Origin of the sequence: Sphaerisporangium sp. B11E5, from assembly GCF_039871875.1 — a bacterium.
Taxonomy (GTDB): domain Bacteria; phylum Actinomycetota; class Actinomycetes; order Streptosporangiales; family Streptosporangiaceae; genus Sphaerisporangium.
The window spans coordinates 346030-402364 of the sequence record NZ_JBDPMD010000002.1 but is presented as its reverse complement, the minus strand read 5'-3'; the positions used below and the strand labels follow the sequence as shown (position 1 = coordinate 402364).

Genomic DNA, 56335 nt, shown 5'->3' with positions numbered 1-56335 from the left:
GAGGATGGTTTCGATGGACATATTGAGCCTCCCCTATGAGGGTCACACCTTCACGCTGAAGAGGTGGCTACCCCATCTTGGAGGACTATTCCTGAGAATTGCGAACCCGCAGGTCAGGACGGTAAAGAAAAACGGGCGGCGGCCCGCACACCCGCGCCGGTGGGCGGGACCGCCGTCCGTAGGAGGATTCGCGAGTGGTGTGCTGCCGCCCGGGATCCTGCTAGTACGACGTGCCGGGAGCACCGTCGGTTGGTGCCGTCACGGTCATGGATCCCTTACCTCGAACACGATCGCGGTGGTGACGCCTCGCGACGAGCGGTGAGGGCTATGCCGTTACCTCGAACACGATCGCGGTGGCGATGGCGGCGACGCCCTCGCCGCGGCCGGTGAGGCCCAGGCCGTCGGTCGTGGTGGCGCTGACGGAGACGGGGGCGGCGACGGCGGCGCTCAGGGCCTTCTCCGCCTCGGGGCGGCGTGGGGCTAGTTTGGGGCGGTTGCCGATGATCTGCACGGCGATGTTGCCGATGGTGAAGCCGGCGGCACGGAGGTGGCGCGCGGTCTCCTCCAGCAGGGCCACCCCGGGGGCACCGGACCATCGGGGGTCGGCCGTGCCGAACAGGCCGCCGAGGTCGCCCAGGCCGGCCGCCGAGAGCAGCGCGTCGCAGCACGCGTGCGCGGCGGCGTCGCCGTCGGAGTGGCCGGAAAGCCCGACCTCGCCGGGCCAGTACAGCCCGGCGAGGTGGAGCTCACGGCCGGATGCGAAAGGGTGGACATCGACGCCGACGCCCACCCTAGGCAGTGATGGTGTGTTCAGGAGTTCAGGACCTCGTCGAGGAGGGCTTCCGCCTTGTCCTCGTTCGTCTTCTCAGCGAGGGCGAGTTCGCTGACCAGTATCTGCCTGGCCTTGGCGAGCATGCGCTTCTCGCCGGCCGACAGCCCGCGCTCCTTGTCGCGCCGCCAGAGGTCGCGCACCACTTCGGCCACCTTGTTCACGTCGCCGGACGCGAGCTTCTCAAGGTTGGCCTTGTAGCGGCGGGACCAGTTGGTGGGCTCTTCCGTGTGCGGCATGCGCAGCACATCGAAGACACGCTCCAGGCCTTCCTGGCCTACAACGTCACGCACACCGACGAGCTCGGCGTTCTCCGCCGGCACCTGAACGGTAAGGTCGCCCTTGTCGACCTTCAGCACCAAATAGGTTCTGTCCTCGCCCTTGATGGTGCGGGTCGTGATGGCTTCGATTCGAGCAGCCCCGTGGTGGGGGTAGACGACAGTGTCGCCGACCTGGAAAGTCATGTGACAAGTACCCCTTCCGCTGTACTCCAGGATACCACGCGTCAGTCCCCTCCCGGAACAGTGAAATCAACATAACTGCAGGTCAAAGCCTCCATTTGGGACTTGACAACTGCGCGTGCATGTGAATCCGGCGTGGAAAAACGGCCGATGACCTGCGCTCCGGCACGCCTCGCGACGCCCCCGGGGCGGCTGCGAGAGGGACCCCTGGCGCCGATAAGGTGGGCCCCTGGCCATACCCGTGTGCACCAAGGAGACCCCGAACAGTGACCAGCACCAGCCGTCGCCGGGTGACCGTCGTCACCGCGCTGCTCGCCTTGTCCCCGGCGCTGGCCGCGTGCGGCGCCGGGCCCGACGCGAACACCAGCAACGCTTACGCCCCGACCGAGGCGAACGTGCTGATGGACAGCAGCGGCTCCGCCAAGACGTACGGCAGGAACGGCATCAAGATCCCGCAAGCTTTCCTCCTCGGCCCGGACTCGGGGGCACGCGTCCCCGCGGGTGGCTCGTTGCCCCTGTTCCTCTCCATGGTGAACTACGGAACGGCTCCGGACACCCTGAACGGCATCAAGGTGACCGGCCAGGGCTCCGCGACGGTCAAGGCCCCCGGCCCCCTCACGCTGCCGCCCGGGCAGCTCGTCAACACCGGCAGGCCCGCCTCCCAGTTCGTCGTGCAGGGCACCCAGAAGGAGCTGCTGGGCGGCGAGACCCTGTCGCTGACCCTCAGCTTCGCCAACGCCGGCGACATCACCATGACCGTCCCCGTGGTCACCCGCAGCCGCGAGTACAGCAGCCTGTCCCCGGCCCCGAGCGCCGTCCCCACGCCGACGGCCACCACGACGGCCGTCCCGAGCGCCACCCCGACGGCCGACCCCACCGCGAGCTCCTGAGCGGCACGAGAAAGGCCTCCCGCCCCGGCACAGGGGTGGGAGGCCCGGAGAAGCCGTTCTAGGCCTCTGTGGGGTCGAACTTGTAGCCGAGGCCCCGCACGGTGAGGATGCACCGCGGGTTGGACGGGTCGGACTCCACCTTGGCCCTCAGCCGCTTCACGTGGACGTCCAGGGTCTTGGTGTCCCCCACGTAGTCGGCGCCCCAGACGCGGTCGATGAGCTGGCCCCGGGTGAGCACCCGCCCGGCGTTGCGCAGCAGCACCTCCAGCAGCTCGAACTCCTTCAGGGGGAGCTGCACCGGACGGCCGCGCACCGCGACGATGTGGCGGTCGACGTCCATGCGCACCGGCCCGGCGGTCAGCACGGCGGACTCGATCTCCTCGATGTCGCCCTGGCGCCGCAGCACGGCGCGGATGCGGGCCACCAGCTCACGCGAGGAGAACGGCTTGGTGACGTAGTCGTCGGCGCCGAGCTCCAGCCCCACGACCTTGTCGATCTCGCTGTCCTTGGCGGTCAGCATGATGACCGGCACCTTGGAACGCTGCCGCAGGGAACGGCACACCTCGGTCCCCGGCAGCCCGGGGAGCATCAGGTCGAGCAGCACCAGGTCGGCGCCGTTGCGGTCGAAGGTGTCCAGCGCTTCGGGCCCGGTGGTGGCCACGGCCACCTCGAACCCTTCCTTGCGGAGCATGTAGGACAAGGCGTCGGAGAACGACTCCTCGTCCTCGACGACGAGCACGCGGGTCACTTCGCGGCCTCCAGGGGATTAGTTGTGCTGCTCGGCGCGGCCACAGCCGCGCCGCCGAAGGCCGGGATACGAAGGGTGAAGGTGGAGCCCGAGCCTTCCTTGCTCCAGACCGTCACCTCGCCGCCGTGCGCCACGGCGACGTGTTTGACGATGGCGAGACCGAGCCCGGTGCCGCCGGTCGCGCGGGACCGGGCGGCGTCCACCCGGAAGAACCGTTCGAAGATCCGCTCCAGGGAGCTCTCCGGGATGCCGATGCCCTGGTCGCTGACGCTGATCTCGACGGTGTCCCCGGTCGCCCGCGCGCACACCACGACCCGGGTGTTCTCGGGGCTGTAGGCGACGGCGTTGTCGATCAGGTTGCGCAGCGCGGTGACGAGCAGTTCGTCGTCCCCCCACACGCGCAGGCCCTCGGTGCCGCCGGCCACCAGGGCGATCTCCTTGACGCTCGCCCGGGTGCCGCAGCGGTCGATGGCCTCGTGCACCACCTCGTCCACGGGCACACAGCCGGGAGTGGGGATCGGCTCGCCGCCCTGGATGCGGGACAGGGTGATCAGGTCCTGCACGAGGTACGTCAGCCGGGCGGCCTCGTGCTGCATGCGCCCGGCGAAGCGGGTCACCGCCACGGGGTCGTCGGCGGCGTCCTGCACGGTCTCGGCGAGCAGGCTGAGCGCACCGACGGGGGTCTTGAGCTCGTGGCTCACGTTGGCGACGAAGTCGCGGCGCACCGCCTCGACGCGGCGGCGCTCGGTCTGGTCCTCGGCGAGGACGAGCACCTGGCCGTGGGTGCCGAGCGGCGCCACCCGCACGGCGAACGTCGTGGGCTCCACGCCGAACCTGTTGCCGGCGACCTCGATCTCGCTCTCGCGGATCTCGCCGCTGCGCCGCACCTGGCGGGCCAGCGCGAGCAGCTCGGCGGCGGTGAGGTGATCACCCTTGACCAGGCCGAACGCGCGGGCGGCCGAGCTGGCGCGCAGCACCCGGTCGTCGCGGCCGAGCACGACCGCCGACGAGGGCAGCACGGCGAGGACCGAGGCCACCCCCTGCGGAAGGACGTTGTCGGTGGTCTCGCTCGGGCCGTCCGGTTGCTTCTCGCGTGGGCGCACCGCCATCATCACGATCGCCCCGACGACGAACCCCGCCAGCGCCGCCAGGCTCGTCACGATCTCACTCACGCTTTCGATGGTAGGTGGCTTGACCTGGGGACCTGGTACCCCGGGAGGCCCCTTTCCTGGAGAGTTCACCTACTGGACGAAGTTCGTTCACGATCGCGCGCGTAGCGTGAGCGCCATGCGCGACGCTTTCCACGACGAACTCAACGCTCTCACCGACCGCCTGGTGGAGATGACCCGCCTGGTCCGTTCGGCCATGTCGAGGGCCACCACGGCGCTGATCGACGCCGACCTGCAGCTCGCGGAGAGCGTCATCTCGCAAGACGCCGAGGTCGACCGCATCCACGCGGAGCTGGAGTCCTCGATCTACGAGCTCATGGCCACGCAGCAGCCGGTCGCGGTGGACCTGCGCACGGCCATCACGGCCCTGCGGATGGGCAGTGACCTGGAGCGCATGGGCGACCTCGCCGAGCACGTGGCGAAGATCGCCCGGATGCGCCACCCCGAGTCGGCGATCCCCGCCGAGGTGCGCGACACCATCCTGGAGATGGGGCAGATCGCCGAGCGCCTGGTGACCAAGACCGGCGCCTGCATCGTCGGCCAGGACATCGAGCTCGCCAAGGAGCTGGAGACCGACGACGACGAGATGGACCGCCTGCACCGGCGGCTGTTCCGGGTGTTGCTGTCCAAGGACTGGAAGCACGGCATCGAGCCGGCGATCGACATCACGCTGACCGGCCGGTACTACGAGCGCTACGCCGACCACGCCGTACGGGTCGCGCGGGACGTGGTCTACCTGGTCACCGGGAGCAGGGACCCCGACCTCTCCGAATGAGGGGCTCCATCGACCTCTCCCACCGAGGGGCGTTCACATAGATGGGGGCGCGGCCGTGGCCGCGCCCCTTTTCCGTTCGTCCGTGTGCGCGGTCAGCGGCCCTGGTTGGCCACGGCCTCGATGGCGGCCTTGGCGGCCTCGGGGTCGAGGTACTCGCCGCCGGCCACGACGGGCTTGTAGGCGGCGTCGAGCTCGTACCGCAGCGGGATGCCGGTGGGGATGTTGAGCTTGGCGATCGCCTCGTCGGAGATGCCGTCCAGGTGCTTGACCAGGGCGCGCAGCGAGTTGCCGTGCGCGACCACCAGCACGGTGCGGCCCGCGGCGAGGTCGGGGACGATGTTGTCGTACCAGTACGGCAGCATGCGCCCGACGACGTCCTTCAGGCACTCGGTGCGCGGCAGCAGCTCCGGCGGCAGCGCGGCGTAGCGGGCGTCACCGGCCTGGGAGTACTCGTCGTCGTCCGGCAGGGGCGGCGGGGGCACGTCGTAGGAGCGGCGCCACAGCGTGAACTGCTCGTCGCCGAACTCCTCGCGGGTCTGCGCCTTGTTCTTGCCCTGCAACGCGCCGTAGTGGCGCTCGTTGAGCCGCCAGGACCGCGTGACCGGCAGCCACAGCAGGTCCGCGGCGCCGAGCGCGATGTTCGCCGTCTGGATGGCCCGGGTGAGCACCGAGGTGTGCACAACGTCCGGGCGCAGTCCCGTGTCGAGCAGCAGGCGGCCGCCGCGGCGGGCCTCCTCCTCGCCCGCCGTCGAGAGCGTCACGTCGACCCAGCCGGTGAACAGGCCCTTCGCGTTCCACTCGCTCTCGCCATGCCGCAATAGCACCAAAGTCGCCATGCGCCCAAGCTTAGGGTGTGGCGGCGGGCCCGCTCTCGCGCCGTCCCCGCTCGACGACGCCGGCGAAGGCCCGCAGGTTCGCGAGGGATTCGCCGCGCTTGACCCGCCACTCCCACTCGCGGCGGATGGAGGAGGCGAACCCGAGCTCCAGGGCGCGGTCGAACCACTCGTCGGCGTAGGTGAGGACGCAGCCGAGGAGCCGGTCGATCTCCTCGGCCGACACCGACGACAGGGGCAGGCGGCCCACCAGATGCACGTCACCCATCGAGTCCAGGGCGAAGTGAACGCCGTACATGGAACCGTTCTTGGTGAGCAGCCACCGGTAGAACTCGGTGTGGTTCTCGTCGGGCCTGCGGCAGAAGAACGCCTCCACGTGCAGCGCCTGGTCGCTGACGGTGAGCCAGGTCATGGTGGCCAGCTTGTGCTGGCCGGGCAGGCGCACCAGGAACGCCCCGGGGCGCGGGTGCTCGTAGGTCACCTCGGCGGCCTTGAGCGCGGCTTCGACGACGGCTTCGTGATCCATGTCTCTCACTCCCGCGTGACTACCCGGCTGGACCACGTGTATCAGGAGAGCGGCCCCGGTGTTCAGAGGGGGGCGCCGACATGGGCGTGCGCCATGCGTGCCGAGGCCCCGTACACGTCCAGCAGGCGGCCCGCGGTGGCGGACCAGCCGAAGGCCGCGGCGTGGTCCCTGGCCCCGGCGGCGAGCACCCCGCGCCAGGTGGGCCGGTCGGCCAGCGTCCGCAGCGCCCTGGCCCACTCGCGCGGTTCGTGGCCCTCGATCAGCGTCCCGGAGACGCCGTCCCGTACGGCCGTGCGGAGCCCGCCGACGGACGCCGCGGCGACCGGCGTGCCGCACGCCTGGGACTCCAGGGCGACCAGGCCGAACGACTCGTTGTAGGACGGGACGGCGGTGACGTCGGCCGCGCGGTACCAGTCGGCCAGCTCGTGCTGCGGCGCGGGCGGCGCGAGCCTGACGACGTCGGCGATGCCGAGGGCGGCGGCGAGGTCGGTGAGATAGGACGGCCGGGCGAGGCCGTTGCCGCTGAGGCCGCCGACGAACGCCACCAGCAGCCTCGAGCGCAGCGCGGGATCGTCGGCGAGCATGCGGGCGGCGGCCTTGAGCAGCACGTCCGGGCCCTTGAGCGGCTGGATGCGCCCGACGAACAGCATGATGTACGCGTCCCGCGGCAGGCCGAGCCGGGCGCGGGCGTCGGCCTTGGAGCCGGGCTTGAACACCTGGAGGCTGACGCCGGGGTTGACCACCGCGACCCGCGAGGCGGGGGCGCCGTACAGGTCGATCAGTTCCCTGGCCTCGGTGGCGGTGTTGGCGACCAGGCGGTCGGCGACCTCCACCACCTGCTCCTCGCCGAGCACCCGGGCGACCGGCTCGGGCTTGTCGCCCCGGGCCAGCAGGAGGTTCTTGACCTTGGCCATGGTGTGCATGGTGTGCACCAGCGGCACGCCCCAGCGCTCCTTGGCGAGCCAGCCGACCTGGCCGGACAGCCAGTAGTGGGAGTGGATCACGTCGTAGTGCCCCGCGTCGTACGCCGCCTCGGTGCGCAGCACGCCGGACAGGAAGCCGCAGAGCTGGCCGGGAAGGTCGCCCTTGTCCAGTTCCTCGTACGGTCCGGCGGTGACGTGGCGCACGGTCACTCCGGGCACGAGTTCGACGGTGGGCGGCAGGTCCCTGGAGGTCTGCCTGGTGAAGATCTCGACCTCCACGCCGCGGCCGGCGAGACGTTTGGCCACCTCGACGATGTAGACGTTCATCCCCCCCGCGTCGCCGGTGCCCGGCTGGTCCAGCGGCGAAGTGTGCATACTGATCGTCGCGACCCGTCTGATGCTGGGCACGAGCGGCGCTCCCGCCACCTGACACCACCTCCAGACCGGTTATAACCGGTGGATAGTCCGGTAGATTCCCGCTTTTCCGCTCATCGGACCTCGCGCGACGCGACCGCTAGCACGCTGGCAGGATGGCCTGCGGGGACGGGCGGGCGTCCCGGGACCCCCATGACAGGGCCGTGAAACGGTGAGGACGGACGATGACGAAGACAGCGGTGGTGACCGGCGCGAGCAGCGGCATCGGGGAGGCGACCGCGCGGCGGCTCGCCGCCGAGGGCTTCGACGTGGTCGCGGCGGCCCGGCGCAGGGACCGGCTGGACAAGCTGGCCGCCGAGGTGCCCGCGATCCGCCCCGCCACGCTGGACGTCACCTCCGACGAGTCGGTCGCCGAGTTCGCCGCCACCCTGGACCGCTGCGACGTCCTGATCAACAACGCCGGGGGCGCCGTCGGGCTGGAGCCGGTCGCCGAGGGCCTGGTGGACGACTGGCGGCGCATGTACGAGGTCAACGTGCTGGGGTCGCTGCGCATGACCAAGGCCCTGCTGCCCAAGCTGGTCGAGTCGGGGGACGGCGTGCTGGTGCTGCTCACCTCGGTCGCCGGGCTGGTCTCCTACGAGGGGGGCGGCGGGTACGTCGCGGCCAAGCACGCGCAGACGTCCATGGCCGAGACGTTGCGGCTGGAACTGTGCGGGGAGCCCGTGCGGGTCGTGGAGATCGCGCCGGGCATGGTGCACACCGAGGAGTTCTCGCTCACCCGGTTCCGCGGGGACGCCGAGCGGGCCGAGCGGGTGTACGAAGGGGTGCCTGGGCCGCTCAGCGCCGATGACGTGGCCGACGCCATCGCCTGGTGCGTCACCCGGCCGTGGAACGTCAACATCGACCGGCTGGTGATCCGGCCGCGCGCCCAGGCGGCGCAGCACAAGGTCCACCGGATCTCCTGAGCCCCGGCGTGCGCGCACGGGCCGGCCGTCCGTCCGGCGAGATCACCAGGGGCACCACGGGCCACAACCGGCTGCGGCGGGCGGACCGCTGGGTGGCCGCCGTGTACGGCCCGCTGCTGGTGTCCGCCGAGCGGCCCCTGGTCGTGGACCTCGGCTACGGGGCCTCCCACGTCACCACGACCGAGATGTTCCTGCGGCTGCGCCGGATCCGGCCGGACGTCGAGGTGGTGGGCGTCGAGATCGACCCGGCGCGGGTCGCGGCGGCGCGGCCGTACGAGCGTCCGGGGTTGTCGTTCGCGTACGGCGGGTTCGAGCTGCCGGTGGACCGGCCCCCGACGGTCGTGCGGGCCTTCAACGTGCTGCGGCAGTACGACGAGGCGCGGGCGTGGGAGGCGTGGGGCCTGCTGCGCTCGCGGCTGGCGCCGGGCGGGGTGATCGTCGAGGGCACCTGCTCGGAGGTCGGCCACCGCGCGGCGTGGGTGGCGCTGGACGCGGCAGGGCCGCGCACGGTGACGCTGGCGGCGCGGCTCGCCGGGTTCGGCACCCCCGCGGATCTGGCGGAACGGCTGCCGAAGACGCTGATCCACCGGAACGTACCCGGTGAGCCCGTGCACGCGTTCCTGCGGGACTTCGAGCACTGCTGGCAGGTGGCCGCGCCGTACGGGGCGTACGGCACGCGGGCCCGGTGGACGGCGGCGGTGGAGCGGCTCGCGGACACCTGGCCGGTGGCGGCCCGGCCGCCGCTCGGGGGGCGGCGCAGGTGGCGGCTCGGTGAGGTGACCGTGCCGTGGGCCGCGCTCGCGCCACAGGGCCCCGTCCTCTACGCGACGTAGTACTACCCAAGGTAGGCTTGTCCGCGTGAAGGGTCTCGGTGAGCTTGAGCGCAGTGTCATGGACATCTTGTGGGCCCAGAACGCCCCCCTGACCGCACGGGAGGTCGGACGCCTCATCGCCGATCGCGATCTCGCGCCGACCACGGTCATGACCGTTCTGGACCGGCTCACCCGTAAAGGTTTCCTCCGCCGCACCCGTGACGGCCGCGCCTGGCGGTACGAACCCATGGCGGGCCGCGACGCGTACGTCGCCGAGCTTATGCTGGAAGCCTTGGACATGACCGGAGACCGATCCGCGGCGCTCACCCGCTTCGCGCAGACGGTCTCCGGATCCGAGGCCGAAATCCTGCGCAAAGCACTCACGGAGCTGGAAGAAGAGTGATCGCCGCCGCTGTCCTGACCGCGCTCGCCCTGGCGTGCGCGGTGGGCGCGTGGCGGCTGACGTTCGCACGCTGGCCCTGGCGCACCCCGCGGGCGGCGATCCTGCTCTGGCAGTCGCTCGGCGTGACGTGGGGCCTGGCGAGCGTCGGCGCGCTGCTGGCGTACGCCCTGGCACCCTACGGCGGCGGCGTGGTGTTCGGCCTGCACGCCTACGCGGACTCGGCGTTGTCGTCCGGCATGGGGCACGGGCTGGTGCTGCCGCACGACCTTCCCCGCGTCGCCGCGATGATCGCGGGGCTGGCGCTGCTCGGCGTGCTGGTGTCGGTGCTGCTGGCGGCGGGGGCGCAGACGCTGCTCGCGCGGCGGCGCCACCGGGTGCTGCTGTCGCTGATCTCCCGTGAGGACCCCGGGGTGCCGGGTGTGCGGGTGCTCGACCACCCCGGCGCCACCGCGTACTGCCTGCCGGGCCTGCGGTCGGAGGTCGTGGTGAGCGCGGGCACGTTGTCGCTGCTCAGCCAGGACGAGCTGTCGGCGGTGCTCGCCCACGAGGCCGCGCACGCGCGCGAGCGGCACGACCTGGTGCTGCTGCCGTTCACGGCGCTCACCCGGGCGCTGCCGTGGCTGAGCGTGGTGCGCGACGCCCACTCCTCGGTCGCCCTGCTGGTCGAGATGGCCGCCGACGACCGCGCCCGCCGCTACTGCTCGGCGCGGCGCCTCGCCACCGCGCTGCTGCGGTTCGGCACCGCGGGCACCGTGCCGACGCCGAGCGGGGCGCTCGGCGCGGGGGGCGAGCAGGTCATGGCGCGGGTGAACCGCCTGGTCAAGCCGGGTGCGGCGCTGCCCCGGCGTTTCCGGTACGGGCTGGTGACGTTCTCGATGTTGTTGTCGGTGTCCGCGCCGTTCCTTTGGCTCTACCCGGGCTGACCGATCCCTGGCGCTTGCTGGTGTTAGCCACCGCGTTTGCAATTGCAAGCAGCGTGCGGCAGACTTGAGGCATGGAACTACCGAAGGTCGGCTCGATCGGCGAGTACATCCGCGATCAGCGGAAGCAGGCGAAGATCTCCCTGCGCCAGCTCGCCAGCCAGGCGGGGGTGTCCAACCCCTACCTGAGTCAGATCGAGCGCGGGCTGCGCAAGCCGAGCGCGGAGATCCTCAACCAGATCGCCAAGGGTCTGCGGATCTCGTCCCAGGCGTTGTACGTGCAGGCGGGGCTGATGGACGACCGCGTGCCGGACAGCGACGTGCTCGCCGCGGTAAGGGCCGACCAGCACCTGTCCGAGCGGCAACGCCAGGTGCTCATCGACATATACGAGTCGTTCCGCAAGGAGAACCTCGCCGAGGCCCCGGAACCGGACGGGCGTTTCGACGCCCCGCCCGGGCCGGAGCCTGGCGGGACCGGCGCGGACCGCGCCGAGGAGGATGCCGCCTCCTCGCGCGCGGCGCGGAACGGCCGTGTTCAAACTGAACCCAAGAAAGGTTAACCCATGCCTATCAACGCCGAGGTCAAGAAGCTGACCGACTCCAAGCCGTTCTACGCCGTCGCGGGTGCGGGCGACTACGCGGTCGAGAAGCTGCGTGAGCTGCCCGAGCAGTTCCAGCGACTGCAGGCCCGCCGCGGCGAGGTGCGCGACGTCGCTCGCGAGCTGCCCACCATGGCGCGGCGGTACGCCGGGAACGTCCAGGTCAAGGCCGAGTCCGTGGCCCGGGACCTTCCGAACCTCGCCAAGGTGTACGCCGACCAGCTCGCCGGCAAGGCCACGCTCCTGTACGACCAGTTCGCCAACCGGGGCCGCAAGGTCGTCAGCCGGGTGACCGGTGAGGCCGCGCTGGAGCTGCAGGAGGCGTCCACCGCCGCCGAGCCGCCGGCCGCCGCCGGCCCCGCGGGCAGGACCACCACGGCGAAGACCACCGCCGCAAGGAAGCCGGCGCGCACGACCGGCCCGAAGGCCTGATCTCCGCTTCACCGTATCGAGAACCGCACGGCCCGCCCGGAACCCCGGGCGGGCCGTGTGCGTTCGTCCAGGTACGCCGGTCCCGTCCCTGCCCGGCGCCGAAACGACGTGGTGCGAGCTAGGCTGAACCTCGGCAGGCCACATACCCCTGGGAGACGTCGATGTTCCAGATCCATGGAGTCCTGGATCTCATTTTCTGGGTGCTCGCCATCGGGGCGCTCGGCCTGTGCGTCTGGGCCCTGGTGCACGCCCTGCGGACCCCCGCCCGCGCGTTCGCCGTGGCCGGCAAGCTCAAGAAGCAGTGGTGGATGCTCATCCTGGTGTTCGCGACACTGTTCTCCTTCGCGGCGGTCGTGCAGTACCTCCCCACGCTGAGCATCTTCGTGATCGCGTCGGTCATCGGGTCGGGCATCTACCTCGCGGACGTCAAGCCCGCCGTCAACGAGATCGGCCGGGGCGGCAGCGGAGGGTCCAGCGGCCCGTACGGCCCCTGGTGATCCTCCCGGCACAAGCATGACCGCCGGGTCCGGCGTCCGGCGCACCGTCCACAGACTTCTCGCCCTGGCCTGAGTCGTCCACAGGTGGTCGTCATCCCCCGGCGCCGTGTCGCCGGTGCCCGCTAGGCTGACGCCCCATGATGGATCTTCTCCGTCGAATCGCCCCCGTGGCCGCCCTCGCCGTCCTTCCCGTGCTCGCCGTGCCCCTCGCCGCCCCCGCGTCCGCCGCGGCCGGGCGGGTGAGCCGCATCAGCATGACCTTGGAGCTGCGGCCGGGGGGTGTGCTGCACGTCAAGGAGCAGATCACCTACACCGGGCAGGTCAGGCGCACCCTGCTCACCCGTGTGCGCCACGACGACGCCAACGACCGCCTGTACCGCGTCGCCGGCTTCACGGGGCAGGGCACGCTCTCGGGCGCCACCATCACGCCCAAGGGGAACGGCACCGCCACCTTCGAGTACGACGTGACCGGCGCCGTCACCCCGATCAGCGGCGGCGAGGAGCTGCGGTGGTTCGCCGCGGGCGGCTGGGACTCGCCGGTGGACGCCGTGCTGGTCACGATGACCGGGCCCTCGCCGATGCAGAGCCTCTCGTGCTTCGCCGGTGACCTGACGTCGGCCATCGGGTGCACCGCGGTGTCCATGGACGAAAGCGGCACCCGCGCGGAGTTCGAGCAGCAGGGCCTCCCGGCGGGCCAGACGTTCACCGTCGTCGCGGGCTTCCCCGCGGGCACCACGGGCGGCGCGCCGATCCTGGAGCGCCGCTTCGAGCTGGCGAGCGCTTTCACGCTGAACACCGTCACCGGCGGCGCGCTGGCCGGCCTGCTGGTGCTGCTGCTCGGCGGCCTCGTGCTGCTGTACTGGACCCGGGGCAGGGACGCCCGCGCCGTGCAGAGCGAGTCCGGCTCCCTCACCGCCGTCCAGGACGGCCGTTTCGCCCCGCCCGACGGCGTGCGTCCCGGGCAGGTCGGCACCCTGATCGACGAGCAGGCCGACGTCGTGGACGTCACCGCCACCGTCGTCGACCTCGCCGTCCGCGGTTATCTGCGCATCGACGAGCAGCCCCGCGGCGCGTACGACGCCCCCGACTGGCTGCTGGTGAAGCTCTCCGGCCCGTCGCTCGACGATCTCCTCGACTACGAGCGCGCGCTGTACAACGCCGTCTTCGACGGCCGTGACGCCGTGCTGCTCTCGCAGCTCCACGGCTCGTTCGCCGCCGGCCTCGGCAAGGTCCGCGACGCCCTGTACCGCGACGTGGTGGGCCAGGGCTGGTTCGCGCGCCGCCCCGACTCCGTCCGCACCCGCTGGACCACTCTCGGCGTCCTCGTCACCTGCCTGGGTGTCGTCGCCACCGTGCTCCTGGCCTGGTTCACCACCTACGGCCTGCTGGGCCTTGCGCTGATCATCGCCGGCGCGGGCCTGTCCGTGGGCGGCCAGTACATGCCCGCCAAGACCGCCAAGGGCTCCACCGCCCTCGCCCACACCCTCGGCTTCCGCCACTACCTGACGACCGGAGAGATCGACGACGTGCCGCCGGCCCAACGGGTGGAGCTCTTCTCCCGTTACCTCCCCTACGCCGTCGTCTTCGACACCGTCGACCACTGGGCCAGGGTGGTCGCCTCGATCAACGGCAACGGCCACCGGGCGGACAACCTGTACTGGTACCACGGCCCGGCCGAGTGGGACCTGTCCAACTTCGCCGCCTCCATGACCACGTTCACCGCCACCACCTCAGGCGCCATCTCGTCCTCCCGCCAGTTCCGCCGTCCCCTTTAGGCGGGCGGGTCACAGGTGGCCGTGGACGCGGACCTCGCCCACGGGAAGGCCGCCGCCGTACTGGGGCGGGGTGGCCAAGGGGGCCAGTTCGGGAGAGTCCAGGCCGAGGGCCCGGAGGGTCGCGATGGTGGCGGGCACCCGGGCGCGCTGCCCGCCGTCCACGATCTTCACCGTGGCGGTGCGGCCGTCCTCGAACGCGAAGGCGTCGAACGCCTCGGCGCCCGCTTTGAGCATCAGCCCCGGGATGGCGCGCATCAGCGCGGCTTCGGGGCGGGAGGTGCCGGACGTCCATTCGGGGTGGGCACGCATGGCGTCGGCTATCCGGCGTTCGGGGGTGCCCGCCGGGGCGAGCACCATGGCGCGGAAAGCGCGGGCCACGCCGGTCATCGAGGCGAAGTACAGCGGGGCACCGCACCCGTCCACACCGGTGGCGGCCACACGCTCACCGGTCAGCTCCTCGATGGTGGCACGGATGGCGCGTTGCAGCGGGTGCCCGGGGAAGCGGTAGTCGTCCAGGGGCCAGCCGTTGACCACGCACGTCGCCAGCATCGCGGCGTGCTTGCCGGAGCAGTTCATCGTGATCCTCGCCGGTGCGCCACCGTTCCTGAGGACACGATGAGCGGCACCCACGTCGCCGGGAAGGTCCTCCGGGCAGCGCAGGGCGTCCTCGTCCAGCCCGGCCCCGACAAGGATCTTGGAAACCCCCTGGACGTGGAACTCCTCGCCCGCGTGGCTGGCACAGGCGAGGGCCAGCAACTCGCCGTCCAGGTCCAGCCCGGAGCGCAGCATGCCGAGCGCCTGCAGTGGTTTCATCGACGACCGCGGTGAGGCGGCCGCCGTCACGTCCCCTCGGACGGCCACCGGCGACCCTTCGGCGTCCATGGCGAACACCCAGGCATGGTGAACCGACTCGACGAAACCGGACCGGACGACTTCCACGATGAGCGGTGCAGCGGACACGTCATCTCCCTTCGCCGATTGAGTTTACGGATGTCCGTTGCCCGGCGTTCAGCCCGCCCGGACACCCACTCACCTGGACCGGGTGGAAGAATGCGGGACCATGCGTGCGGTGGTGCAGCGGGTGACGTCCGCGTCGGTGGTGGTCGGCGGCCGGACAGTCGGAGCGATCGACGGGCCGGGGCTGCTCGTGCTGGCCGGCGTCACCCACGGCGACGGCCCCGCCGAGGTCAGAAAGCTCGCCACCAAGCTGTGGGGCCTGCGCGTCCTGGACGGCGAGAAGTCCTGCTCCGACGTCGGCGCCCCCCTGCTGGTGGTCAGCCAGTTCACCCTCTACGGCGACACCCGCAAAGGCCGCCGCCCCACCTGGCAGGCCGCCGCCCCCGGCCCGATCGCCGAACCCCTGGTCGAGGCCCTGGTCACCGAGCTACGCACCCTCGGCGCCCATGTCGAGACAGGCGTCTTCGGCGCCGACATGAAGGTCCACCTGGTGAACGACGGCCCCATCACCTTGATCATCGAGGTCTGACCCCGCGTCCGCCACGAGACGTTCCCGCTTGCCCGCCCCGCGAGGGTGTTCCGGTGCCGTCGCGCGGTCAGCGGATGCGGCGGCGGAGCGCCGGGTCGATGGTGACGTTGCGGCCGGCGTCGGGGGGGACGACGACCTCCTGGGTGGCGGCGACGCCGCCGGCCAGCAGGTCGATGTCGACCGGGACGGTGCGCTTGACCACCGCGAGGGCGATGGGGCCGAGCTCGTGGTGGCGGGCGGAGGAGCCCACGAAACCGATCTGGCCGGGCTCGGCGGTGCCCTCGACGGCGGCTTCGGGGTCGGCCTCCCGGGGGGTGCTGACGCCCAGGGTCACGGGGGCGCCGTGCGGGGGGAGGGTGTCGGCGCTGCCGTCCAGGTGGAGGAAGACCAGGCGGCGGGGCGGGTGGCCGAGGTTGTGCACCCGGGCGACGGTCTCCTGGCCGCGGTAGCAGCCCTTGCTGAGGTGGACGGCGGCGCCGATCCAGCCGACCTCGTGCGGAATGGTCTTGTGGTCGGTGTCGAAGCCGAGGCGCGGCAGGTGGGCCTCGATGCGCAGCGCCTCGTACGCCCACAGGCCGGCGGGGCGCAGGCCGAGAGCGGCGGGCAGGCCGGCCAGGCGCTCCCGCTGGACCAGCAGGTCCTCGCCGATCGCGATCACGTCGGACGGCGCCGCCGCGGGGGCCCCGGCGCCGGGGCCGCCGACGGTGACCACGGCGTACTCGGCCGTCATGTCGGTCACCTCGACACGCAGCATGAAGCGCATCTTCTCCAGGAACGCGATCAGCGGCCCCGCCGTGCCCGGCTCGACGTGCGCCCAGACGGAGGCGCCGTCGTCGACGAGGGTGAGGTGGTGCTCCACCCGGCCCTGCGGGTCGAGCAGCAGGGTCTGCGACGGCGTGCCCGGGGTGAGCGTGTCGAGCTTCTGGGAGCTCAGGTTGTTGAGCCAGGTGAGCCGGTCGGGCCCCGAGATCCGCACGACCTCCCGGTTGCTCCGGTCGACCAGCGCCTCACCCGCCGCCAAGGCGCGCTGCTCGGCGTACAGCTCGCCGTAGTGCGCGGCGACGGCCTGGTCGGGAGCGTCCGCGGCGACGGCGCCTGGCGTGTCAAGCAGAGGGCTTCGCATGCCTCCAAGGCTATTGCGCCCCCGCCACTCCCGTGCCCGCGACGGACGCCGGAACCGCTCCCGTGACCCGGACGTCAGGGCCGGCAGTCCCGGCACTGGCCGAAGATGGTGAGGTGGTGGACGTCGGTCACGAAGCCCTGCTCACGGTCCAATGTGTCCACCAGGCCCTGGACGACCTCCGGCCGGACCTCGGTGACCTTCTCGCAGTTCCGGCACACCAGGTGGACGTGGTCGGCCTCGCTCGCCAGGTGATAGGTGGGCGCGCCGTGCCCGAGGTGGGTGTGGGTGACCATGCCGAGCTCTTCGAGCAGCTCCAGCGTGCGGTACACCGTGGAGATGTTGACGCCCCGCGCCGTCTCCTGCACCTCGCCGCAGATGTCCTCCGGCGTGGCGTGCCCGAGCCGCGTCACCGCCTCCAGCACCAGTTGCCGCTGCGGCGTGACCCGGTACCCCCGCGAACGTAACTCCTCGTGCCAAGTCCCGGCCATGCCTCTGAGTCTACGGTTCCGCCGTGCCACTGACGCCGTCCGATCCCGTGCGGCGAGGCCCCCGCTGTGCCGCCGCGACGGTCTCTTCTCGCCGGGCGTCCCCTCCGTCCGGCGCTTGGAGGAAGCTAGAAGTCAGCCAGAGGGGGCCGGCTCGCGCGCGGCCCTCGGTGCGGCGAAATCGCAGGTCAAAGGGAGCGGCGTTAATTGTTTGCCTTTGATCCAGGGGTCGCATAGCGTACTAGGCACGCAGAAAGGAGGTGGTCCAAACAATGGTTAGTCATTATTGGACTAGCGAGGTGGCTGTCCGCTAGGACATCGCCTGAGTCAGGACCTTCTGTCCAGACGTCCTGCCTCCTCGCGGGGCGCAGGTGGCGTCCGGCGTAAACCAAGGCAGACACCGGAACCCCGGGCGGCCGGCGGGGGGAGTTCGTGTAACTCCTTCCATGGTCCAGCCGGCCCACTTCCCATGAGAAGTGGAGCACGCCCGGGGTTTTCTCATTCCCGCGTGTTCACGCGACCTTCTTGAGCTCCGCCGACAGGTGCGATGTCAGGGGATGCCCTTCGGCGGCCATGTCGTAGGCGTACATCAGGTTGCCCTCGACCAGGCCGTAGAGGCGGTGGCCCGCGGTGTACTCCTTCGCGGTGGCGGTGCGGGCCACCACGTCGCTGCGCAGCTCGATCTTGTGGAAGGCCACCTCGCCGATGTAGATCTCGACGATGCCGGTGGGGTGGGCGAGCACGACCTCAAGCTGGCGGTCGGGCTGGGCGCGCCAGTAGCCGGTCTCCCTGGCAAGGGGGCGGACCATGTTGCCGTCGTCGTCCAGGAGCCAGGTGCGGCTCTCGTAGGCCAGGAACGGCTTGCCGTTGTGCTCGAAGACGACCTCCTGGCCGTAGCGGAAGCTCTCGATCGACGGGTAGCCGCCCACGCCGGCACCCTCCCACCTGCCCAGCAGGAAGGCGATCGGCTCCAGGGCGGGGTGCAGTTCTGGGGCATCCATGGAGACGAGCCTAGAGGGCCACGGACCTGAGCCGGAACGGGGGAACGGCCTGGTGGATCGCGGTCGCGGGCGAATAGGCTGAGATCATGGCGCGATCAATGGTGATAAAGGTGACGGCGGGCATGGACGCCCCGGAACGGTGCAACCAGGCGTTCACCGTCGCCGCGGCGGCAATCGCGAGCGGCGTCCCGGTGTCGCTCTGGCTGACCGGCGAATCGGCGTGGTACGGCCTGCCCGGCCGCGCGAAGGAGTTCACCCTGCCGGAGGCCACCCCGCTCGCCGACCTGCTCGACATCGTGCTCACGAACGGCAAGGTCACCGTCTGCACGCAGTGCGCCGCCCGCCGGGGCATCGGCGTGGACGACGTGATCGATGGCGTGCGCATCGCCGGCGCCTCGACCTTCGTGGAGGAGGCGCTCGGCGAGGGCGTGCAGGCCCTGGTCTACTGACGCCGACCGCTGACGCGACCTCAGCGGGGCAGGACGGCGCCGAGCCGCTCCTCGCGGAGGCGGTCGTACCAGGTGTCGTCGATGGGGAGCAGCGGGCCGGTGGCCCAGCCGAGGAACACGTCGGCCAGCCACGGGTTGCGGGCCAGCGCGGGCCCGTGCAGGTACGTGCCGACGATCTTGCCGGTGTGGCAGCCCTCGGTGCCGTCGCCGTTGCCCACGCCCACCACGGTGCGCGACAGGGGCCGCACACCGGAGCCCAGGCGGGTGACGCCCATGTGGTTCTCGAACCCGGTCAGCATGTGACCGCCGAGGCCCGTGTCGACCTCCGCGGCCAGCTCGCCCACCGCACGGGCCGGGCCGCGGCGGCTCTCGATGTCGAGGAGGCCGATGCCGGCCACCGGCTGGCCCTCCTCGCCGCCGAACACGGTGCCCATGATCTGGTAGCCGGCGCAGACCGCGAGCAGCGACGCGCCCTTGTCGATGGCCCGCGCCAGGCCGTCGTCACGGCGCAGGCGCTCGGCGGCGAGGATCTGCGGGCGGTCCTCACCGCCGCCGATCAGGTAGATGTCCCCCGAGTCGGGCACCGGGTCGGCCGAGCGCACGTAGACGGTCTCGACCGGGATGCCGCGCTTACGGGCCCGCTGCTCCAGGATCAGCACGTTGCCCTGGTCGCCGTAGGTGCTCAACAGGTCCGGGTAGATCCACACGATGCGCAGGGCGCTCTCAGACTGCACGGCCGAACTCCGCTCGAATCTGCTGGAAGGCGGTGTAGTTGGCGATCACGTCGACCCGGCCGGGCCCCTGGCGCCGCACCGCGTCGTCGAAGGTGTCGCAGAGCTGGAACGCCACCCCGGCGACGTCCAGCCGCAGGGCGAGGTCGAGCCTGCGCTCCCCGGTGACGAACACCGGGCGGCCGCTGAGCACGCGGTAGTCGACGTCCCAGAGCCACGAGGTGTCGCGGCCGTCGGGCCCCTGCGCGTTCACCGACAGGATGATCGGCAGCGCGGGGTCGGCGACCTCGAACGCCTCCAGCCACCCGGCGGGGTTCTTGGCCAGCAGCAGCCGCAGCACCCGGCCGTCCCGCTCCACGGTGGTGTACCGCCCGGCGACCGACCGCACCTCGCGCAGCCGGGGCAGCGCCCGCTCCACGGGCAGCCCGAACACCTCGGCGGTGGCCAGCGCTATGGCGGCGTTGGCGCGGTTGGCGCGGCCGGGGAGCTGCAGGTCGAGCACCCAGCGCTGCCCGGACGGGTCGATCACCGCGTCGTCGTCCAGCCTCCAGGACGGCTCGGGGCGGCGGAACGTGCACTCGCGGCACGCCCAGTCGTCGTCCTTGCGGTCCAGCGGGCCGCCGCACTCGGGGCAGCACCAGGAGTCCTCCTTCCACGGCTGCCCGCACGACACCCACGTGACCTGGGAAGCGGTGCTCGCGCCCCAGGTGACGAGCGGGTCGTCGCAGTTGGCGATGACGTGGGTGTCGCGGCCGGCGAGGGCGCGGCGCCACTTCTGGGCGAGCAGCCAGATCTCGGCGGCGCGGTCCATCTGGTCGCGGCTGAGGTTCATCAAGCAGACGACCCCGGCCTCGGTGGTGTCGAGCACCTCGGGGAGGTACTTCTCGTCGACCTCGAGGACGGCGAGCGGCGCCTGCTTGGCCTGCGACAACGCGGAGACGTGCCCGGCGGGCATGTTGGCGCCGAAGGCGTTGGTGGCGACCTCGCCGAGCTCCTGGAGCTCGGAGGTGATCAACCGGGTGGTGGTCGTCTTGCCGTTGGTGGCGCTGACCAGCACAAGCTTGCGGTCCGCGGCAAGTTTGCGCAGAAGGTCAGGCTCCAGGATGAGCCCGACCCGCCCCCCGATGACCGATCCGTCGCCACGCCCGGTGACCCGGGAGAGCGTGGCCGCCGTACGCCCGAGGGCACTCGCGAGCTGAGCCCGCAGCGGTAGCTGGGTCATGCCCGTGATCCTAGTGGGGCCGACACGAAGAACGCCTCACGGGCGGACAATCGCTAGTCCAGGAACGACAGCTCAGGCTGGTTCTCCTCTCCGCCGTCGAAGGGGTGGACGAACCTGCGCGGCCAGGACAACACGGTCTCCAGCCACCCGGCGGCCATGGTGTGCGCGATGTGCCGCACCCGGTCGCGCGGCTCCACGCCGACGGCGACGGTCGCGAAGTCCCGCTTGATGCCCTCGTGCTCGTCGTCGCCGAGCAGCACCCGCCAGGCCAGCACCCGGTTGCGCTCCATCTCCATGGACAGCGGGTGGTGCCGCAGGGCTTTGGCCCGGTGGCCGAGCAGCTCGGTGCGGGTCGTGATGTCCGGGGCGGCGCCGTTCACCCCGAGGTGCGGGTACGGACGCCCGGCCGCGTCGGTGCCGAAGAGCGCGTACTCCATGGCGGGAGCGGGGCTGCGCAGGTCGGGCGGCGGGTGGCCGTACGGGAACAGCCGGTCCACCTCGTGCACCCAGCGGATCTGCGGGATCACCCACGCCGCCCCGGGCCGGTCGCCCGCCGCGAGGCCGCCCTCGCCGTTCTCGGCGGCCTCGGCGATCTTCGCGGACGAGCCCGGCGACAGCAGCGCCGCGGCCACCTCGGCGCCCTTCACCGTGAGCAGCCCGGGGTCGTAGAACGTGCGCAGCGACCACGCCCTGCGGGCCACGGCCCGCTCCACCAGGGTGGCGAGCAGGCACTCGCGGCGCCGGGCCGGCAGCTCCGCCCAGATGTCGGCGAGCACCCGCGGCACCCCGGGCAGCGGCCGGTTGGCGCAGAACGCCAGCACCAGCGTGTCCGTCCAGATGCGCAGCCACGCCCACTCCGGCGCGTCGGCCAGCAGGTCGGCCTCGCGCAGCTCGACCAGCGTGCAGGCCTTGCCGGTGGCGCACTCGTGCCCGCACGCGGCGGAACGGCGGCCCTGGATGGGCGGGATCGGCCTGGGTACGGTGCGCTCGCGGCCCTCGCCGAGCGGCACCTGGATGCGCAACGGCCGGTCCATGCCGTCCGCGAACACCGCGGCGATGCCGGGCTGCAGCGACACGACCTGCCGGGACTGCTCCTCGCTGAGGTTGATCGCCGCGCCGACCAGCCGCCGGTCGTCCTCGGCGGGCAGCCGGTGCACGACCTTGAGCGCGGTGTTCTTCACCACGTCCGCGATGAGCTTGGTGGGGATCTGCTCGGCCACCACGATGCCCTCGCCGTACGCGCGGATCTCGGCGAGCATGCCGGCCAGCAGCTCGACGGCGTGCGTGCTGGCCCGCTGGGAGCCGCGGTCGCGCAGCAGCCGGTGCGCCTCCTCGATCACGATGACGTGCCGCAGGCCGCCGGCCTTCTCCTGCCTGGCCCGCATGCGCAGGTGCTCGACGATGCGGATGATCAGCGTGCCCATGAGGAACGCCTTGTCCTCGTCGTTGGCGACGTCCTCGATGGCCAGCACCACGTTGCGCTTGAGCAGGCCGCCGATGTCGGCGGGGTGGCCGCCCTCGAAGAACCGCCCGGCCGAGCCGACCCGCAGGCTGCGCAGCCGCAGGGAGATGAAGCCCTCGACGTCGGCCTGCACCTCGTTGCCGTAGCCGATCTCCTGGATGACCTCCAGGGCGTGCGCCTGTAACTGCTCGAGCGTGGGCACGGCGGGCTGCACGGGGGCGCCGGGGATGCCGCCGCCGGTGACGACGTCCCAGCCGTTGGCCTCGTACACCCGCTGCAGCGCCAGCGACATGATCTGCGGGAACGGCTCCTCGGCGTCGAAGGCGGCCATGAACAGCGCGCGCACCATGTCGATGTGGGCCTGCACCGGGTACCCGGGCTCGGGTGCCAGCGGGTTGACGCTGAACGGCACGTCGTCCGGCGCCGAGGGGTTGATCACCGTCAGCGGCGCCAGGTGCTCCACGCGGCCGGCCATCGCGGCGTACTCGGACTTGGCGGGCTCGATGGCGAGCCACGGGATGCCCGCCTCGGTGAGCTGCTCCAGCAGGTGGCGCACGGTCTGCGACTTGCCCGACCCGGTGGCGCCGGTGATGAACGCGTGCCGGTTGAGCGTGGCGAGCGGCACCCGGAACGACCCGACGGCGCGGTCCTGCCCGTCGATGATGGCCCCGAGGTCGAGCAGCGGCTCGCCGGTGCTGCGCACGTCGGCCTCGCTGGTCACGTCGAAGAACCCCGCGTCGAGCACCCGCACGCCGGGCACCTCGCGGCGCGGCAGGCCCGCCAGCGCGGCGAGCGCACCCGCGGTGGCGGCGAACGGCGCGCCGGCGTCGTCGGCCTGGTCCTGCAGGGCGGCGCCGAGCACCTCGGGGAAGCCGTACACCGGGTCCACGACGCCGGGGCGGCCGAACCCGGCGAGGATCGGCAGGGACAACGCGCTGCGCAGCCGGTACGGGTGGTGGCTCATCTCCACCGAGCCCACCAGCACGGGGGCGATCTGCCGCAGCTCGTCCAGCCCGGCGGCCCCGGCGATGACGCGGACGTTCCACAGGCCGGCCTCGCGGAACGCGTCCAGCTCCTGCATGCGCCGCTCGGCCCGCTCGGCGTCGAAGCGGCTGCGCTCGGAGGCGTCGCCGTACTGCCGCAGCACGTTGAGCTGGGTGCGCAGGTGGCCCACCTCGGTGTCAAGCAGGTTGGTCGGCTCGGCGACCACCAGCCACGCGAACGGCCGGGACATCAGCGTCACCAGGGTGGACTCGAACAGGGTGGGGCGCAGCAGCTCGTCGGGGCCGGGCTCCCTGCGGCCGGACAGCGGCGGGGCCTGCCGTCCGAGGCAGGGCGTCCAGGTGAGGTCGGCGAGGTCGGCGAGCCAGTCGTCGCCGATGCGCACCCCGCGGGCGCCGCCGGGGAACAGCAGCGGCTGCGGGCCCTGCGGCGGCTCCTCAAGCGCGCCGCCGGCCGCGCGGCGCGGCGGGCGGGGCGGGGTGAGCGGGCCGGCGTTGGTGATGAGTTCGAGGGGCGCGCCGGAGCCGCGGGACAACCAGCCGATGACGAACGGCCGGTTGCGCTGTGCGGCGGACAGGACGGCGGGCAGGACCGTGACGAAGTCCCACTCGGCCGAGGAACTGCGCGAGGGGGCCGTGATCGCCTGGATGCGGTACCACGGCCCGCTCGACGGGAACGGCGCGCTGGACGCTGCTGAGGACACGCTTGCCTGCATATCAAGCCCAAATGCCTTATGCCACCGACGTTTGCCAGGGGATTACCTGTTCAATGCGTTCTCCTCCAGTCCAGCCGCTCCGGCGGGGGGCCGAGGTTCGGCGGGAACGGATCCTCCTCGGGGTCGCTCTTCGGCGTCCCCGGCGTGAGCATGACCCGGCGGACCTCCTCGAACTCCCCCAAAGTGGTCTTGGGGAACGTGAGGATGGCCGGGTTGGCGTCGGCGAGCCGCACCTGGCGGCCCTCGGCGGTGGCGTGCGTGACGATGACCGAGGTGGTGGGGAGCTGCTGGAGCTGGTGCGGCTCCACCAGGAACTCGCGGCTGCGGTGCAGCACCCGCTCCTCGCCCATGGCCTTGGTGGCACTGCGGCCCCACTCGGTGGACTCGGTGATGCCCTCGCGCAGCCCGCCCTCGTCGCTCCTCTCCTCCTCGCTCTCCGCCCCCGCGGGGGCGGCGCCGTCGCGCACGGTGGAGATGTAGGTGCCGTTCAGGCCGTCCACGGCGGGGCTGATGGTCTCGGTGAGCTGGGCCAGCTCCAGGCGGTGCTCGGTGCCCATGTGCTCGCTCGCCACCCGGGCGTCCTCGGCGTTGCCGAGCCGCATGAACGCGACGGCGGCGTGGCCGCGGCCGAGGCGCTCGCGCACGGTCGGCGTGAGCGAGCGGTAGGTGAGCACCAGGCCGGTCTGGGAGGTCTCGCAGGCGTCCATGAGGCGGTCCAGCACGTCGCCGCGCAGTTTGTCCGCGCCCGCCACGATGATCGTGTGGTACCACGGCCGTTCCGACGCGGGAGACTGGCGCAGCACGTGGGTGAGCGCGGTGGCGACGTATGTGCCGAGCACACGGTTGCCGAACACCCCCGCCTGGCGGTCCATGGACACCACCCGCAGCCGGGCGTGCGGCAGCCGCACGGCCTCGGAGCCGAGCGCCTCCAGCTTGCGGAGCTGCGACTCGAGGGCCCAGGCGCGCTCGATGACGACGCGGTCGGTGACCCCGCGGCCGAACAGCGTGCCGATGCGTTCGAGCTGGGTGGCGGTGAGCAGCCCCGACCGCAGGTCGTCGCGCGGGTCGCCCACCTGCGCCAGGGCCCGCAGCGCCGCGGTCACCTGGTTGATCCTGGCGTTCTCGCCGAGCACTTCGAGCACCCGCTCCAGGATGGCGTTGTCGAAGCTCAGGTCCCGGGTGGTGCGGTGCTCCTCGCTGACGCTGACCACGTGCGCGAGCACGTCGGCGAACGCCTCCGGCGGCAGCGTGGCCCCGAGGTCCAGCCGCGGCAGGTCCACCGGCAGCACCCACACCAGCGGGTCGTCCCCGCCCCGGCGGGCCAGCTCGATGAGGTCCTTGGCGATGGCCCCCTCGGACAGGTCGAGCACCGTGAGATGCCCCCCGCTGTACAGCCGGGTGGCCCCGAGCAACGTGATGAGCGCCGACCACCCCGGCAGCGTGCCCCCCGCCACGTCGATCCGGTCGATCTCATCCGGGATGGCCACCGCGTACCAGGTGAGCTGCTTGTCGTACAGCTCCTTCTTCGCGGCCCACTCCCGGTACCGCTCGGCGTGGTCCTCCTGCGCGTCGTAGAGCTTCTTCTCGCGTGTCTCCCGCCGCCGCTCCGCCCGCGCCTCCTGCTCCCGTATCCGGGACCACAGCGCCCGTTCCCCCTGCCGCACGACGTACCCGCACACCAGGGCCACCCCGCCGGTGACCACCAGCCCGATCGCCGCGAACGACCACCCGATCACCTCGGTGAACCCCAGCACCAGGATCAGCACACTGAACAGCACCATGAGGATGCCCACGGTCTTCACCGGCCGGTTGAGCAGATCCTCCTGAAGCCGCTCCCGGCGGATCCACGCCGGATCCACCGCCGCGGCCTCCTCAGCCACCTCACTGGGCGACGGCCGCCGGGGCGGCGCCCCCGGATCTGGATACATCAGGGCATACTGCCACCCAAGGTAGATGCGATCAGCCTGTAGCTGCGCATGGTCTGGGTGCCCTTCCGCCACCGGACCTCCACCTGTTCGATGGTCGCGCCTGCTGAAGAGCCCGGCTCCTGCCACCATGTCCGCTCTCCGACTGTGCAAGCGTAAGAGCTACTCCCCACACTCGGGCACGGTTCTCGCCATTCGGACCGATTTCCTGACCCCCGCCCTCACCTGTGCGACAGAAGAGGCGCAAGAGACGGCATCATGATCATCTTAGCTGTGCCACCCCCGCGAGGACAGGCCTCCGGCTGATCGGGCCGACCACGGAGCTCTCCATGAGTTCCCGGATGCGTGTGGTGGCGACGCGATCACCCTCCGGCGATATGCCGCTTATATGACCACCACTAGGTGTCTGGTGTGTATCTATGGGGCCAAGGAAGCAGAAGGGGAAAGAGGGACGACTACCATCCTGTCCCATGACGTCCACCCCTCCTCGTGGCGCCCGGCGCCGGCGTCCGGTCCTCGTGCCGGTCCTCGCCGTCCTGGCCGCCGTGACCCTGGGAGTGAGTGCGGCCTTCGGCGGCTTGGAGGACGCCCCTGAGGAGCCCGCTGAGCAGCTCGGAAAGGGCGCGGAGTTCGACCAGGGCCAGATGCGCACGGTCTTCGAGGACGCCGTCGTCCGCGAGGGCCGGAAGTTCGAGATGGGTGTGGACGGCCGACGATATCTCCAGATCATGCTGAAGGTCACCAACCAGACCGACCGCACGATCGAGGCACAGGCGATGGACCGCGCGCTGCCCACCGTGCGTACCGATATCGGCACGATCAAACCGCCGGCGAAGCCGGGTGGTGACCCCTTCATCAGATCGATCTCGCAGAACCGGCCGTACGGTCAACTGCACCCCGGCGTGCCCACGGCCGTCGTCCTGTCCTTCGAACTGGAGCCGGGAGCGCCCATCCCGAAGAAGCTGAGCATCGACGTGGCCACCTTCGAGTGGCACGAGGACTTCTTCAACCGGACCCATTACTGGAGGCGGGTGGAGGGCCCGGCGATTCTCGTCTCCCCTGCGGCGTCCCCCTCCTCGAGCGTGAACCTGCCGGCACCGAAGACCACCGTCCCGGCCATAGTGGCCGCGCGGGTCGAACTGCCGGTGCGGGTGGAATCGTGATGGCCCTCTCCCCTGGCCTTGTGCCCGACGTCTCCCCCGCACCCGACCGGCCGAGCGGCCCACGACGGCCTGTCTGGCGCCGAGCGCTGGCTGCCACCCTGGGGCTGGCCCTCACCGCGGGCGCCGTGTACGTCCAGACATTCGCGATGACGGCGGACCAGCAGCGGGCGCCGCTGACCGTGTCTGGTGGCATACGGCAAGAGGTGGGCAACGACCAGTTCTCCGCCCGGCTGGAGCGCGTCGAGTTCGTTCGCTCGGTCCGGGTGAAGCGGCCGTACAGCACCGAGGAGGCCACTACCGACCAGGCCCTCCTGGTCGTCAAGATCGGCGCCACCTCCGCCCGGCGGCCGCTGCGGCTCGCCCCGTTCCTGGTCACCGAGGACGGCCTGCGCTTCACCGCCACCGACAAGGTTCACCCGAGCGCGACGATCACAGAGAGATGGGTGCAGCCAGGCTGGTGGCGTTCGGGGCTGTGCTTTTTCGAAGTTCCTCCGGACAAGATCGCCGGTGCGCGGGTGGTCGTCATGGAGAAGATCACCGACCTGTACGGCGATCAGTACATGCCCGAGGTGTCCTTGGACCTCGGCCTGGACGAGGCTCTGGTACGTCAGGGGATCGAGTCCGCCAAGGACGGCTACGAGGTGAGCGGCACGTGAGCAACCAGGACCCCGGCGACACCGGCGTGTGGCGCCCGCCCGCCAGCGAGCTGTCATGGTTCGCGCCCGCTCCGCGCCTGGCCCGGCCAGACGTCCGGGTGTGGCCGCCGACCCCCCCCGACGAGCCACGGAGCACGTCCACGGTGCCGATGCCCGCTGTGGGCAGGGGCCCGGCGCCCGGCTCTCAGGCCCCGCCACCGCGCGCCACGGCGCCGACTGATTGGTTCGCTCCCACGGGCGCCCCGCGCCAGGCCGCCCCCGTCCTGCCGGAGGCGTCCCAGGAGGAGCCGCAGCCCGCCCCGGCCACCCGCTCCCCCGCCCGTCGCCGGAGGATGCGGACCGCGGAGAAGGTCACGTTGCAGATCTTCGGCGCCGTCGTCCTGACGGCGGCCCTCTTCGCGGTCTGGGGCTACGACGAGTTGGCGCGCTACGAACGCGACAGCGCGCCACAGGTACGTCATGTCGCGCCGGGCCAGGACGCGACGCTCCTCAACACCCGCTGGCGGCTGATCGGTCTGGAGGTCATGGCGACCCAGCCGGAGAGCCAGGCCCCGGGCACCGTGTCGATGCAGATCGAGGTCGAGGGCACCGCACTGAACGAGCACGGCGTCTACTATTCGATAGGGCCACCGGGCTTCCGGCTGGGTGATGACAGTGGCCGCACCTGGATGGCACTCGCCTGGAAGGCTCCCGACAAGCTCACTCCTGGCGTTCCCGGCCGCTTCAAATTGATCAGTTCGGTTCCGGAGCAAGTGGCCGACCGGGTGGAGCTGCTGCTGTGGCCGAACGAGAACGCCGCCTCGCGCGAGCAGGGCCAGGCTCTCCGGTTCGACGGCTGACCGTGTCGCCGGTCTGATCTCCGGCGGGCTCCTCCGACGTCTGAGTGGCCCTGCGCCGACGCTCGGCGCCGGCCGCGATGTCGAAGGTAGCCGCCAGCAGACACGTCGTCAGCACGGTGAAGACGAGGCCGAGGGCGACGTTCATGGGTACCAGGAAGACGTTCAGGTACAGCCGCGGATGGTCGCTGCCGATGAGGTAGACGAGGCCACGCCAGGCGTAGTCCCGGCCTACCTGCAGTCCGACGAAGCAGAGCGCGAAGTACCCGAACAGGGGTGCCCCGCCGCGGATCGTCAAGCGCACCGTGTGCAGGAGCGGCACCCAGTCGGCCCACCGGCCGGCGAACCGCGTCAGGGAGCGGCGGGTCATCGAGTGTGTGCGCTGGTTGAGCATGGTGCTCGTCTGGGTGGCCACCCCCTCCAGCCGCGTACCCTTGATCACGCCTTGGGCGTCCTCGGCGTACGCGCCGTACATGAGGATCGCGACGGTGAGCCAGGCCGCGGGCAGCACCAGCGCGTCCCAGGCGTACGGTCTGACGGCGTCCACCAGTTCGCCCAGAACCGACAACACGGGCACGTGGACCTGTAACTGCTCGAGGAAATCGCTCCACCACGTCCAGGCCAGCCGCTCACCCACCCAGTCGGCCCGCGATGCGACGACCTGGGCGCCGTAATAGAAGACCGCCAGGTTGCAGAAAGCCGCGGCCAGCGCCGCGAAAGGACTCTCGTTGCGCTCGTGCCACAAGACGAACAGATAGCCGCCAAGGAAGGCCACGGCCATGATGGTCAGCGTGGTGGTGAAGTTCAGGTCGGTCAGGGCGCGCGCGGTGTCGACGTTGTCGCCGGTTGCCAGGTTGTAGAAGGCCCCCAAGGCACCCTTCTCGTCCGCCTGCCGCTGGATGTCCATATCGAGGAAGTCGCGGACATCGTCCAGGTGCCATCCCCAGGCTAGGTACAACGCGACGAAGGGAATGATGACCCGGCCGAGGGTCGCGGTGAACCGTTCGTCCTCGTCCCCGTCGGCCCGCCTCGCCCTGATCTCCGACAGTGAGCCGCGGAGCGAGTAGAACATGCCGGCGCTGACCACCAGGAAGGCCATGACCATGACGATGAAGACCAGCATGGTCAACGCCAGACGCAGGTCCCGCATCGAACCATGGCTCAGCTCGGTACCGCCGACGAGCAGCCCGAACCGCACAAGCTGTCCAGCCGAGTACCACATGACCAGCGGCAGAATGCACCGCCCCGCCAGGCGAAGAGTGTGCAGCGGCAGCGCGTACACCGACGGCGCCGACAGGCGCACCTCAGTCTGTGTCTCGCCCGGCACCGGGCGAGACACAGGAGCCACCGTCGAGGATTCAGACATCCGGCACATGTTATCCATGCGCATCACTGTTCGCAGGTTGTCAGGGACAACCGAGATGAACGTGCGTCACGCCCGACGCAGGAGTCGTGAGACACCACGACGAGCGTGACGCACGTCGGCTCACCGGTCAGCCGAGGCCGTAATAGGACGTCCCCTGGAAGCCCGGTCCGCACGCCACCACCGACCCGAAGCGGGAGGCGCTGACCGAGCTGGCCGACAACCCTGCGCTCGACCAAAGACGATTATTTTGGCCTTCGGTCTTCATATAATCCTTTATGGCATCGTTGAGCTTGTCGCAGTAGCCCACCGCGAACTTCCGTGTCTGCTTGTCCGACATGTTGACGGGATCCGGCAACTTGGTGCCGAACATCTTCTCATCCCGTAGATCGTGGACATCATTACGAAAGTCCTCGAGATCGCAAGGATTATCCCAGTTTCGATAGCAGACTTCCTCGAGCCTGCTGATGTCGGGAATTACGGCAGTCCCTAGGCTGGACTTCTTGTCACAAGCCTGACCGTTCCCCCTTTTCTTCTTCTTTTTCGGCTTCTTCGCCACCGACATCCCGGCCGCGTCGCCGTTGTTCACCGGGTCCTGGGCGCTGTACTCGTAGTTGTTCGCCGAGCCGCCGCGGATCGGATCGACCTGGAGGAAGCGGCCCACCGCAGGGTTGTACACCCGGGCGCCCATGAGGACGAGGCCACCGATGCCGTCCGACGGCCGTGCCTGCTCTCCCTGCCAGCCGTACCTCTGCGTGGCGCCGCCACCGGCGGCGGGGCTGCCGTACTCGGCGAACTCCGCGTACGAGTCAACGCCGGTAGCCGCTGGATCGTTCGCGACCGTGGCAACGATGTCGCCGCCCATGTCGGCGATCTGCAGTTTGGTGTCCGTAGGACTCTGCACCGCGGCGAGCCCGCCGAAGACCTCGAGGTTCCTGGTCCAGGAACCGTCCGACTCAGAGATCCACGCCGGTGTGTCGCCGGCGCCGGAGTAGTGGTTGACGACGGTCCCGGACGAGGGCCCGCCGGTGACAACGGTGGTGTCGATCCGACCTGCCGGATCGAGGGTGAACGTCTGGGAACGGGATCCCTGCGTGAGGGTCGCGATCCTGTCGTTGGCGTAGTACGCGGCGGTCAGCGCGGTCCCGCCACCGACCTGCCCGCCGGGCACGGTCAGGGTCCGTCCCAGATTGTCGTAGCCGTATCCGGCGTCGGTGAGCCGGTCGGCCGTGTCGTAGGTGTGCTGCTCGCTCATAGGCGTGGTCGTGGTCGAGCACGATCCGTCCACGGCGGCGGGATAAGTCGACAGGCCCGTGCGGTTGGAGTTGACGTCGAGTTGGTAGACGCGAGTCGTGCAGGCACCGCCGGCGGGGGTCTCCTGCACCCGCATCAGCCGCCCGGCGAGGTCGTAGCGGTAGCGGCGCAGCCCGCCGGGTGACGTGGTGCCGGTCGTCTGGCCATCGGCGTCCACCTGCTCGGTGAATTGGAGCCACGGCGACCAGTTCGTCCGGTCCATGCCGTAGGCCAGCCCGGTGCGGCGGCCGGTGCTGTCGTATCGGTCGCCGGCCCACAGACCGTTCGGATACGTCCGCAGGTCCAGCCGCCCGTCCTGGTCGTAACCGGCCTGGAAGGTGCCTACGCTGGTTTGAACGCTGGTGAGCAGTCCACGACGCTCCGGCCGTCCGAGCGCGTCGTCGCCGTCGTAGCCGTAGATTGTCGTGCCCTTGCCGTCGTTCACGCTGGCCACGCGCCCGTCGAGGTCGTACCCCGTGACGGTCACATTGCCGGTGGCGTCGGTGTACGACACCGGACGGCCGAGCGTGTCGTAGCCCGTGACGACGCTCTTGCCGCCCGCCGAGACCTGCGTGGGCAGGCCGGTCGCCGCGTCGTAGCCGAACGTGGTGCCGGGCACGGGGGTCCCGCCGTTGGCCTGCGGGGTGACCGTGAGCGTGCGCGAGATCAGCCTGCCCGTGGTGTCGTAGCCCGAGGTCGAGGTGCGGACGGTGGTGCCGGCGGTCTCGGTGACGGTCGCGGGTTGGAGGTAGTAGGTGTAGGTCTTCTTCGTCGTGGCCAGCGGCGGGCCGGCAGGCTGCGCCTTGGGACCGATCTGACAGACCAGACCCGCCCACTGCGGCTTGTTGGCGCAGGCCGGGTACGCCGAGTTGGCGCCGGCCGTGTAGTAGCCCCAAACGGTGGTGCCGGCGTCGTTGCCGTTGCTGCCCTGCCCGCGGCTCTCGATCACCCGCCCGGAGGAGTCGTAACGGTACTTCTGCACAAGGTCGCTCTGGCCGTTCATCACCACGGTGCTCGTGGTGGCCTTGCGCAGCTTCCACCCGGAGGGGTCACCGGCCTGGACCGGGTCGTACCCGTTCTTGCTGAGGCTGACGTCCGCGGCGCCGATGGACGTGTCCCCATCCAGGATCACTGGCTCCATCTTCGTGGTCGTGCCGAGGTGCCAGTCCTTGTCCGCGTAGCTCACCCCGAACTCGTCCGTCCCCGTGACGGGCTTGCCCTCGTCATAGATGTAGGACGTGCGCACGCGCGCCGCGACCACCCTGCCGGAATCGAGCGTCACCTCGGCGGCCGGATCGAGGTGAGTGAGCTGGTCGCTGTCGGCGTTGTAGGTGTTCACCGAGGCCAGCAGGTTGGCACGCGCCGCCGGGTCCGGCTGGGCGGCCACGAAGGGAAGCACCTCTGCGGTGGGGTTCAGGGCGAGTGCGCGGTTGCGCGCCGTGAGCTCCCAGATCGTGTTGCCCCGGTCGTCGTATCGGGTGCTGGAGACCTGCCAACCGCCCGCCCCGAAGGCCGCGCCGTTCACGGGCCGGCCTTCGGCGTCCAGATAGGCCAGCCCGGCGTACGGCCAGTCCGCGGCACCCGGCACGTATGACCCGTCACCCGCCCGAGGCGGGACGTGCGAGGCCGGGAAGAGGGCGGCACCGGTGACCGGCAGATCCTCCACCTGACCCCATGTGGCCGTCTGGGCGGCAGAGAGGTCGACCGGCGCGGCCGCTCCCGTCAGCGGTACTCCGTAAGCCACGGCCTGTACCGATTCGCCCTGCGGAGTGGTGCGAGCGGTGTGCGCCACCCGGCCCGCGGTGTCGTATTCGATCCGTACCGGTTCGACGCCGGGCGGGGTGATCTGCGAGAGCCTGCCCTGGCCGGTGTAGTAGTAGACGACGGCGAGGCCGGTCAGCGCGTCGGTGACCTTCCTGAGGTGTCCGGTGGAGTCGTACTGGTAGGTCGCCACGACGGTGCTTCTCATCACACCCGCCGGATCGGCCGCCACGTAGGTGAGTTGCTTGACCAGGCCCGTGTAGTCGCCCCAGCCGCTGGACACGCCTGTCGCCGTGGTGGTGGAGGCATAGGTGATGTCCAGCGCGCGGCAGCCCGTCACCAGGGTGCCTGTGCATGTGACGTCCGTGGGTGGCGGGGCCAGCAGGCGGGAGTAGCGGCCGGAGGCATCGATGACGTAACTGGCGGTCGACTCACTGGCGGGGGTCTCCACTGTGCTGACCGTCCACCGCCCGCCGGCGTTCTTCACCCAGGTCGTCGTACTGTCGTCCGGGCCGATGTAGACGAACTCGTTCGCGGACCGCTTGAAGATCCGTGAACCATCCTTGGCATCGCCGACACCCCGGAACGAGCCGTCGGCGGCGAGCAGGTAGGTGGAGATGACCCGGCCAGGTCCGACGAGCTGGACGTACCCCTCCGCCGAGTGGTCGTCGAACTGATGGGAGGAACGGCCGGACTGGGCGGGGAAGGCCGCCGACCACCCCGGGCCGAAGACGCCAGCCGCCCCCTGTTCGGTGTACGGCTTCAGTGTCGTGTGGGTACGGCTCACGCCGAGGCCTCCGACGGAGGCGTCGGTGGCGCCGACGGAGAGATCACCGGTCAGCAGCGAGACACTGCCCGGGCCGAGGGCCGCCGTCGCCTCGGACTCACCGAAGCCGCCCTCATCGACGAACAGCAGCCGTGCCGGGCCGCATGCGTCCGCCGTGCCGGCGGCCATGAAGCAGGGCCTCACCTCCACGGGCCCCGGCGGTCGTCCGGCGGACACGAGCGTCGCCGCGACGTTCCACACGAGTCCCATGAACGGGTTCTGCGGGTCAGTACGTGTGAACGGCCACGACGTCAGTGGCGCGCCACCGCCGGGAGGGGTGACGTCTGCGGCGGGCACGGCGGCCCAGGGTCCGGAAGCGCTGAGATCCGTGCGGTACTGGTACCGGACGCCGGTCCATGTGGGCCGGGCGGTGGCCGCCAGGGTCACCGATCGGCGGGTGTGCGTACCGGTGCCCGGTTGCAGGAGCGCGCCGTCGCCCACCCCGAAGGAATGCGCGGCCACCGCGTTCCGGCCGACCTTCACATACAAGGTGTGCCAGCCTTGTAGAGGCGAGATCTGCAGCGTCGCGCTGCCCGTACCCTTGCCCGTCTGGGAGGTGGCCGGGTCGTCCAGCCCCCAGGTGAACGGCACTGCTCCACCGGAGACCAGCGTCACAGTGCAGGTGGCGGGACCGCTCTTGACCGGGCTCCACTGCCCCGCCGGGTAGTCGGGACACGTGACGCCGGTGGCGCCGGCGGCTGCGGCGACGGTGACGTTCTGCCACGCGGTCCACGCCGAGTACGCCGCGCCGTCAAAGGCGCGAGCGCGCCACCGCACCTTCCAGCCGTCGAGCAGTTTCCCGGCCGGCATGCTCACCAGGGCGGGGCCGTTGCCCTGGACGCCGTCCACCGCGCCGGACCAGATCTGGCCGGTGCCCTGCGTGACCGCGGACGGGTCGTGTTCGAGGTCGAACTCGACCCTGCGCACGATGCCGTCATCGGTGAACCGCGCCTGGAGTTGCGGAGTGACCGAGGTCGCCTGCACGGTGCCGTCCGCCGCGGTGACCGACGGCCATGTCACCAGCGGGCCGGCTTCCGGAGGCAGCGCGTAGGTGACCGAGAGCATCGGAGGACGGACGTCGGCGCCGTACGAGGACGGGGAGTCGAAAAGGCGCTCGAACGGCGAGACAGACGTGTTCTCGGCAGCCAGTTGCAGACTGAGCCCATGGCCCGCCGCACCCGCCGCCCAGGCTTTCGCGATGTCGGTGACCTGCCAACGCCAGAGCGCGGGCTGGGAGGGCGACGAGCCGGAACATCCCGTCGGGTCGGTGGCGACCTGGGCACCGACGGGGGTCGTCGCCGGCTTGCCGGACCACCCGACGCCGCTGTTCCACGCGGCGGTGATCTGCCGCGCCTGAATCTGGACGGCGCCGCAGCCCCAGTTGCCGCTGGACATGGACGGCTCGGTCCGCGGTCCGGTGGTCGTACTGGAGGGGCATTCTCCGAGATCCCACCAGTCCGCGCTACTGCTGGTGGGCGTGGCCCAGGTCGTCTTGTTCGCCTCCCAGTGGCGGTTGTTCCGCGACACCCGGCTGCCGGAGGAGTACTGCGTCAGGTTGCTCCAGGCCGGATATGTGCACTGGTAGGTCCTGGTAATCGTGGGCCCGGACGCTGACATGTAGTCCTGGTAGGAGCGGGCCTCACCACCCGGGCTGCGCAACTCCAGCCGGGCGTCCACGACGGTCTTGCCGACGAGTTGCGACGTGTCGAACCCCAGCAGGGCCCGGGAGTACCGTCGCTCGGACGAGAAGTCCTCCCACCTGATGTCGTGGTTGCCAACGTCGAGGGAACCGTTGGTGCTTATGCCCGTGCCGGAGTAGACCGTGGCGCTCGTCGTCACGGGCAGCGTGATCGTCGGGTCGACCGTGACGGGATACCTGGTCGCCGGATCCGTCAGGAAGGCCATGTCGGGCTCCAGGACGAGCACCTGGCCGCCGTCCCGGGACTCGACTTTCACCGAGAGAGGGCCGCTGCGGACCGGTCCTGACTCGCTCGCCGTGGCGGGAGAGTCGTACATGACCGGTTTCGGTGCGGCGGCGGCGAGCTCCCCCTCGTCGTCGGTGAGCTCCAGCGTGCCCCCGGCGGCCTCACCGAGCTTCAAGCCCCGCGCCTCGACGGGAAAGGTGAACCGTAGGTCGCCGGTAGGGCGCTGCCGAACGACCAGGTCGAAACGGAAGCCGGTCGGAAGGGCGGTGACCACCAGGTCGGTTCCGCCCTCACCGTCCACTCCTGGGTACGTGGCGATGTTTCCGGCCACCTGCGGCGTGGGCAGTTCCGACGGCCAGCGCAGTCCGAACCGCTTGTCCGGGTTCTGGGCGATGGCGGCGAGCGGCGCGTCCGCTCCTCCCGCGGAGAACTCCACTTGCGCCTTGGCGGCCTTCGGCCGGAAGACTCCGCCCGACTCCACCAGCGTGGTGTCCACGGGGACCCACTGCCCGTCCTCGCGCACACGGACAACACCGGACGCAGCCTCCACCGTCAGTGACCCGTCCGGGTTGGCGTACGTCAAAGATGATTCGGTCGTCTCGGACTCGACGGCCACCCGTGCGTTCTGCAACCGGGCGGTGAGGATGGCCGAAGCCCGGTCGGGCCGCACAGTCACCGGCGCACGCGCGGTGGTCGTGCCTGCGGGCGCCGTCTGGGCCGCCACCTCCGGGGTTCCGGTCAACGAGGCGAGCAACACCACGCTCGTCAACAGCGCCAGGCCCCGGGCCGACCAGCCCGTCTTCCTTCGCCGTTTGCCAATGACAGAAAACAGTGAAACGTCCCGCCCACCCACGCGAACTCCTCGAAAGTCACATAAATCCATCGGATCTTGCGATCGGACGATAGATCGGGTGTTCGACGCGGCCTAGACGAGTGCGGATGATATCCGTTGTGACATAACTCTCGATGTCCACTAAGGGACACATATCGCGATATGCACGCCAAATAATGATATGGCCCGCATCCTCGAACCTGCCGAGGCCTGCCCGGGCCCAGCGGCGTTCGTGAGACTTGCTGGACAGCACCGCAACGCCTGAGGGCCGACGTCCCCAGTGGGAATGCCGACCCTCAGGCTTCGGATGTGTGGGCGAAGGTCAGACGGCGACCTGGAGCTGGGAGACCTCGCCGAGGCGGGCCTCCACCGCGACGTCCTTGGTCCTGCCGCCGCCCGCGATGATGCGGACGGTCCAGGAGCCGGGGGCGGCGAAGAAGCGGAAGATGCCTTCGTCGGAGACGACGACCTCGCCGGTGAACTCACCGGAGTGGTCGAGCAGGCGGGCGTACGCGGTGCCGGCGCCGGTGACGACGCCCTGGATCACGGCCTGGGTGGCCAGGTCGATGCCGGCGGGCAGCGCTACGGTCTGCTCCGGTGCGGCGCATCCCTGTGCGGCGGTGGTCATCGGGCCTCCCCGAGCTCGATCGGCACGCCTACGAGCGAGCCGTATTCGGTCCAAGAACCGTCGTAGTTCTTGACGTTGGCCTGCCCGAGGATCTCGTGCAGGACGAACCAGGTGTGCGCGGAGCGCTCACCGATGCGGCAGTAGGCGATGGTGTCCTTGCCGAAGTCGACACCGGCCTCGCCGTACAGCGTGCGCAGCTCGTCGTCGGAGCGGAACGTGCCGTCGTCGTTGGCCGCCTTGGACCACGGGATGTTGCGCGCGGTCGGGATGTGGCCGGCGCGCTGCGCCTGCTCCTGCGGCAGGTGGGCCGGCGCGAGCAGCTTGCCGGTGAACTCGTCGGGCGAGCGCACGTCCACGAGGTTGAGCTTGCCGATCGCGTTGACGACGTCGTCGCGGAAGGCGCGCAGCGTGAGGTCCTGGTCCTTGGCGGTGTACTGCGTCGCGGGACGCGCGGGCACCTCGGTCACCAGCTCGCGGGAGTCGAGCTCCCACTTCTTGCGGCCGCCGTCCAGCAGGCGGACGTTCTCGTGGCCGTACAGCTTGAAGTACCAGTAGGCGTAGGCGGCGAACCAGTTGTTGTTGCCGCCGTACAGCACCACGGTGTCGTCGTTCGAAATGCCCCGAGCCGAGAGCAGGGCCTGGAAGCCCTCACGGTCCACGAAGTCACGGCGGACCGGGTCCTGCAGGTCCTTCTTCCAGTCGATCTTCACGGCGCCACGGATGTGGCCCTTGTCGTAGGCACTGGCGTCCTCGTCGACCTCGACGAGCACGACACCAGGGGTGTCGAGGTTGGCCTCGACCCATTCGGCGTCCACCAGTACGGCGGAGCGGCTCATTGGGGAACCTCCCGTTATCGGGTTAGCGGCGGTGTGATCAAGTACGTCGGGGCACCGGCCGGCAGGGCCGGGACGCGGTTCAGGAACGTGGCGAGCAGGCCGCCGGCCCGTGGGCAGGACACGATCGCGCCTAGGCGCGAGCCTGCTGGGTCAACCTGCATGACGGGATGCTCCTGAAGGGGTCGTGCCGATGGGAACGGGCACTCTTCAGATCGGTGGCGGTACGGACCGCGACGGATCGCCCTCAGGCAGTGCGACAGAGCGCGGTGGCGACGCGGCAGAAATCGACCGCCCGCCGCTTCGTCAGCTCTGTCGAGGATGTCATGTCCACGACAGTACCTCCGGTCTCGGAATCTGTCACGTCGCGTCCGTTTCGTGAGATACCGTGCGCCCGAGCACCGCGATCACATCTGCTTTACGGGGAAGCCCGGCGGCTCTCTTCATCACCGTGCCCGCCGCGTCCAGCACGAACACCGTCGGCGTGCTCTCCACGCCGAGCCGTCTGACCAGGTCGAGCCGCGACTCGGCGTCCACCTCGACGTGGCGCACCCCGGCGACCATGCCCGCCACTTCCCCCAGCACCCGCCTGGTGGCACGGCACGGCTGGCAGAACGCCGTGGAGAAGTGCACCAGGGTGGCGCGTTCACCCAGCTCGGCGCCGAGATCGGCCGCCGACACGGTCTCCATCTGACCCCTCACCGCGCGCACCGCGGACGGGCGGCGCTACCGCAAGGGTAGCCACAGCAGCCGCTTGCCGGTCGAGGTGCTGATCTCGAAACCCTCGATCGTCTCGGCGCTCAGCTCGGTCTGGCCGGTGAACGTGGCCGTGCCGTCGCGGTAGTCGGCCTGATCGACGGTCCAGCCGCCCGCGGGGGCCTTGGTGCCGTCCAGCCCGACGGCGGTGACGCGGCAGGAGGTGCCGTCCGGCACGCCGGACAGCCGGATCACGATCGAGGTGCCCTCGGCGCCGCGGGGGGTCAGGGTGAGGTCGGCGCGCACGCCGGCCCGTTCGCCGGACAACATGCGCGCGGCGGCGTCCTTCTGGGCCGCGGGCGAGCCGGCCGGGTCGGAGCCCACACGGCCCTGCGGGGGCGAGGCCATGCCGTGCGGCGCGGCCGTGCCCGTGGCGAGCATCGGCTGGTCCGCGGCCTCAGGGGCGCCGCGTCCCTGCGTGTCGGCGCTCACCGCGGGGCTCGGCGTCGGCTGGGCCAGCGCGGCGGGCGCGGAGGCGTGCTCGCCGGGCCCGTCGCCGGCGAGGGCGAGGAAGGCCGTGCCACCGAGGGCGACCACGACCAGGGAGGCCGCGAGACCGAGCACGGCGCGGTTGAGCCGGCGGCGCCGCACCGACGTGGCGATCAGGCGGTCGAGCACCGCGTGCGGTGGCCGTCCCGCCTGCTCGATGTCCTCCTCGCCGACTTTGGCGAGCATGGCGGTCAGCCCGCCGAGCTCCTCCAGCTCGTCCCGGCAGCCCGCGCAGGTCGCCAGGTGCGCCTCCACCAGGAGGGCCTCCCGCGGCTCCAGCGCGCCGAGCACGTGCGCGCCGAGCGACATCCGTACCTCCTCGCACGTCATGGCGCCAGTCCCCGTTCCTCCAAGGCGAGCTTGAGCGCACGCAGGGCGTAGTACGTGCGTGACTTGACGGTGCCCGCCGGGATGCCGAGGATCTCGGCCGCCTCCTTCACCGATCGTCCGCGGTAGTAGGTCTCGACGAGCACCTCACGGTGCTCGGGGCGCAGGGCCGCGATGGCGTCGGCGATGGCCCACGACTCCACGGCGCGGTCCAGCTCGTCGTCGGCCGGGATCACGGCCAGCGCCTCGTCGCCGGTCTCCGGGGGCCGGGACTTGCGGGCGCGGTGGTGGTCGACCACCAGGTTGCGGGCGACGGTGAACAGCCAGGCCCGGACCGGACGGCCCTCCAGCATGTCCGGATGCTTCCACGCCCGCAGCAGCGTCTCCTGCACCACGTCCTCCGCCTTGCCCGGATCCCCGGTCAGTCGCAACACGTAACCGTAGAGCGACCCCGCGTGCTCGTCGAAAAGTGTCCTTATAAGCTGCTCGTCGGCTGTTCCGGCGGGGCTCACATCCTCATGACGGATCGCGGGGCCGTCCGGTTCAGGCACGTAGCGGCACGTCCGTCGCGGTGCCCTCGACGGCGAGGCCCTCCGAGGTGCTCCGCACGCTCTCGATCTCCAGGCTGAGCGGGAGATCCTTGATGGGCACGTTGAAACTGAGCAGGCGCGCGGCGTCCGGCACCTTCGCGCCGTTGACGCTCTCCGGGGTGAGCCTGATGCCGCCCGGCACCACCTGGATCTTCATCTTGGCGTTGACCGGGAACTCCACGCCCGCCACGACGATCTTGCCGGTGACGTTGAGGGAGTCGTCGCCGCCCCCGGTGACCTTCAGGCCGCGCGGGGCGCGGGAGTCCAGGGTCTCCTTGGAGATCACCACGATGCCGGTGACGCGGTCGGCGCGGATGTCGGCGGTGGCGGGGCTCTGGATGAGGTCCATCAGGGGGGCGCGCACGCCGTACAGCACGGCGTCGATGCGGGAGATCCGGGCGCCGTCCGGCGTGGACAGGCCACCGATCTTCACCCCGATCTCCTCGTAGCGCCCGGCGACGGCCTGGGTGAGGAAGGGGATGCCGCGCACCTCGACCTCGGGCTCGTCGGACAGGTCGTACTTGGCCGCGACCTGGCGGGCGATCTCACGTTCCACCCCGGCCACGGCGACGCGGTCGAGGACGGCGAGCACCACACCCAGCAGGATGAGGAAGATCAGGAACTTGCGCATCCGACTCCTTCGAGGATCCACCTGCCCGCGCCCGGCCCACTCCCCCGCGGCCGGGCGGCGAAACGCTACCCGCCGGCGAAGGGCGGCAGGACCTCCACGACCGCGCCGTCCTTGAGCGCGACCGTGCGCGGGTCCCGGGTGCCCGCGGGGTCGCCGTCCACGAGGAACGACGACCGGTTGAGGACACGCTCTAAATCCGGATTCTCATATTTTAGTGTGATTTTTGCCACCAGATCAGCCAGAGTGGTCGCCTCAAACGGCTCCTCAGCGACCCCCGCGGCCGCCTTGGCCGCCGCCCAGTACCGGACCGTGCCTTTTGCCATCAGTGACCTGCCCTTGCCTGCGGAGACATCCGGTCGCGCCCCGCCGTACGTTGGTAACACACGGCAAGGACCCGGTTACGCGTATTTCCCGCGTATTTCCATCGTGAGACGTCGTTCACCGGTGACCTGCCTATGGACGCATCTTTCCCGTGGGCTATCCTCACGTACTGACGGGACCTGGGCGATGAAGCCCCCGGGTCCTTTACGTGTTTTGTACGGCTGTGCCGTCACAACGCGGGAAGGAGGCGATGCGGTGAGTGAGCGATGCCGTGTCCACTCACTTCCCGATCAGCCTCTGGATGAGGAGGTGCTGTGAGTAACCTGCTGCTGCTCACCAACGCTTTGGAGCCCTCTGCTGAGGTCCTGCCCGCACTCGGGCTGCTCCTTCACTCGGTCCGCGTGGCGCCCGCCGAGGCGTCCGCCCTGATCGACGCGCCGCCGGCGGACGCCGTGCTGGTGGACGCACGGAGGGAGCTCGTACATGCCAAGAGCCTGTGCCGCCTCCTGCGCACCACCGGCATCGACTGCCCGCTGATGGTGATCGTCACCGAAGGCGGCCTGGCCGCCATGACCGCCGAATGGGGAGCCGACGACGTTCTCCTCGACACGGCGGGACCGGCGGAGGTCGAGGCGCGCCTGCGTCTCGCCGTCGGGCGCATGTCCATCTCCGCGAGCGAAGAGGTCCCGGACGAGATCCGCAGCGGCGATCTGTCGATCGACGAGGCCACCTACACGGCTCGGCTGCGCAGCCGGGCCCTGGACCTGACGTTCAAGGAGTTCGAGCTGCTCAAGTACCTCGCGCAGCACCCCGGCCGGGTCTTCACCCGCGCCCAGTTGCTGCAGGAGGTATGGGGGTACGACTACTTCGGCGGCACCCGTACCGTGGACGTCCACGTGCGGCGGCTGCGCGCCAAGCTGGGCGCCGAGTACGAGTCGCTGATCGGCACCGTGCGCAACGTCGGGTACCGCTTCGTGCCGGACCGCGGCGGCGAGCAGCTCGACGACCGCGAGCCCGCGCCCGTCCACCGCTAGGAAGCGAGATGCCGGATCGTCCGTGACGGACGACCCGGCACACCGCGATGATCTGACGGCGTCGTGGGCCCGTCCCCCGGGGGGAGGGCGGGCCCGGGAACGTGCTAGCCGGCGAGCGTGATGCGGTTGGTCGCCGGCGGGGCGATCGGCGAGTGGGCACCGAAGTAGCTCACCAGTGCGTCGATGTCCAGCGGCCCGCTCCACAGGTCGGCGCCGCCCGCGTTGACGGCGTCACGGAAGACGCTGAAGCCGTCGCCGCCGCCCACCAGGAAGTTGTTGGCGGCGACCCGGATCTGCTGGGTGGCGGTGACCGCCGTGCCGTTGACCTTGATGTCCGAGATCCGCGAGCCGACCGGCTGCGAGAGGTTCATCGTGTAGGTCAGCGACGCCGACGGCTGCAGGATGCGGGTGGTGGTGCCCTGCCACTGCTGCTCGAGCAGCGCGTCGAGCTGCGCGCCGGTCAGCGTGACGACCTGCATGAGGTTGTTGAACGGCTGCACGGTGAACGCCTCGCCGTACGTCACCACGCCGTTGCCCTCCGACCCGCTCTGGGCGAAGGTCAGGTCGGCGCGCACGCCGCCCGGGTTCATCAGCGCGATCTCGGCGTTGCCGCCGGTCTTGGTGGCCTCGAGCTGCGCGTCGGCGATGAGGTCGCCGAGCGGGGTCTCGCCGGTGGGGGCCGCGGTCCTGCCGATGTCGGCGGTGATGGTGCCGATCGGCTTGTTGGCCACCGTGGAGACCCGGTCCTTCCAGGTCTGCACGAACGTGGCGGTCGCCGCGTCCGGCGTCACGTCGCGGGTGACGACGTGGTTGTCCGGCACCACCGAGGAGCGGACCACCTCACCGGTCTTCTTGTCCACCTTGAAATCGAGGGTGGTGAGCACCCGGCCGAACGACGAGCCCTGGGTGAAGTAGCGGTCGTGGCCCGCCGGGTCCTGCGTCTTGCAGATGTAGGCCTGGTGGGAGTGGCCCATGACGACCACGTCCACGTCCGGGCTGAGGCCCTGCGCGATGCGGGTGCCCGCGGCCGGGGTCACCGGGCAGGCGTCCGGGCTCTGGTTCGGGGTCACCGAGTCGCCCTCGTGCACCAGCGCCACGATGGCCTTCACGCCCGCCCTGCGCAGCAGCGCGGCCGCGCGGTTGCCCGACTCGACCTCGTCGGCGAACTCCAGGCCCTCGATGCCGGCGGCGGTCACGATGGTCGGGGTGGTCTGGGTGACCAGCCCGATGAAGCCGACCCTCACGCCGTTGATCTTCTTGATGGCGACCGGCGGGATGGCGTACCGGCCGCTGTCCTCCTTCAGGACGTTGGCGCCGAGGTACTCGTACTCGGCGCCCTTCCAGCGGCCCGCCGGGGAACAACCGTCGACGGGGTGGCAGCCGCCCTTCTGGATGCGCCTGAGCTCGGCGATGCCCTCGTCGAACTCGTGGTTGCCGACCGCGGACACGTCCAGGCCGAGCTTGCCGAGCAGCTCGACGGTGGGCTCGTCGTGGAACGCGGCGGAGATCAGCGGCGTGCCGCCGATCAGGTCGCCCGCGGCCACGACGGCGGTGTCCTGGTTCACCAGCGACTTCAGGTGCGTCGCCATGTAGGCGGCGCCGCCCGCGGGGACGGACGTGCCGCTCTCGTTCACGATGGCGCCGCCGGAACCGGTGGGGGGCTCCAGGTTGCCGTGGAAGTCGTTGATGGCGACCAGCCGGACGGGGACCGTCACAGGAGGCTTCGGAGGCTTGGGGTGCGCCGACGCGGGGATGACGGCGACCGCGAGACCGGCGGCGGCGATGAGGCCGACGGCCGCGGTCCGCAGGAACGTTCCTGAGCTCATAGCCCACGAGACTAGGGATGTGAGCCCAGCTTAAAACGAACCACAGGTAACGATTTACCCCGCCAGTTGATGGCGTCTTTCGCCAGATTAGAGTTCGGCCATGAGAGTGGACCTCCGCGAACGGCTGGACGAGACGGAAGCCGCGGCCGTGACCGCCCTGGTCGAGGCCGCCACCCGGGCCGACGCGGTCCGCCCCCTCAACGAGCACGCGATGCTCCACCTGCGCCACGGCGGCGGCCCCGGCGCGCGGGCACTGCTGCTGTACGACGGCGCCGCCCTCGCGGGGTTCGCGCACATCGACCCCGGCGACGACGGGCCGAGCGGCGAGCTCGTCGTCCATCCGGACTTCCGCGGACGCGGGCTCGGGCGCTCGCTTCTCCAGGCCACGCTGGACGAGGCGGGCGGGCGGCTCAGCCTGTGGGCGCACGGGGACCACCCCGCGGCCGGGCGGCTGGCGTCCGCGCTGGGCTTCACCCGGGCCCGGTCGCTGTGGCGCATGCGGCGCCCCTTGGCCGAGCCGCTGCCGCCGGTACGCCTGCCCGCCGGGGTGCGGCTGCGGGCCTTCCGTCCCGGGGCCGACGACGAGGCGTGGCTGAAGCTCAACGCCCGGGCGTTCGCCCACCACCCCGAGCAGGGGGCGTGGACCGCCGATGACCTGCGGCTACGCCAGGAGGAGCCGTGGTTCGAACCCGCCGGGTTCTTCCTCGCCGTCCGGGACGACCCGCCGCGGCCGGTGGGCTTCCACTGGACGAAGATCCACGCCGAGGAGGGGCACGAGCCCGTCGGCGAGGTCTACGTCGTGGGCGTGGACCCCGCCGAGCAGGGCGGCGGGCTGGGCAAGGCGCTGACCATCGCCGGGCTCACGTACCTGCGGGCGCGGGGGCTGGCCGAGGTGATGTTGTACGTCGACGAGGACAACCCTGCCGCCATCGGGGTGTACACCGCGCTCGGTTTCACCCGCTGGGACGTCGACGTGATGTACCGGCGGCGGTGACAGCCCGCCGTGCCCTCACCAGTACCGTGCGTATTCCACGGTTTTCAGTAACAATTCGGTTACTCCACCATCCAGTGGAGCACCCAGTAGGACAACGCCGCCACGACCGCCGCCGCCGGGATGGTGAGCACCCACGCGACCAGGATGTTGCCCGCCACGCCCCACCGGACCGCCGACAGCCGCTTGGTGGCGCCGACGCCCATGATGGCGCTGGTGATGGTGTGCGTCGTCGAGATCGGGGCCTTGGCCGCGATGGCCATCGTGTACAGCACCACCGACGCCGCCGTCTCGGCCGCGAACCCCTGGGCGGGGGTCAGGTGGATGATGCGCCGGCCGAGGGTGCGCATGATGCGCCAGCCACCCGCGTACGTGCCGAGTGAGATCGCGGTGGCCGCGGCCAGGATGACCCACTGCGGGATGGGGTCGCCGGAGGCGACGTACCCGCCGGTGTACAGGGCCAGGAAGATGACACCCATCGTCTTCTGCGCGTCCTGCAGGCCGTGGCCGAGCGCCATGGCCGCCGCCGAGACCGACTGGGCGTACCGGAAGCCGCGGGTCGCCCTGTGTGGGTTGGCCCGGCGGAAGATCCAGAGAATGGCGATCATGATGATGCCGCCCAGCAGGAAGCCGACGAGGGGCGACACCACCATCGGGATCACCACCTTCTCCACCACGCCGCTCCACAGGATGCCGGTGGACGCCGCGAGAGCCGCGCCGACCAGGCCGCCGATCAGGGCGTGGCTGCTGGAGGAGGGCAGCCCGAAGAACCACGTGATGAGGTTCCACACGATGGCGCCGACCAGGCCCGAGCCCACGATGACCAGGCCGTGCGTGCCGGTCGGGGGCTCGATGATGCCGGTGCCGACGGTCCTGGCCACTTCCGTACTGATATGGGCACCGACGAAGTTCATGCCGGCCGCCATGAGAAGGGCGGCACGCGGGCTGAGGGCGCGGGTCGAGACCGAGGTCGCGATCGCGTTGGCGGCATCGTGGAAACCGTTGGTGTAGTCGAACACCAGGGCCACCACGATCACGCCGATGACTAGCGCGAGCTCCACTTAGCTTTCCTTGACCGCGATCGACTCGATCGTGTTCGCGACGTGCTCGAAGGCGTCGGCGGCCATCTCGAGCTGATCGATGACTTCCTTCATCTTCATGACGGTGAGCGCGTCGTACTCGCCGCCGAAAAGCTTGGCGAGCAGACGCCGGTAGACCTGGTCGCCCTGGTTCTCCAGGCGGTTGATCTCGATCCAGTACTCGTTGAGGTTCTTCATCGACCGCAGCCGCGGCATGGCCTCCGCGGTGAGCTCCGCGGCGCGTTCGAGCACCTCGACCTGCCGGACGACCTCCTTGGGAAGGTGGTCGATCTTGTACAGGACGATGAGGTCGGCGGCGGCTTCCATATAGTCCATGACGTCGTCGAGATTGGACGCCAGACGGTATATGTCCTCGCGGTCGAACGGCGTGATGAAGCTCTCGTTGAGACGCTTCATGATCGCGTGAGTACGCTCGTCACCGGCGTGCTCGCACGCACGCATCTTCTCGGCCAGGGATTCCCTGTCCGAGCCGTCACTGATGATCTCCACCAGCAGGCGGGAAGCGGTGACGAGATTGTTCGCCGAATCGGCGAACAGATCATAGTAGCTGTCCTCACGTGGCGTGAGTCGCAGGCGCACGTCGTTCTCCAGATGTGCGGGGACTGTCCGCAGAGAAGGTTAAGGGGTACGGGCTGAAATGCGAAGTTCGTGCCTTGCACACGCGCATGTAACCCTCCCTTTCCCTCCAGGACACCTTCCGTACCCGATCCGTCCCCGCACATCCGTCCCCCCTGCTCGCCCCATCCCTGACTCCTCCCCAATCACCACAAACCATCCCAAACCCCTGCAAACCTCCCACACCCGCCCCCCGCCTGTCCCGCACTACCCATCCGTGATACCTCGAACACCCCCCGCAAGCACACCAATCCACACAACCAGCCCGCACACACCCCCTCAGGCGCGCGCGGCCTGGCGCCTCGACCGTGTCAGACCACCGTCCGATGAAAGTTCAGGAACGACCGGCTGGGCGTCGGCCCCCGCTGCCCCTGGTACCGCGACCCGTACCGCTCACTCCCGTAGGGATGCTCCGCCGGCGAACTGAGCCGGAACATGCACAACTGCCCGATCTTCATCCCCGGCCACAACTTGATCGGCAACGTCGCCACGTTGGACAACTCCAACGTCACATGCCCCTCGAACCCCGGATCGATGAACCCCGCCGTAGAGTGCGTGAGCAACCCCAGCCGCCCCAAACTCGACTTCCCTTCGAGCCTCCCCGCGATGTCGTCCGGCAGCCCGATCACCTCATAGGTAGAGGCCAGCACGAACTCCCCCGGATGCAGAATGAACGCCTCATCCCCCTCCGGCACCACCAGCCGAGTCAGCTCCGCCTGCTCCACAGACGGATCGATGTGCGGATACCGATGATTCTCAAACACCCGAAAATACCGATCCAACCGCACATCCACACTGGACGGCTGCACCATCTCCTCATCAAACGGATCAACCACGACCCGCCCCGAAGCGATCTCCGCCCGAACATCCCCATCCGAAAGCAGCACCTCAGCAACCTACCAACCCCCCACACCCCCCACCCCCACAACCCATCCATCCCCCCACACCCCCAAGGATCCGCTACAGTAGACCCCGTCATCCGACGCGGGTGTAGTTCAATGGCAGAACATCAGCTTCCCAAGCTGACAGCGCGGGTTCGATTCCCGTCACCCGCTCCACTGCGAAGGCCCAGGTCAGGGATCCACTCCCGACCCGGGCCTTGATTGTTTCTGGGCCTAATCGATCTTCCATGCAATTAACGTGCAATTAGCCCACGGGCACGAGCAGGCCCGCCGACCCGTCGTCGTCCTCCCCCTCTCCGGTGATGTGCTTGTCGATCGCGTCCGTGATCGACTTGTCGGCCCCCCGTACGGCGTGCTGGTAGATCATCGCGGCCCTCACGTTGTCGTGGCCCATTCGCGCCATCAGATCCTTGAGGCCCGCGCCGGACTCTGCCGCGATCATGTTTCCGGTGTGCCGGAGATCGTGAAGGTGGAGACCCTCCGCACCGATGACCCGAACGGCTTCCCGCCATGACGCGAGCCGGTTGAAGCCGCTACGCCGGAGCGGACCGCCCTTGATCCCGGAGAAGACCAGCGCGCCGGGCTCCGCCTTCACGAAGGTGCCGAGGTGTTCGCGGAGCGCCGGAATGATCGCTTGCGGGACGCCGACGATGCGTCGGCCAGCCTTATACTTGGGAGGCCCGAGCACTAGCGGCCCGGTCGAGCGTTCGACATAGGCCGCACGCACCCGCGCCGTTCCCGCTCTGAGGTCGATGTCACTGCGGGTCAGCGCGATGATCTCGCCCCATCGAAGACTCGCGAACGTGGCCAGCAGGACGAATGCGCGGAACCGCCGGTCATGGGTGCAGTCGGCCTGCCCCTTGTCGACCAACGCCCAGTGCGCCCGTTCCGCTTCGGCCCGAGTGGCGAAGACCTCGGGATAGGTGCGCATCTCGCCATACCGCTGGAATCGGAGCCGGTAGCCCTGCCCCTGGCTGAGACACCGGATGTTGCCCACGGGTCGTCGGCCCACGCGGTCAGCCAGCTCGAAGACCTGCCCCACGGTGAGCACGGGACGTTCCTCCGCATGCTCGTCACCGGCCCCGCGGATCCGGCACGGGTTGCGCTGCATGATGTGGTCTTCATCAACGGCCGTCATGAGGACCGCGCGCAACAGCCGGTACGCCTTGGCGGCCATCAAGGCGGCAGCGCTCCGCGCCGCCGCGCGGCCCCTCGCCCGCGGGCCGGGCTGCGGCCTCCGGCCGGTCCCGACCCGCAGCGGAACGGCCCGCCCACTGCGTGTTGCACCCGCCATACCATGCCGCACCCATCAAACTAAGAGCGTGCGCTCGCTCTACGGCATCGTTATAAGGACGAGTTGGGATCTGTAGGGTCGGCCGAGCGCGTCAGTCCGCGTGGATATCTCGATTCCTTCGTCACGGCACGGCGCAGCGACGCCCGCGGATAGAAAAGCCGACCTACCGCAAGCACAAGAGGCTCTCGCTCGTCCGGCCTAGAACCACGCAGCACTATGAGCAAAGCCAGTAGTCGGCCGAGCACTAGCAATAATGTGGTGCCGATCGTGCCAAGCACTACGTAACCGACGTAAGAGCTGATGCCCGTCATCAACTTCAGCCTCTCAAATGGGGCTGAAGTCGGGAGCCGTGCTCATCGCCGATTCCAGCCCAAATAGGACCAGGAAATCAGCGCCAATTCCAGGCGCCTTGGGGGCGTGCCCTTGGTAAGGGCTTCCCCAGCGATGAGCTCCGACAGCGCCTACGCACACATTGGCAAGACTCCGAAGGGGCGCGGACTACGTCAAGTGGTACACCGACAATACGTCCTCAAGCAAGGATACACCCCCACTCCGCTTCCTCAAGCGTAACTAGATGGAATATTTGCGTTGCAGCTCAGATGGCTCCAAAGCTGTTCGGATCACCCGGGCTTATGCCGGCAGGCTCCGTCCTCCTCGCTGGTCGAGTGTCCCGGTTGAGGCCACCGAGTCAAGGGCGCCTTCGGCGTCGCTGCCCGATCAACTTCGTTGACCCTTGACACGGCGGCCTCGCCCTGGGGTCGGCAGCTACGAGGAGGACGGGAGAGGACCAGGGGCCGGCTTCGTGGGGTGGTGAGTGACGGCAACAACCCCGCACCGTCACTCACTCCGGTCTCGTCTTCCCGCCTGCCGGAAGGCTCATCACGGGCAGGGGGACCGAGCCGACAAGGAAGCGGTCAGATCGTTGATCGCGTGCCAGATCCGTGCCAGAACGAAGGGGGAACAAGGGGCACTCACGGATCCCACGGAGACGCACCCCGCCTTCACCTGCATGGCCGTTCTCCCAGGCCAGCGCACCAAGATCAGCAACCGATTCCCAAGCTGACAGCGCGGGTTCGCTTCCCGGCGCCCGCTCCACACACGCAAAGGTTCAAGTCGGAGAACTAAACCGCCTCGGCTGGTATGCCCCCAGCTTCGCTGGACAGTTGTCCCAGCCTGCTGAAGTATGAGTTGTCATGGCGGATCATGTGCTTCTCGAAGCAGGCGATGACCTGGTACGGCAGCTTGTACATGAGCGCGAGACTGTTAAAGCGGTGCTTGAGCTGGTGTGGAACTCTCTCGACGCCGACGCAACCAAGGTCGATGTGATCATCAAACGATCCGTTATGGGGGCGGTGGAGAAGGTTGTCGTCAGCGATAACGGCGACGGCATCACCCCCGAGAAGGCGCGGAGCGCGTTTAGGTGGGTCGACAATTCTGACAAGCGTGAAGGCGGCATAACTACACGTCTAGAGCGACCGCTGCACGGAAAGGCCAGCCGCGGGCGCCTACGCGCCTTCGCTCTCGGTGACAGTACTCGCTGGACAAGTACCGCTCTCACTGTAGATGGACGTCGCATGCGCACCACGATCGAATCAGAGACCCATCGCAGGACGACATGGCGCATCGACTCTCAACCGGCAGCCGAGTCCGCTGAGACCGGCACTACGGTCGAACTGTGGGGAAAGCAGTCGCGCCACCTCCATCAACTTCTTGAACCAAAGGCTGCGGCCCAGATCACTGCTTCCCTTGCGCCCTACCTCCTCACTTGGGCTGACGTGCGGGTCACTTACGACGGCCGACTAATCGACCCGAGCACCCAGATCGAGGATGAGGAGAGGTCCGAAGACCTCACATTCGAATACGACGGGGACCTCCAGACCTTTCAGATCCGTCTGATCCACTGGCGCACCGGTTCAGAACGCACCATCGAACTGTGCGACGCTGCTGGTGCCCCTGTAGAGACGATCGACGCAACTGCTGAGCACACCGACTTCTCCTACACCGCCTATGTGTTATGGGAACCCATGCCGCGCCATCGTAACGAGGTCGCGTTGGTCATGCTAGGCGGTGATACGCCCATTGGCCCCCTGCTGGGCGCAGCACGTGCCTGGGTTGCCTCCAAACTTGAAGAACGGCGCCGACGCCGACGCCGCCAGCTCAGAGACAGGTGGATCCAGGAAGGCGTCTACCCCTATCCTCCGCACGCTGAAGATGACCAGGCGCAGGCCGAGCAGACCACGTTCGATCTTGTAGCCACTTCTATCAACCGACACATCCCAGCTGACAGGACGAAGAAACGCCTCACTCTGTCACTGCTGCAGAACTCCCTGCGCCACAACCCAGACGAGATGGTGGGGATTCTGGAGAAAGTGCTACGCCTGAACGAACGCGACGTCAGCCACCTTCATGGACTTCTACAGCAGACGAGCCTTTCCAACATAATCCGCGCATCGTCCATCGTGACGTCACGGCTTCAGTTTCTTACTGTCCTTGAGCATCTGGTCTTCGATGAAGAGACATACGGCCTCGTCAAGGAGCGAGACCATCTGCACAAGATTCTCGAACGAGAGCTCTGGGTTTTCGGCGAGGAATACAACATGATGCGCAGCAGCGAGATCGGCCTGACCCGAATGCTCGATCATCACCGTCGCGTCATCGGTTGGAGCCCCACACCCGATGGCCCCGTTCGGGCGCTGGACGGCGGCAAACGACGTGTAGACCTCATGCTGTCCGCCGAGAGTCATGAACATGACCGGGTACGGCACCTTGTCATCGAACTGAAGGCGCCATCCGTCGACGCGGACCGCGCACAGGCCGACCAGGTCGATGACTACATGCAGGCCGTCCTCAATGACCCTCGTTTTGCTAATGTCGATACCACCTGGGACTTCTACCTTGTCGTCCGCAAGATCAAGGACAGGCTGTTGCCGCGCGTCCGGCAGAAAGGCCTACCAGAGGGCTTGTACCTCCAGCCGACAAGCTACGAACACGCGAAGGTGCGTGTCTGGGTACGGACGTGGTCAGAAATTCTACACGAGGCTAGACAACGCCTGGATTTCGTCAAGAGCGGCATCGATCACAACCCCTCCCTTGAACAGGCTCTCGACTACCTCCGCACCCGCCACGGTGACCTTATCCCTGACAAACTGCGCCAAACAGTATCCTCGCCTGGCCCGCGCTCAGACGATGTCTACGATCCAGCTTTATGACCTCTGAACAGACCAGGACGCGGTTGACCGGTCCCGCTGGCGGTCACGCAACGTCGCAGATATCGGAAGGTCAGAGGTGGTGGCATGCGTCGATCACGTTTCGCAGGATAGCGGGCGAAGAAGACGATCCTGCCGCATCCTAGGATAATGGTCGAATCTGCAGACTTGCTGATCCCCGCAGTCAGTGCCGTAATCGGGGCGATCGTGGGTGGCGGCGCCACGATCATTTCCCAGATACTCACCCAACGAGGTACCTACAAGCGCGAGCGAGAAGCCAGGCGCGACGCGTTCCAGACACGGCGATTCGAGATTGAACGGGATACTCTCCTGGCCCTCCAGGATGCGGTTACCAAGCATAGCCTTACGTTGTCGAGCTACATCAATGGAGATCTCCCTGCAGACATCAGGGCGACAGACACCGATCTCTTAGATGATTGGAGAGAGGTCGTCAAGTTGGCACATCGTGTTCTCGACCGGGACGCTGCTCAGGCGGCCACCGAGTACTGCGATGTCGCTCACCGTGCCGCACAGGATCCGCATGGCGAACGCCAGAATCTGATTTCCGCTTTCGGGAAGGCACAGCAAGCACTTGGTGCTGCAATCCGGCATGATCCTTTTCAGCCAGACTCTGGCGTTGGCTAATCTTGCGAAACGATCTGCGGGCAGAGTCGCACTAGATCGTGCCCGATGCGTGCCCGTACGGTCAGCGACCGGGGAGGGATCACGGGGACTCACAGTCACTCAGCCGACGTATATCTAGGTCAGCGTTTCTCCAGCTCACCCTGCATATCGTTGAAAGACTTCCCAAGCTGACAGCGCGGGTTCGATTCCCGTCACCCGCTCCACCAGCAAAGGCCCAGGTCAGAGAATGATTCCCGACCCGGATCTTCACTGTTTTCACGACTGTTCGATCTTCACGGGCCATTAGCCCGCAGGGGCCATCGGCCCTGGCCATTCCGTCACCCTCGGCAGCCTTCCTTACGTCGAGCTGCCGGCCGATCGCATCGGTGATCGCCTTGTCCGCCCCACGCACGGCGTGCTAATAGACCATCGCCGCCCGGACGTTGTCATGGCCCATCCGCGCCCTCAGGTCCTTGAGCCCCGCCCCGGACTCCGCCGCGAGCATGTTGCCCGTGTGCCGAAGATCGTGGAAGTGCAGGCCCGGCAAACCCATCTCCTTGACCACGTCGACCCACCGTGTCCGCGTGTTGAAGCCGCTACGACGAAGCGGACCACCCTTGACGCCCGGGAATACGAGCGCATCGGGTTCGTCCCTAACGTAGTCGCTCAGGTGTTCCCGCAGGGCAGCGACGATCGGCCCGGGGACGCCGACGGCGCGACGGCCGGCCTTGGACTTGGGCGGCCCGAGCGCCAGTCCGCCAGTCGACCGTTCGGCGGATCCGGCACGGGTTACGCGGGATGATGTGGTCTTCCTCGACGGCTGTCATGAGCACCGCGCGAAGCAGGCGGTACGCCTGGCCGCCACACTGACCGACTCCCCGTTGCCGACCAGATCAGCCCGCCGCTGCCGGACCATGGCCGTGGAGAGCTTGCCGACCGCGACATTGCCGAGATGCGGCGTAATGTGCTTCTTGAGCAGCCAACGGTAAAGCGAGAGGAAGGGCGGCGGCGCGGCAGGGCGGCACGCACCAGCCGGGCGATACGGACAAGGCAATGAGGGGCCTCTGGCCAGGCTCCTGTAAGGTCACGCGCCGCGTCCGGTTAGTGCAGGTGAGCGCCTCCCGGCCAGGGGCGACAGATCCCGTTGAAGACCCTGCGGTCAGTCAGCGGTTGGGTCAGACCCCACCGGGAGACGCTCACTTACATCATCACTGTCAGCGGTTGAGGTTCTGCATCCACTCCCGCAGCGCGCGCGCCTGCCGCGCGAGCTCGGAACGCGCCGCAGCGTCGCCGGAGGCCTCGTCGTTCGCCAGGTCGACGATCGAGTTCAGCGCCGGGATGGCGGTGGTGTAGTTGGTTGCCAGGTAGCTGTCCCGCGCGATGTCCAGGGCGGCGTCGGCGGCGTCCGCGGCGTCCGCGGTCAGCAGCCCGGCCGCTCTGTCGGCCTCGATCAGCAGGCTGGTCTCACGGTAGGACGAGCAGTTGGCGTCCGTGCGGTCGGCGGTCGTCTCGATCCCGCCGAGAATGATCCGCATGAACGAGTCGTCGTAGTACTGCGTCCGGAAGTGGCCGAGGATGTTCGAGAACGCCTTGCCACCGCCCCAGTTCTGGCACCACGCGATCGGGTGGTCGCCGTTCATCAGCCGCAGCGGGTTGGTGGCCGCGTTGCCGCTGTTGAGGCTGCGCTGGTAGCTGTCCTCGTTGAGGCTCAGCAGCGTGTGCACGTCGGCCCGCATGTTGCGGTCGAAGTTGTAGAGCTCGTCAACCGTCATCCACTTGGCAGGGAGATGCGCGGTCGCCGGGTGCGTGTTGTCCTCGGTCACCACCTCGGTGTGGATGCAGCTGCCGCACTGGCCGAACCCGTTCTGGCCGCTCGGGTGGTTGGTGAAGAACCCACCGACGAGGTTGCCGTACCACGGCCAGGTGCGGAGCTCGAACGAGTCGGCGGCGCCGTGGATGCCGACATAGCCGCCGCCCTGGTTCATGTAGGCCTCGAAGTTCGGCTGCTCGGTGATCGCATTGAGCGGGCCCGGGTGCCCGACGTTGGACTCGAAGACGATCGTGTCGTACTGCTTGAGCGTGTCGAGGCTCAGGAACGGGCTCGTGGGCAGCGTGACGGTCGGAAGTTGCGGGTCGTAGACGTCGACGTTGAAGTTGTTCGCGATGCCGAGCTTCTGGATCGCGGCCACGGTGTGCGGGATGTGGTCGTGCCGGAAGCCCGTCGTCTTGGAGAAGACCAGGACGTTGTAGTCGGCGTCCGGGTTGTGCGGGAGCGGGGCGAGCACCGGGTCCGGGATGAACTTCGGGCCCTCCGCGGGCTCAGACTCGAGGCCCGTCGCGGGCTCCGGCGCGAGCTCGTCTTTGAGCTGGTCGATCAGGTAACGCGCATCGCCCACGAGTGTGCTGCGGGCCGAGCCGGGCGCGATCCCGTCGCCGGCGATCGAGACGAACTCGTTCAGGACCTGGCTCGCGCGCTTGGCCGAACCGGCGTCGGCGAGCGTCTTCGCCTCGTCGAGCTTGGCTTGGAGCGCCGCGCCGACCTCCGCCGGGACGCTGCCGGCGGTCACGAACCGGGTGATCAGCGTGCCGACGTCCGCGAACGATGTCGTCACGATGAACGTCTGCGTGTACTTCGCGCTGTTGGAAGCAGCGTCAGAGAGATGCACCGCGAGCGTGTGCACGCCGAGCGACAGGTCGGAGGTCTGCACCGGCAACGGCGGGACCAGCTCGCCGTCGAGGTACATGTTCAGCACAGCCACTCCGCCCGAGCCGGGGGCGGGGTCCGTGCGCGTCGGGATAAGTGTGGCGACGTGACCGACGTGACCGTCGGTGATCGCCGGGTACGACGCGGCCGGCGCGCGCGTGTCGATCCGGACCGAGATCGAGCGGAACGCCGCGACGTTTCCGGACGTGTCGACCGCGCGGTACCGGACGCTGGTGTTGCCCTCCTGCGTGATCACCGCCGACGCCGTGGCCGACGCCGGCGCCCCCTCGACGGGCACGTCGATGTAGGCGGCGCCGCCGTTGAGCGAGTACTGGAACTTGGCGATGCCGACGTCGTCGGTCGCCGACATGTTCAGCGTCACCGAGCCGCGGTACCAGTTGTTCTGGCCGGTCGGCGCAGAGGGCGACAGCGTCGCCACGTTGATCGTCGGCGGTGTCGTTTCCTCTGCCCACGACGGTGCCGCGGGGATGAGTGCGACCGCCGTCACGCAGGCGGCCACTGCCGATGCGCGAAATCTTCTCCGCATGAGTTTCTTCTCTTTCTTGCCGCTGTACGGGCGGGTTCGCTAGGTGCCGATGCCCGTGCCGACGAACTCGGCCCAGTTGAGGTTGAACAGGTTGCCGCCCGTGGCGCCACCCGTGACCGAGCGGAACACCAGGAACAGCTCATGCGTCCCGGACATCGAGACCGGGAACGTCTGGCTGGTCCAGGTTCCTGTCCCGCCGGTGGACACGAGGTTGGCCGTCGTCAGAATCGGCCCGGTGATCGAGTCCTGACGGACCTCGATCGCCGCCAGGGGCGACCCGGGCGTGCGGCCGTTCGCCGCGTCCGCCACGCGGAAAGTGATCGAATCGATGTTGGTCAGGTTGAATGGGCCGTTGAGCTGGAGCCAGTCGCCCGAGCCCAGGCCGCCGCGGTGCACGCCGGCGCCGCCGTCGGTGTTGTTCGCCGTGTTGGTGCCGGACTGGTTGACGACGAACTCCGCCTCCTGGTGCTTCTGGCGGATCTGGTGCTGGCCGGTCGTGGTCAGCTGTGGGACGCCGCCCGGACCGCCGTGGTCGGTGTAGCGCGCCTGGACCACGCCGGAGACGTTGCCGCCGTGTGAGACGTCGTCGGCGATCGTGTGGAGCACGCCCGAGCAGCCGTTCACGGACTCCTCGGCGTGGCCGTGTGAGTCGTGGCCGAGCACGAACGTCACCTCCACCTCGGAGCAATTCACCGTCCCGTCCTCGGGGTCGGTGACCGTGACCGAGAA

The 56335-nt window shown here is 69.5% G+C and carries 53 protein-coding genes and 1 tRNA gene (2 of these 54 running past the window's edge); 21 read left to right on the top strand and 33 right to left on the bottom strand.

Annotation, left to right across the window (positions count from 1 at the left end; translation table 11 throughout):
• The 3 genes from ABGB17_RS03895 to ABGB17_RS03885 form a co-directional block, all read right to left on the bottom strand.
• Positions 1–21, bottom strand: the beginning of a protein-coding gene (locus ABGB17_RS03895) for a GlsB/YeaQ/YmgE family stress response membrane protein (RefSeq protein ID WP_347626306.1). Its footprint begins 249 nt before the window's first position; the window shows 21 of its 270 coding nt (coding positions 1–21); its start codon is at positions 19–21; its stop codon lies beyond the left edge, outside the window.
• Positions 22–325: 304 nt separating this feature from the next.
• A complete protein-coding gene (ispF, locus tag ABGB17_RS03890) occupies positions 326–790 on the bottom strand; it encodes a 2-C-methyl-D-erythritol 2,4-cyclodiphosphate synthase (protein ID WP_347626305.1) in 465 nt (154 codons plus the stop codon).
• Positions 791–810: 20 nt separating this feature from the next.
• Positions 811–1293, bottom strand: coding sequence for a CarD family transcriptional regulator (locus ABGB17_RS03885; protein ID WP_114028347.1), 483 nt, complete (start codon positions 1291–1293; stop codon positions 811–813).
• A gap of 263 nt (positions 1294–1556) precedes the next feature.
• On the opposite strand from ABGB17_RS03885, the gene ABGB17_RS03880 reads away from it, so the two are divergent.
• Positions 1557–2180, top strand: coding sequence for a copper chaperone PCu(A)C (locus tag ABGB17_RS03880; protein ID WP_347626304.1), 624 nt, complete (start codon positions 1557–1559; stop codon positions 2178–2180).
• 58 nt (positions 2181–2238) lie between these two features.
• On the opposite strand, the gene ABGB17_RS03875 is transcribed toward ABGB17_RS03880, so the two are convergent.
• Both ABGB17_RS03875 and ABGB17_RS03870 read right to left on the bottom strand, forming a co-directional pair.
• On the bottom strand, positions 2239–2928 hold the full coding sequence (locus tag ABGB17_RS03875) for a response regulator transcription factor (protein ID WP_347626303.1): 690 nt from the start codon (positions 2926–2928) through the stop codon (positions 2239–2241).
• A complete protein-coding gene (locus ABGB17_RS03870; protein ID WP_347626331.1) occupies positions 2925–4037 on the bottom strand; it encodes an ATP-binding protein in 1113 nt (370 codons plus the stop codon). Before ABGB17_RS03870 ends, ABGB17_RS03875 begins: the two co-directional genes overlap by 4 nt.
• A gap of 178 nt (positions 4038–4215) precedes the next feature.
• On the opposite strand from ABGB17_RS03870, the gene phoU reads away from it, so the two are divergent.
• Entirely contained in the window at positions 4216–4872 is a 657-nt protein-coding gene (phoU, locus tag ABGB17_RS03865; protein WP_347626302.1) for a phosphate signaling complex protein PhoU, read from the top strand.
• A 92-nt stretch (positions 4873–4964) separates the two neighbouring features.
• Here the strand turns inward: phoU and ABGB17_RS03860 are convergent, their stop codons facing one another.
• The 3 genes from ABGB17_RS03860 to mshA form a co-directional block, all read right to left on the bottom strand.
• On the bottom strand, positions 4965–5708 hold the full coding sequence (locus ABGB17_RS03860) for a phosphoglyceromutase (RefSeq protein WP_347626301.1): 744 nt from the start codon (positions 5706–5708) through the stop codon (positions 4965–4967).
• A 10-nt stretch (positions 5709–5718) separates the two neighbouring features.
• Positions 5719–6231 carry a YbjN domain-containing protein gene (locus ABGB17_RS03855; protein ID WP_347626300.1) on the bottom strand — a complete coding sequence of 171 codons (513 nt, stop codon included), beginning with the start codon at positions 6229–6231 and terminating at the stop codon, positions 5719–5721.
• Positions 6232–6293: 62 nt separating this feature from the next.
• Positions 6294–7562: a D-inositol-3-phosphate glycosyltransferase gene (mshA, locus tag ABGB17_RS03850; protein ID WP_347626299.1), complete on the bottom strand. Its 1269-nt coding sequence runs from the start codon at positions 7560–7562 to the stop codon at positions 6294–6296.
• A 191-nt stretch (positions 7563–7753) separates the two neighbouring features.
• On the opposite strand from mshA, the gene ABGB17_RS03845 reads away from it, so the two are divergent.
• The 8 genes from ABGB17_RS03845 (at position 7754) to ABGB17_RS03810 (ending at position 13932) form a co-directional block, all read left to right on the top strand.
• A complete protein-coding gene (locus ABGB17_RS03845; protein ID WP_347626298.1) occupies positions 7754–8494 on the top strand; it encodes an SDR family oxidoreductase in 741 nt (246 codons plus the stop codon).
• An 8-nt stretch (positions 8495–8502) separates the two neighbouring features.
• A complete protein-coding gene (locus tag ABGB17_RS03840; RefSeq protein WP_347626297.1) occupies positions 8503–9327 on the top strand; it encodes a class I SAM-dependent methyltransferase in 825 nt (274 codons plus the stop codon).
• Between the two features lie 25 nt (positions 9328–9352).
• Entirely contained in the window at positions 9353–9709 is a 357-nt protein-coding gene (locus ABGB17_RS03835; RefSeq protein ID WP_347626296.1) for a BlaI/MecI/CopY family transcriptional regulator, read from the top strand.
• Positions 9706–10632, top strand: coding sequence for a M56 family metallopeptidase (locus ABGB17_RS03830; RefSeq protein WP_347626295.1), 927 nt, complete (start codon positions 9706–9708; stop codon positions 10630–10632). The genes ABGB17_RS03835 and ABGB17_RS03830 overlap by 4 nt, the downstream gene beginning before the upstream one ends.
• Before the next feature lie 71 nt (positions 10633–10703).
• Positions 10704–11189, top strand: coding sequence for a helix-turn-helix transcriptional regulator (locus ABGB17_RS03825; protein WP_347626293.1), 486 nt, complete (start codon positions 10704–10706; stop codon positions 11187–11189).
• 3 nt (positions 11190–11192) lie between these two features.
• Positions 11193–11660, top strand: coding sequence for a hypothetical protein (locus ABGB17_RS03820; protein ID WP_347626292.1), 468 nt, complete (start codon positions 11193–11195; stop codon positions 11658–11660).
• Between the two features lie 161 nt (positions 11661–11821).
• Positions 11822–12157: a DUF2516 family protein gene (locus ABGB17_RS03815; protein WP_347626291.1), complete on the top strand. Its 336-nt coding sequence runs from the start codon at positions 11822–11824 to the stop codon at positions 12155–12157.
• A gap of 137 nt (positions 12158–12294) precedes the next feature.
• The gene (locus ABGB17_RS03810; protein WP_347626290.1) at positions 12295–13932 is read left to right on the top strand and encodes a DUF2207 domain-containing protein; all 1638 of its coding nucleotides are present in this window, start codon (positions 12295–12297) and stop codon (positions 13930–13932) included.
• A gap of 9 nt (positions 13933–13941) precedes the next feature.
• Here ABGB17_RS03810 and ABGB17_RS03805 read toward each other — a convergent pair whose 3' ends face one another.
• Positions 13942–14892, bottom strand: coding sequence for an asparaginase (locus ABGB17_RS03805; RefSeq protein WP_347626289.1), 951 nt, complete (start codon positions 14890–14892; stop codon positions 13942–13944).
• Between the two features lie 100 nt (positions 14893–14992).
• Here ABGB17_RS03805 and dtd point away from each other — a divergent pair, with 100 nt between their 5' ends.
• Positions 14993–15418, top strand: coding sequence for a D-aminoacyl-tRNA deacylase (dtd, locus tag ABGB17_RS03800; RefSeq protein WP_347626288.1), 426 nt, complete (start codon positions 14993–14995; stop codon positions 15416–15418).
• Between the two features lie 67 nt (positions 15419–15485).
• Here dtd and ABGB17_RS03795 read toward each other — a convergent pair whose 3' ends face one another.
• From ABGB17_RS03795 to ABGB17_RS03785, 3 genes are all read right to left on the bottom strand, one after another.
• Positions 15486–16541, bottom strand: coding sequence for a folate-binding protein (locus ABGB17_RS03795; protein ID WP_347626287.1), 1056 nt, complete (start codon positions 16539–16541; stop codon positions 15486–15488).
• Between the two features lie 74 nt (positions 16542–16615).
• Positions 16616–17029 carry a Fur family transcriptional regulator gene (locus ABGB17_RS03790; RefSeq protein WP_347626286.1) on the bottom strand — a complete coding sequence of 138 codons (414 nt, stop codon included), beginning with the start codon at positions 17027–17029 and terminating at the stop codon, positions 16616–16618.
• A 509-nt stretch (positions 17030–17538) separates the two neighbouring features.
• Positions 17539–18027 (bottom strand): FABP family protein, encoded by a 489-nt coding sequence (locus tag ABGB17_RS03785; protein ID WP_347626285.1) that lies wholly within the window; start codon positions 18025–18027, stop codon positions 17539–17541.
• Positions 18028–18113: 86 nt separating this feature from the next.
• Between ABGB17_RS03785 and ABGB17_RS03780 the strand changes: the two genes are divergently transcribed.
• The gene (locus tag ABGB17_RS03780; protein ID WP_347626284.1) at positions 18114–18476 is read left to right on the top strand and encodes a DsrE family protein; all 363 of its coding nucleotides are present in this window, start codon (positions 18114–18116) and stop codon (positions 18474–18476) included.
• A gap of 20 nt (positions 18477–18496) precedes the next feature.
• Here the strand turns inward: ABGB17_RS03780 and ABGB17_RS03775 are convergent, their stop codons facing one another.
• The 4 genes from ABGB17_RS03775 to ABGB17_RS03760 all read right to left on the bottom strand — a co-directional run bounded on the left by ABGB17_RS03775 (position 18497) and on the right by ABGB17_RS03760 (position 25467).
• Complete coding sequence (locus tag ABGB17_RS03775; RefSeq protein WP_347626283.1) at positions 18497–19210, bottom strand: glutamine amidotransferase; 714 nt, start codon at positions 19208–19210, stop codon at positions 18497–18499.
• On the bottom strand, positions 19200–20429 hold the full coding sequence (locus ABGB17_RS03770) for a MurT ligase domain-containing protein (protein WP_347626282.1): 1230 nt from the start codon (positions 20427–20429) through the stop codon (positions 19200–19202). The genes ABGB17_RS03775 and ABGB17_RS03770 overlap by 11 nt, the downstream gene beginning before the upstream one ends.
• 53 nt (positions 20430–20482) lie before the next feature.
• Positions 20483–23596: an ATP-binding protein gene (locus tag ABGB17_RS03765; RefSeq protein ID WP_347626281.1), complete on the bottom strand. Its 3114-nt coding sequence runs from the start codon at positions 23594–23596 to the stop codon at positions 20483–20485.
• Between the two features lie 62 nt (positions 23597–23658).
• Complete coding sequence (locus ABGB17_RS03760; RefSeq protein ID WP_347626280.1) at positions 23659–25467, bottom strand: hypothetical protein; 1809 nt, start codon at positions 25465–25467, stop codon at positions 23659–23661.
• Positions 25468–26003: 536 nt separating this feature from the next.
• Between ABGB17_RS03760 and ABGB17_RS03755 the strand changes: the two genes are divergently transcribed.
• The 3 genes from ABGB17_RS03755 to ABGB17_RS03745 are packed head-to-tail and all read left to right on the top strand — an operon-like array spanning position 26004 to position 28191.
• Positions 26004–26696, top strand: a complete 693-nt coding sequence (locus tag ABGB17_RS03755) for a hypothetical protein (RefSeq protein ID WP_347626279.1) — start codon at positions 26004–26006, stop codon at positions 26694–26696.
• A complete protein-coding gene (locus ABGB17_RS03750) occupies positions 26696–27352 on the top strand; it encodes a hypothetical protein (RefSeq protein ID WP_347626278.1) in 657 nt (218 codons plus the stop codon). The genes ABGB17_RS03755 and ABGB17_RS03750 overlap by 1 nt, the downstream gene beginning before the upstream one ends.
• Entirely contained in the window at positions 27349–28191 is an 843-nt protein-coding gene (locus ABGB17_RS03745; protein ID WP_347626277.1) for a hypothetical protein, read from the top strand. The genes ABGB17_RS03750 and ABGB17_RS03745 overlap by 4 nt, the downstream gene beginning before the upstream one ends.
• On the opposite strand, the gene ABGB17_RS03740 is transcribed toward ABGB17_RS03745, so the two are convergent.
• From ABGB17_RS03740 to ABGB17_RS03700, 9 genes are all read right to left on the bottom strand, one after another.
• The gene (locus tag ABGB17_RS03740; protein ID WP_347626276.1) at positions 28085–29554 is read right to left on the bottom strand and encodes a hypothetical protein; all 1470 of its coding nucleotides are present in this window, start codon (positions 29552–29554) and stop codon (positions 28085–28087) included. The genes ABGB17_RS03745 and ABGB17_RS03740 overlap by 107 nt on opposite strands.
• Before the next feature lie 127 nt (positions 29555–29681).
• On the bottom strand, positions 29682–36098 hold the full coding sequence (locus ABGB17_RS03735) for an RHS repeat-associated core domain-containing protein (protein ID WP_347626274.1): 6417 nt from the start codon (positions 36096–36098) through the stop codon (positions 29682–29684).
• A gap of 412 nt (positions 36099–36510) precedes the next feature.
• Positions 36511–36816 carry a DUF1416 domain-containing protein gene (locus ABGB17_RS03730; RefSeq protein ID WP_347626273.1) on the bottom strand — a complete coding sequence of 102 codons (306 nt, stop codon included), beginning with the start codon at positions 36814–36816 and terminating at the stop codon, positions 36511–36513.
• Positions 36813–37652, bottom strand: a complete 840-nt coding sequence (locus ABGB17_RS03725; RefSeq protein WP_347626272.1) for a sulfurtransferase — start codon at positions 37650–37652, stop codon at positions 36813–36815. Before ABGB17_RS03725 ends, ABGB17_RS03730 begins: the two co-directional genes overlap by 4 nt.
• A gap of 357 nt (positions 37653–38009) precedes the next feature.
• On the bottom strand, positions 38010–38339 hold the full coding sequence (locus tag ABGB17_RS03720) for a thioredoxin family protein (RefSeq protein ID WP_347626330.1): 330 nt from the start codon (positions 38337–38339) through the stop codon (positions 38010–38012).
• 36 nt (positions 38340–38375) lie between these two features.
• On the bottom strand, positions 38376–39224 hold the full coding sequence (locus tag ABGB17_RS03715) for a zf-HC2 domain-containing protein (RefSeq protein WP_347626270.1): 849 nt from the start codon (positions 39222–39224) through the stop codon (positions 38376–38378).
• Complete coding sequence (locus tag ABGB17_RS03710) at positions 39221–39733, bottom strand: sigma-70 family RNA polymerase sigma factor (protein WP_347626269.1); 513 nt, start codon at positions 39731–39733, stop codon at positions 39221–39223. The genes ABGB17_RS03715 and ABGB17_RS03710 overlap by 4 nt, the downstream gene beginning before the upstream one ends.
• Before the next feature lie 31 nt (positions 39734–39764).
• Positions 39765–40442: a DUF2993 domain-containing protein gene (locus ABGB17_RS03705; RefSeq protein WP_347626268.1), complete on the bottom strand. Its 678-nt coding sequence runs from the start codon at positions 40440–40442 to the stop codon at positions 39765–39767.
• Between the two features lie 65 nt (positions 40443–40507).
• Positions 40508–40765, bottom strand: a complete 258-nt coding sequence (locus ABGB17_RS03700) for a MoaD/ThiS family protein (RefSeq protein WP_347626267.1) — start codon at positions 40763–40765, stop codon at positions 40508–40510.
• Between the two features lie 312 nt (positions 40766–41077).
• Between ABGB17_RS03700 and ABGB17_RS03695 the strand changes: the two genes are divergently transcribed.
• On the top strand, positions 41078–41797 hold the full coding sequence (locus ABGB17_RS03695) for a response regulator transcription factor (protein ID WP_347626266.1): 720 nt from the start codon (positions 41078–41080) through the stop codon (positions 41795–41797).
• Positions 41798–41901: 104 nt separating this feature from the next.
• Here ABGB17_RS03695 and ABGB17_RS03690 read toward each other — a convergent pair whose 3' ends face one another.
• Positions 41902–43623 (bottom strand): bifunctional metallophosphatase/5'-nucleotidase, encoded by a 1722-nt coding sequence (locus tag ABGB17_RS03690; protein ID WP_347626265.1) that lies wholly within the window; start codon positions 43621–43623, stop codon positions 41902–41904.
• Between the two features lie 100 nt (positions 43624–43723).
• Between ABGB17_RS03690 and mshD the strand changes: the two genes are divergently transcribed.
• Positions 43724–44617: a mycothiol synthase gene (mshD, locus tag ABGB17_RS03685; protein WP_347626264.1), complete on the top strand. Its 894-nt coding sequence runs from the start codon at positions 43724–43726 to the stop codon at positions 44615–44617.
• Between the two features lie 59 nt (positions 44618–44676).
• On the opposite strand, the gene ABGB17_RS03680 is transcribed toward mshD, so the two are convergent.
• From ABGB17_RS03680 to dcd, 3 genes are all read right to left on the bottom strand, one after another.
• The gene (locus ABGB17_RS03680) at positions 44677–45675 is read right to left on the bottom strand and encodes an inorganic phosphate transporter (protein WP_347626263.1); all 999 of its coding nucleotides are present in this window, start codon (positions 45673–45675) and stop codon (positions 44677–44679) included.
• Positions 45676–46293 carry a DUF47 family protein gene (locus ABGB17_RS03675; RefSeq protein WP_347626262.1) on the bottom strand — a complete coding sequence of 206 codons (618 nt, stop codon included), beginning with the start codon at positions 46291–46293 and terminating at the stop codon, positions 45676–45678.
• 347 nt (positions 46294–46640) lie between these two features.
• Positions 46641–47216: a dCTP deaminase gene (gene dcd / locus ABGB17_RS03670; protein WP_347626261.1), complete on the bottom strand. Its 576-nt coding sequence runs from the start codon at positions 47214–47216 to the stop codon at positions 46641–46643.
• Positions 47217–47313: 97 nt separating this feature from the next.
• On the opposite strand from dcd, the gene ABGB17_RS03665 reads away from it, so the two are divergent.
• A tRNA-Gly gene (locus ABGB17_RS03665) sits at positions 47314–47387 on the top strand.
• 88 nt (positions 47388–47475) lie between these two features.
• On the opposite strand, the gene ABGB17_RS03660 is transcribed toward ABGB17_RS03665, so the two are convergent.
• Positions 47476–48408, bottom strand: a complete 933-nt coding sequence (locus tag ABGB17_RS03660) for a site-specific integrase (protein ID WP_347626260.1) — start codon at positions 48406–48408, stop codon at positions 47476–47478.
• A 1310-nt stretch (positions 48409–49718) separates the two neighbouring features.
• On the opposite strand from ABGB17_RS03660, the gene ABGB17_RS03655 reads away from it, so the two are divergent.
• Positions 49719–51734: an ATP-binding protein gene (locus ABGB17_RS03655; protein ID WP_347626259.1), complete on the top strand. Its 2016-nt coding sequence runs from the start codon at positions 49719–49721 to the stop codon at positions 51732–51734.
• Positions 51735–51881: 147 nt separating this feature from the next.
• Positions 51882–52376: a hypothetical protein gene (locus tag ABGB17_RS03650; protein ID WP_347626258.1), complete on the top strand. Its 495-nt coding sequence runs from the start codon at positions 51882–51884 to the stop codon at positions 52374–52376.
• Positions 52377–52773: 397 nt separating this feature from the next.
• Here ABGB17_RS03650 and ABGB17_RS03645 read toward each other — a convergent pair whose 3' ends face one another.
• Together ABGB17_RS03645 and ABGB17_RS03640 are read right to left on the bottom strand one after the other, a co-directional pair.
• Complete coding sequence (locus tag ABGB17_RS03645; RefSeq protein WP_347626328.1) at positions 52774–53109, bottom strand: tyrosine-type recombinase/integrase; 336 nt, start codon at positions 53107–53109, stop codon at positions 52774–52776.
• Positions 53110–53569: 460 nt separating this feature from the next.
• The gene (locus ABGB17_RS03640; protein ID WP_347626257.1) at positions 53570–55441 is read right to left on the bottom strand and encodes a ThuA domain-containing protein; all 1872 of its coding nucleotides are present in this window, start codon (positions 55439–55441) and stop codon (positions 53570–53572) included.
• Between ABGB17_RS03640 and ABGB17_RS03635 the strand changes: the two genes are divergently transcribed.
• Positions 55428–55649 (top strand): hypothetical protein, encoded by a 222-nt coding sequence (locus tag ABGB17_RS03635; protein WP_347626256.1) that lies wholly within the window; start codon positions 55428–55430, stop codon positions 55647–55649. The two genes, ABGB17_RS03640 and ABGB17_RS03635, sit on opposite strands and share 14 nt — an antisense overlap.
• Here the strand turns inward: ABGB17_RS03635 and ABGB17_RS03630 are convergent.
• Positions 55646–56335, bottom strand: the end of a protein-coding gene (locus ABGB17_RS03630) for a ThuA domain-containing protein (protein WP_347626255.1). The gene runs 3168 nt beyond the window's last position; the window shows 690 of its 3858 coding nt (coding positions 3169–3858); its start codon lies beyond the right edge, outside the window; the stop codon is at positions 55646–55648. The genes ABGB17_RS03635 and ABGB17_RS03630 overlap by 4 nt on opposite strands.

Excerpts from the sequence above, each read along its gene's own strand:
- ABGB17_RS03770 (WP_347626282.1), bottom strand. The coding sequence starts at position 20,429 with ATGACCCAGCTACCGCTGCGGGCTCAGCTCGCGAGTGCCCTCGGGCGT.
- ABGB17_RS03870 (WP_347626331.1), bottom strand. The coding sequence starts at position 4,037 with ATGGCGGTGCGCCCACGCGAGAAGCAACCGGACGGCCCGAGCGAGACC.
- ABGB17_RS03785 (WP_347626285.1), bottom strand. The coding sequence starts at position 18,027 with ATGGATGCCCCAGAACTGCACCCCGCCCTGGAGCCGATCGCCTTCCTG.
- ABGB17_RS03655 (WP_347626259.1), top strand. The coding sequence starts at position 49,719 with ATGGCGGATCATGTGCTTCTCGAAGCAGGCGATGACCTGGTACGGCAG.
- ABGB17_RS03815 (WP_347626291.1), top strand. The coding sequence starts at position 11,822 with ATGTTCCAGATCCATGGAGTCCTGGATCTCATTTTCTGGGTGCTCGCC.
- phoU (WP_347626302.1), top strand. The coding sequence starts at position 4,216 with ATGCGCGACGCTTTCCACGACGAACTCAACGCTCTCACCGACCGCCTG.
- ABGB17_RS03660 (WP_347626260.1), bottom strand. The coding sequence starts at position 48,408 with ATGGCCGCCAAGGCGTACCGGCTGTTGCGCGCGGTCCTCATGACGGCC.
- ABGB17_RS03860 (WP_347626301.1), bottom strand. The coding sequence starts at position 5,708 with ATGGCGACTTTGGTGCTATTGCGGCATGGCGAGAGCGAGTGGAACGCG.
- ABGB17_RS03885 (WP_114028347.1), bottom strand. The coding sequence starts at position 1,293 with ATGACTTTCCAGGTCGGCGACACTGTCGTCTACCCCCACCACGGGGCT.
- ABGB17_RS03740 (WP_347626276.1), bottom strand. The coding sequence starts at position 29,554 with ATGTCTGAATCCTCGACGGTGGCTCCTGTGTCTCGCCCGGTGCCGGGC.
- ABGB17_RS03730 (WP_347626273.1), bottom strand. The coding sequence starts at position 36,816 with ATGACCACCGCCGCACAGGGATGCGCCGCACCGGAGCAGACCGTAGCG.
- ABGB17_RS03825 (WP_347626293.1), top strand. The coding sequence starts at position 10,704 with ATGGAACTACCGAAGGTCGGCTCGATCGGCGAGTACATCCGCGATCAG.
- dtd (WP_347626288.1), top strand. The coding sequence starts at position 14,993 with ATGCGTGCGGTGGTGCAGCGGGTGACGTCCGCGTCGGTGGTGGTCGGC.
- ABGB17_RS03725 (WP_347626272.1), bottom strand. The coding sequence starts at position 37,652 with ATGAGCCGCTCCGCCGTACTGGTGGACGCCGAATGGGTCGAGGCCAAC.
- ABGB17_RS03780 (WP_347626284.1), top strand. The coding sequence starts at position 18,114 with ATGGCGCGATCAATGGTGATAAAGGTGACGGCGGGCATGGACGCCCCG.
- ABGB17_RS03820 (WP_347626292.1), top strand. The coding sequence starts at position 11,193 with ATGCCTATCAACGCCGAGGTCAAGAAGCTGACCGACTCCAAGCCGTTC.
- ABGB17_RS03650 (WP_347626258.1), top strand. The coding sequence starts at position 51,882 with ATGGTCGAATCTGCAGACTTGCTGATCCCCGCAGTCAGTGCCGTAATC.
- ABGB17_RS03855 (WP_347626300.1), bottom strand. The coding sequence starts at position 6,231 with ATGGATCACGAAGCCGTCGTCGAAGCCGCGCTCAAGGCCGCCGAGGTG.
- ABGB17_RS03700 (WP_347626267.1), bottom strand. The coding sequence starts at position 40,765 with ATGGCAAAAGGCACGGTCCGGTACTGGGCGGCGGCCAAGGCGGCCGCG.
- ABGB17_RS03795 (WP_347626287.1), bottom strand. The coding sequence starts at position 16,541 with ATGCGAAGCCCTCTGCTTGACACGCCAGGCGCCGTCGCCGCGGACGCT.
- ABGB17_RS03790 (WP_347626286.1), bottom strand. The coding sequence starts at position 17,029 with ATGGCCGGGACTTGGCACGAGGAGTTACGTTCGCGGGGGTACCGGGTC.
- ABGB17_RS03705 (WP_347626268.1), bottom strand. The coding sequence starts at position 40,442 with ATGCGCAAGTTCCTGATCTTCCTCATCCTGCTGGGTGTGGTGCTCGCC.
- ABGB17_RS03755 (WP_347626279.1), top strand. The coding sequence starts at position 26,004 with ATGACGTCCACCCCTCCTCGTGGCGCCCGGCGCCGGCGTCCGGTCCTC.
- ABGB17_RS03635 (WP_347626256.1), top strand. The coding sequence starts at position 55,428 with ATGTTCAGCGTCACCGAGCCGCGGTACCAGTTGTTCTGGCCGGTCGGC.
- ABGB17_RS03845 (WP_347626298.1), top strand. The coding sequence starts at position 7,754 with ATGACGAAGACAGCGGTGGTGACCGGCGCGAGCAGCGGCATCGGGGAG.
- ABGB17_RS03715 (WP_347626270.1), bottom strand. The coding sequence starts at position 39,224 with ATGACGTGCGAGGAGGTACGGATGTCGCTCGGCGCGCACGTGCTCGGC.
- ABGB17_RS03810 (WP_347626290.1), top strand. The coding sequence starts at position 12,295 with ATGATGGATCTTCTCCGTCGAATCGCCCCCGTGGCCGCCCTCGCCGTC.
- ABGB17_RS03690 (WP_347626265.1), bottom strand. The coding sequence starts at position 43,623 with ATGAGCTCAGGAACGTTCCTGCGGACCGCGGCCGTCGGCCTCATCGCC.
- ABGB17_RS03750 (WP_347626278.1), top strand. The coding sequence starts at position 26,696 with ATGGCCCTCTCCCCTGGCCTTGTGCCCGACGTCTCCCCCGCACCCGAC.
- mshD (WP_347626264.1), top strand. The coding sequence starts at position 43,724 with ATGAGAGTGGACCTCCGCGAACGGCTGGACGAGACGGAAGCCGCGGCC.
- ABGB17_RS03720 (WP_347626330.1), bottom strand. The coding sequence starts at position 38,339 with ATGGAGACCGTGTCGGCGGCCGATCTCGGCGCCGAGCTGGGTGAACGC.